The 57,671-nt window shown below is 54.7% G+C and carries 45 protein-coding genes, 1 tRNA gene, 1 other RNA gene and 1 pseudogene (1 of these 48 cut by a window edge); 35 read left to right on the top strand and 13 right to left on the bottom strand.

The window, feature by feature from the left end:
- From BMY01_RS07395 to BMY01_RS07360, 8 genes are all read left to right on the top strand, one after another.
- Positions 1–193, top strand: partial view of a tetratricopeptide repeat protein gene (locus BMY01_RS07395; protein WP_074745769.1) — the 3' portion only. The gene continues 1,571 nt to the left of window position 1, outside the view; only the last 193 of its 1,764 coding nucleotides appear in the window; its start codon lies beyond the left edge, outside the window; its stop codon occupies positions 191–193.
- Between the two features lie 128 nt (positions 194–321).
- On the top strand, positions 322–876 hold the full coding sequence (locus tag BMY01_RS07390; RefSeq protein ID WP_254772667.1) for a DUF488 domain-containing protein: 555 nt from the start codon (positions 322–324) through the stop codon (positions 874–876).
- A gap of 42 nt (positions 877–918) precedes the next feature.
- Entirely contained in the window at positions 919–1,377 is a 459-nt protein-coding gene (locus BMY01_RS07385) for a hypothetical protein (RefSeq protein ID WP_074745765.1), read from the top strand.
- A 148-nt stretch (positions 1,378–1,525) separates the two neighbouring features.
- Positions 1,526–2,668, top strand: a complete 1,143-nt coding sequence (locus tag BMY01_RS07380; protein WP_081353819.1) for a DNA recombination protein RmuC — start codon at positions 1,526–1,528, stop codon at positions 2,666–2,668.
- Positions 2,669–2,715: 47 nt separating this feature from the next.
- The gene (locus BMY01_RS07375; protein ID WP_074745760.1) at positions 2,716–3,498 is read left to right on the top strand and encodes a M90 family metallopeptidase; all 783 of its coding nucleotides are present in this window, start codon (positions 2,716–2,718) and stop codon (positions 3,496–3,498) included.
- The gene (locus BMY01_RS07370) at positions 3,495–4,499 is read left to right on the top strand and encodes a glucokinase (protein ID WP_074745758.1); all 1,005 of its coding nucleotides are present in this window, start codon (positions 3,495–3,497) and stop codon (positions 4,497–4,499) included. The genes BMY01_RS07375 and BMY01_RS07370 overlap by 4 nt, the downstream gene beginning before the upstream one ends.
- 122 nt (positions 4,500–4,621) lie before the next feature.
- Complete coding sequence (greB, locus tag BMY01_RS07365; RefSeq protein ID WP_074745756.1) at positions 4,622–5,263, top strand: transcription elongation factor GreB; 642 nt, start codon at positions 4,622–4,624, stop codon at positions 5,261–5,263.
- On the top strand, positions 5,260–6,099 hold the full coding sequence (locus BMY01_RS07360; RefSeq protein ID WP_074745754.1) for a TrmH family RNA methyltransferase: 840 nt from the start codon (positions 5,260–5,262) through the stop codon (positions 6,097–6,099). Before greB ends, BMY01_RS07360 begins: the two co-directional genes overlap by 4 nt.
- Positions 6,100–6,181: 82 nt before the next feature.
- On the opposite strand, the gene BMY01_RS07355 is transcribed toward BMY01_RS07360, so the two are convergent.
- On the bottom strand, positions 6,182–7,174 hold the full coding sequence (locus tag BMY01_RS07355; RefSeq protein WP_074745753.1) for an MBL fold metallo-hydrolase: 993 nt from the start codon (positions 7,172–7,174) through the stop codon (positions 6,182–6,184).
- Between the two features lie 66 nt (positions 7,175–7,240).
- Positions 7,241–9,208, bottom strand: coding sequence for an acetate--CoA ligase (gene acs, locus BMY01_RS07350; protein ID WP_074745751.1), 1,968 nt, complete (start codon positions 9,206–9,208; stop codon positions 7,241–7,243).
- A 307-nt stretch (positions 9,209–9,515) separates the two neighbouring features.
- Between acs and rimP the strand changes: the two genes are divergently transcribed.
- The 5 genes from rimP (at position 9,516) to truB (ending at position 15,643) form a co-directional block, all read left to right on the top strand.
- Positions 9,516–9,944 (top strand): ribosome maturation factor RimP, encoded by a 429-nt coding sequence (gene rimP, locus BMY01_RS07345; protein WP_074745750.1) that lies wholly within the window; start codon positions 9,516–9,518, stop codon positions 9,942–9,944.
- A gap of 26 nt (positions 9,945–9,970) precedes the next feature.
- Complete coding sequence (nusA, locus tag BMY01_RS07340) at positions 9,971–11,458, top strand: transcription termination factor NusA (RefSeq protein WP_074745749.1); 1,488 nt, start codon at positions 9,971–9,973, stop codon at positions 11,456–11,458.
- Positions 11,459–11,475: 17 nt separating this feature from the next.
- Complete coding sequence (gene infB, locus BMY01_RS07335) at positions 11,476–14,106, top strand: translation initiation factor IF-2 (protein ID WP_074745747.1); 2,631 nt, start codon at positions 11,476–11,478, stop codon at positions 14,104–14,106.
- A gap of 29 nt (positions 14,107–14,135) precedes the next feature.
- A complete protein-coding gene (gene rbfA / locus BMY01_RS07330) occupies positions 14,136–14,516 on the top strand; it encodes a 30S ribosome-binding factor RbfA (protein WP_074745746.1) in 381 nt (126 codons plus the stop codon).
- Positions 14,517–14,701: 185 nt separating this feature from the next.
- Positions 14,702–15,643 (top strand): tRNA pseudouridine(55) synthase TruB, encoded by a 942-nt coding sequence (gene truB / locus BMY01_RS07325; RefSeq protein WP_074745745.1) that lies wholly within the window; start codon positions 14,702–14,704, stop codon positions 15,641–15,643.
- Here truB and BMY01_RS07320 read toward each other — a convergent pair.
- Both BMY01_RS07320 and BMY01_RS07315 read right to left on the bottom strand, forming a co-directional pair.
- Entirely contained in the window at positions 15,635–16,477 is an 843-nt protein-coding gene (locus BMY01_RS07320; protein ID WP_074745743.1) for a response regulator, read from the bottom strand. The two genes, truB and BMY01_RS07320, sit on opposite strands and share 9 nt — an antisense overlap.
- A gap of 236 nt (positions 16,478–16,713) precedes the next feature.
- Positions 16,714–17,652, bottom strand: a complete 939-nt coding sequence (locus BMY01_RS07315; protein ID WP_074745742.1) for a GGDEF domain-containing response regulator — start codon at positions 17,650–17,652, stop codon at positions 16,714–16,716.
- A 355-nt stretch (positions 17,653–18,007) separates the two neighbouring features.
- Here BMY01_RS07315 and BMY01_RS07310 point away from each other — a divergent pair.
- The 8 genes and pseudogenes from BMY01_RS07310 (at position 18,008) to rluB (ending at position 24,696) form a co-directional block, all read left to right on the top strand.
- Positions 18,008–18,084: transfer RNA gene (locus tag BMY01_RS07310), tRNA-Met, on the top strand.
- Positions 18,085–18,844: 760 nt separating this feature from the next.
- Positions 18,845–19,184 (top strand): annotated as a pseudogene (locus BMY01_RS18295) (IS3 family transposase); the annotation flags it as partial.
- A gap of 377 nt (positions 19,185–19,561) precedes the next feature.
- A complete protein-coding gene (locus BMY01_RS07295; RefSeq protein WP_217638627.1) occupies positions 19,562–19,960 on the top strand; it encodes a hypothetical protein in 399 nt (132 codons plus the stop codon).
- A 553-nt stretch (positions 19,961–20,513) separates the two neighbouring features.
- An RNA gene (ffs, locus tag BMY01_RS07290) (signal recognition particle sRNA small type) lies at positions 20,514–20,612 on the top strand.
- 134 nt (positions 20,613–20,746) lie between these two features.
- A complete protein-coding gene (gene dnaX, locus BMY01_RS07285) occupies positions 20,747–22,513 on the top strand; it encodes a DNA polymerase III subunit gamma/tau (RefSeq protein WP_074745737.1) in 1,767 nt (588 codons plus the stop codon).
- A gap of 14 nt (positions 22,514–22,527) precedes the next feature.
- Entirely contained in the window at positions 22,528–22,851 is a 324-nt protein-coding gene (locus tag BMY01_RS07280; protein ID WP_175463226.1) for a YbaB/EbfC family nucleoid-associated protein, read from the top strand.
- A gap of 62 nt (positions 22,852–22,913) precedes the next feature.
- Complete coding sequence (gene recR / locus BMY01_RS07275) at positions 22,914–23,513, top strand: recombination mediator RecR (protein WP_074745735.1); 600 nt, start codon at positions 22,914–22,916, stop codon at positions 23,511–23,513.
- Between the two features lie 250 nt (positions 23,514–23,763).
- A complete protein-coding gene (rluB, locus tag BMY01_RS07270; RefSeq protein WP_074745733.1) occupies positions 23,764–24,696 on the top strand; it encodes a 23S rRNA pseudouridine(2605) synthase RluB in 933 nt (310 codons plus the stop codon).
- Here the strand turns inward: rluB and prmB are convergent.
- The 4 genes from prmB to dapC form a co-directional block, all read right to left on the bottom strand.
- Positions 24,693–25,592, bottom strand: coding sequence for a 50S ribosomal protein L3 N(5)-glutamine methyltransferase (gene prmB, locus BMY01_RS07265; protein WP_074745731.1), 900 nt, complete (start codon positions 25,590–25,592; stop codon positions 24,693–24,695). The genes rluB and prmB overlap by 4 nt on opposite strands.
- A gap of 455 nt (positions 25,593–26,047) precedes the next feature.
- Positions 26,048–27,184, bottom strand: a complete 1,137-nt coding sequence (dapE, locus tag BMY01_RS07260) for a succinyl-diaminopimelate desuccinylase (protein WP_074745728.1) — start codon at positions 27,182–27,184, stop codon at positions 26,048–26,050.
- 45 nt (positions 27,185–27,229) lie between these two features.
- The gene (gene dapD / locus BMY01_RS07255) at positions 27,230–28,051 is read right to left on the bottom strand and encodes a 2,3,4,5-tetrahydropyridine-2,6-dicarboxylate N-succinyltransferase (RefSeq protein ID WP_074745726.1); all 822 of its coding nucleotides are present in this window, start codon (positions 28,049–28,051) and stop codon (positions 27,230–27,232) included.
- 50 nt (positions 28,052–28,101) lie between these two features.
- A complete protein-coding gene (gene dapC, locus BMY01_RS07250; protein ID WP_074745724.1) occupies positions 28,102–29,295 on the bottom strand; it encodes a succinyldiaminopimelate transaminase in 1,194 nt (397 codons plus the stop codon).
- 74 nt (positions 29,296–29,369) lie between these two features.
- On the opposite strand from dapC, the gene BMY01_RS07245 reads away from it, so the two are divergent.
- The 6 genes from BMY01_RS07245 to BMY01_RS07220 all read left to right on the top strand — a co-directional run bounded on the left by BMY01_RS07245 (position 29,370) and on the right by BMY01_RS07220 (position 34,609).
- Positions 29,370–30,287: a DMT family transporter gene (locus BMY01_RS07245; RefSeq protein ID WP_074745722.1), complete on the top strand. Its 918-nt coding sequence runs from the start codon at positions 29,370–29,372 to the stop codon at positions 30,285–30,287.
- 80 nt (positions 30,288–30,367) lie between these two features.
- The gene (locus tag BMY01_RS07240; protein WP_074745720.1) at positions 30,368–31,318 is read left to right on the top strand and encodes a D-2-hydroxyacid dehydrogenase; all 951 of its coding nucleotides are present in this window, start codon (positions 30,368–30,370) and stop codon (positions 31,316–31,318) included.
- Between the two features lie 195 nt (positions 31,319–31,513).
- Positions 31,514–31,933: a rubrerythrin family protein gene (locus tag BMY01_RS07235; protein WP_217638635.1), complete on the top strand. Its 420-nt coding sequence runs from the start codon at positions 31,514–31,516 to the stop codon at positions 31,931–31,933.
- A gap of 156 nt (positions 31,934–32,089) precedes the next feature.
- Positions 32,090–33,421: a (Fe-S)-binding protein gene (locus tag BMY01_RS07230; RefSeq protein WP_074745719.1), complete on the top strand. Its 1,332-nt coding sequence runs from the start codon at positions 32,090–32,092 to the stop codon at positions 33,419–33,421.
- 58 nt (positions 33,422–33,479) lie between these two features.
- Positions 33,480–34,079: a DUF3501 family protein gene (locus BMY01_RS07225; protein ID WP_074745717.1), complete on the top strand. Its 600-nt coding sequence runs from the start codon at positions 33,480–33,482 to the stop codon at positions 34,077–34,079.
- Entirely contained in the window at positions 34,079–34,609 is a 531-nt protein-coding gene (locus BMY01_RS07220) for a CNP1-like family protein (RefSeq protein ID WP_074745715.1), read from the top strand. The genes BMY01_RS07225 and BMY01_RS07220 overlap by 1 nt, the downstream gene beginning before the upstream one ends.
- A 116-nt stretch (positions 34,610–34,725) precedes the next feature.
- Here BMY01_RS07220 and BMY01_RS07215 read toward each other — a convergent pair whose 3' ends face one another.
- The 5 genes from BMY01_RS07215 to BMY01_RS07195 all read right to left on the bottom strand — a co-directional run bounded on the left by BMY01_RS07215 (position 34,726) and on the right by BMY01_RS07195 (position 42,322).
- Positions 34,726–35,058, bottom strand: a complete 333-nt coding sequence (locus tag BMY01_RS07215) for a protein tyrosine phosphatase family protein (protein ID WP_081353815.1) — start codon at positions 35,056–35,058, stop codon at positions 34,726–34,728.
- Between the two features lie 39 nt (positions 35,059–35,097).
- Positions 35,098–36,216, bottom strand: coding sequence for a glutamate 5-kinase (gene proB, locus BMY01_RS07210; protein ID WP_074745714.1), 1,119 nt, complete (start codon positions 36,214–36,216; stop codon positions 35,098–35,100).
- A 208-nt stretch (positions 36,217–36,424) separates the two neighbouring features.
- The gene (locus BMY01_RS07205; RefSeq protein WP_074745712.1) at positions 36,425–39,619 is read right to left on the bottom strand and encodes an efflux RND transporter permease subunit; all 3,195 of its coding nucleotides are present in this window, start codon (positions 39,617–39,619) and stop codon (positions 36,425–36,427) included.
- An 88-nt stretch (positions 39,620–39,707) separates the two neighbouring features.
- The gene (locus BMY01_RS07200) at positions 39,708–40,940 is read right to left on the bottom strand and encodes an efflux RND transporter periplasmic adaptor subunit (RefSeq protein ID WP_081353845.1); all 1,233 of its coding nucleotides are present in this window, start codon (positions 40,938–40,940) and stop codon (positions 39,708–39,710) included.
- The gene (locus BMY01_RS07195; protein ID WP_074745710.1) at positions 40,934–42,322 is read right to left on the bottom strand and encodes an efflux transporter outer membrane subunit; all 1,389 of its coding nucleotides are present in this window, start codon (positions 42,320–42,322) and stop codon (positions 40,934–40,936) included. Before BMY01_RS07195 ends, BMY01_RS07200 begins: the two co-directional genes overlap by 7 nt.
- A gap of 147 nt (positions 42,323–42,469) precedes the next feature.
- Between BMY01_RS07195 and BMY01_RS07190 the strand changes: the two genes are divergently transcribed.
- From BMY01_RS07190 to BMY01_RS07155, 8 genes are all read left to right on the top strand, one after another.
- Positions 42,470–42,979: an RNA polymerase factor sigma-70 gene (locus BMY01_RS07190; protein ID WP_074745708.1), complete on the top strand. Its 510-nt coding sequence runs from the start codon at positions 42,470–42,472 to the stop codon at positions 42,977–42,979.
- 134 nt (positions 42,980–43,113) lie between these two features.
- Positions 43,114–43,326 carry a FecR/PupR family sigma factor regulator gene (locus BMY01_RS07185; protein ID WP_074745706.1) on the top strand — a complete coding sequence of 71 codons (213 nt, stop codon included), beginning with the start codon at positions 43,114–43,116 and terminating at the stop codon, positions 43,324–43,326.
- A gap of 292 nt (positions 43,327–43,618) precedes the next feature.
- Complete coding sequence (locus BMY01_RS07180; protein WP_074745704.1) at positions 43,619–43,849, top strand: MbtH family protein; 231 nt, start codon at positions 43,619–43,621, stop codon at positions 43,847–43,849.
- Positions 43,849–44,607 (top strand): thioesterase II family protein, encoded by a 759-nt coding sequence (locus BMY01_RS07175; protein WP_074745702.1) that lies wholly within the window; start codon positions 43,849–43,851, stop codon positions 44,605–44,607. The genes BMY01_RS07180 and BMY01_RS07175 overlap by 1 nt, the downstream gene beginning before the upstream one ends.
- On the top strand, positions 44,595–45,413 hold the full coding sequence (locus BMY01_RS07170) for a 4'-phosphopantetheinyl transferase superfamily protein (protein ID WP_074745700.1): 819 nt from the start codon (positions 44,595–44,597) through the stop codon (positions 45,411–45,413). The genes BMY01_RS07175 and BMY01_RS07170 overlap by 13 nt, the downstream gene beginning before the upstream one ends.
- Positions 45,414–45,449: 36 nt before the next feature.
- Positions 45,450–50,855 (top strand): non-ribosomal peptide synthetase, encoded by a 5,406-nt coding sequence (locus tag BMY01_RS07165; protein WP_074745698.1) that lies wholly within the window; start codon positions 45,450–45,452, stop codon positions 50,853–50,855.
- Positions 50,855–55,567 carry a type I polyketide synthase gene (locus BMY01_RS07160; RefSeq protein ID WP_074745696.1) on the top strand — a complete coding sequence of 1,571 codons (4,713 nt, stop codon included), beginning with the start codon at positions 50,855–50,857 and terminating at the stop codon, positions 55,565–55,567. The genes BMY01_RS07165 and BMY01_RS07160 overlap by 1 nt, the downstream gene beginning before the upstream one ends.
- 84 nt (positions 55,568–55,651) lie before the next feature.
- Positions 55,652–57,671 (top strand): condensation domain-containing protein (locus BMY01_RS07155; RefSeq protein WP_139176805.1); only part of this gene is annotated, 2,020 nt, incomplete at its 3' end.

Raw genomic sequence — 57,671 nt, 5'->3', positions numbered from 1 at the left:
GCGGCGCAACCGCAATAATGGATGGGCACTTTATGGCTTGTTGCAGGCTCTGCGCGCACAGGGCAAAAACGAGCGGGCGGCGCTGGTTGAAGAGCGTTTCAATAAGGCGTGGGCACGGGCGGATGTGAAACTCGGCGCCTCCCGCTTCGGGTGTGTTTTTTCGCCTATGACAGTGGCAGGGCAAGCGCAATAGCAAGCAATATCGGCTGATTCACCTAAAACAGGCCCTAACAAGCTGGATTTAATCCAGGTCGTACCTTCCCCGTGAGGGTCTACTATAGACTGGATTTTTAGCGCCCTATGGAAGCCATCGTGAACAACATGAAAAATGGCGCTGCTGCAGAGCCCTTACTATGCACCATCGGACATTCGACTCATCCCCTTGAAGAATTCATCAATCTATTGAAAAAAAACGAAGTTAAGCACCTGCTCGATGTACGAACGGTACCGCGTTCGCGGCATAATCCCCAATTCAATAAGGAAACCCTGCCGGACTCTCTGTGGGCAATGGGCATCAAGTACACTCATTTACCTGGCCTGGGCGGGCTTCGGCATGCGCGCAAGGACTCGATCAATGAGGGCTGGCGCAATGCATCCTTCCGAGGCTATGCGGACTATATGCAAACTCAGGAATTTGTGGAAAATGTGAACAGGGTTATCCAGCTTGCTGCGCGTGACCGCTGCGCATTGATGTGCGCCGAGGCCGTTCCCTGGCGATGCCATCGTTCATTGATTGCGGACGCGCTTGTCGTCCGTGGCGTGCGAGTGGAAGACATCATCGATAACCACGGACGAAAACCGCATTCACTGACTCCATGGGCGCAGACGGATGGCCTGAAAATTTTTTATCCTGCGCAACAGGGGCGGCTGATATAAACGATGATTGGATTGTTACCTTTTGAAAGGAGGTAATGGAATATGAACGTGCGTTTTACCCGGTTGATGGCACCGCTCGGTTTTGCGATGTTGATCGTACAGCCCGCTGCGGCATTTGACGATAACCCGTGGGGAAAGCCAGGGACTCAGAAAACCCAGACAACACAGCGCGGGAAGGAAGGCGGCGAGCCAAAGCCTTGGGAAGTGCGTCCGTGGGCCGCCAACCCGTTGGAGACGAAACCCTTGCAGCCGAATCCAAGAGAATCACGTCCCTGGGAAGAGGCTTCGGAGGAAGTTAGACCGAAAGATGCCACGGAAGAGGAAAGATCTGTGGAGAGCAGGCGTCGGGCGGGCAGGAAGGCGCAGAAGGAGCGGGCCGAGAAAAGCCATGAAAGCAAGCAGCGATTGAGCAGCTACGAGGAGCGCTCCAAGCAGCGCCAGGAGAGATGGCGGAAGCTCCAGATGCAAAGTGAATTGTATCACGCCGGCCGGGCAAGATAACTTCTGGAGTATTTTCCCGATTCCAGGTTTCGCTCCGCTGTCTGATGGAACGCTTTTCTAAGGCAACCGACGGTTTTTCTCCTGATCAGTAAAAGCAGGCAGGTAAAGACGATTCTCTGGACAATTCTCCGGTATACTTCAGAAAATAATGCCAGACTACCTGCTGATCATTACTGCTGCCGCGATTCTGCTTGTCACCATGGCCTACCTGGTGATCAGGCTCGGTATGCTTTCGACCATGGTGCGCGAACTGCTGGGGCAGCAGGCAAGGCTGATGGAAGACAAGCATCGCGACATGCTCAAGGATTTGCATGAAGGACTGTCAAACCAGGGCAACCGACTTTCCGAAGTCCTGGGCAGGAATTCCGATCAATTGCGGGGAACGGTGGAAGCGCGGCTGGACCAGATCAGTGGGCGGGTGGCGGAACGTCTCGACGAAGGGTTCAGGAAAACCAATGAGACTTTCACCAGCGTCATGACGCGGCTGGCGACGATCGATGAAGCCCAGAAAAAGATCGACAGCCTGACCACCAATATGGTGAGCCTGCAGGAACTCCTGGGCGACAAACGCTCGCGCGGCGCATTTGGCGAAGTGCAACTGGAAGCGCTGGTTCGCAATATCCTGCCGCCATCTGCGTACGAAATGCAGCATACGCTTTCCAACAGCAGCCGCGCCGATTGCGTGCTGAAGCTGCCGCCTCCAACGGGAATGGTCGCGGTCGATTCAAAATTTCCGCTGGAAAATTTTCATCGCATGTTCGATCGTCATACGGATGACACGAGCCGTGCCCTGGCCCAGAAGCAGTTCAAGGCGGACGTGAAAAAACATGTGGATGACATTGCCGGTAAATATATCCTGCCGCCCGAAACCTGCGATGGAGCGGTGATGTTCGTACCGGCGGAGGCTGTTTTCGCCGAAATCCATGCCTATCATTCGGATATAGTTGATTACGCCATGCAGAAGCAGGTCTGGATAGTTTCGCCTACTACCCTGATGGCGGTACTAAATACCGCGCGCGCCGTGCTCAAGGATATCGAGACCCGCGAGCAGGTACACATCATCAAGAACGAACTGTCCAGGCTGGGCAAGGATTTTGCACGTTTTGACGAGCGCATGAAAAAACTTGCAGACCATATCCGCCAGGCTAATCAAGATGTGGAAGAGGTACATGTTTCAAGCCGGAAGATAAGCCAACGCTTTGCCCGGATAGAGGCCGTGGATCTCGAGCCGCCTCAACTGGAAATGGAAATGCCAGTGATGGAACCGGCGGACGAAGAAAACTCCAGATAAATCCCGCCGGGCATCACATGCAGGAGGATATATCCAGAAAATCCCCCATGCTCTCGAACATCAAAACCTGGTATCGCCGCCGTATCATCGAGAATCACTCCGTCCCGGATGATATCTGGCAGAACGCGATAGCACACCTGCGGTTCCTGCAGGGGCTCGAAGCGGTTGAGCTCGAGCGCTTGCGAGAATGCGTCATACTGTTTCTCCATGTCAAGCAAGTCAGCGGCGCCCACGGACTGGTGATCACCGACGAAATGCGCGTACTGATCGCTGCACAGGCGTGCATTCTGATCCTGAATCTCGATCTCGATTATTACGATGGCTGGGTAGAAATCATCGTTTATCCAGGTGAATTTATTCGCGATTACGAATATGTGGATGAGGACGGTATCGTGCATCATGCAGTGGAGCCTGCGTCCGGCGAATCCTGGCTGGGTGGACCGGTGATTCTCTCCTGGGAAGATACGGTGGCTGCTATGGCAGGAACCGAAATCAGCCAGGGATACAATGTTGTCATACACGAATTCGCCCACAAGCTGGATATGTTGAATGGGGAGGCCAACGGTTTTCCTCCCATACATCCGGATATGAGCCAGCAGGCATGGAGTGAAGCGTTCAGTAAAGCTTATGCGGATTTTTGCAGGAGTATCGACGAGGGGGAGATGGTGGAAATCGACCTTTATGCGGCCGAGAGTCCGGCAGAATTCTTCGCGGTGATCAGCGAAGCTTTTTTCGAAATGCCTCTCTCTGTCAGAATACATTTCCCGGCAGTATATGAGCAACTCGCGCTGTTTTATCGTCAGGACCCCGCACAGCGGAGTGAACCGTGAACGAATATTTCATCAGCGGCGACATTGGCGGAACCAAGACATTACTGCAAGCGGCGGAACTGAAAGAGGGCAATGTCCGGGTATGTTGCGAACGGCGCTATGAGAGCTCGGCCTATTCGAGTTTTTCGGACATGCTCCGAGACTTTATTAATGAAATCTCCACGCTCGATAGCGATGACAATCCTGTGAGCGCCTGTTTCGCGGTAGCGGGGCCGATTGCCAGGCAGGAAGTGGCCCTCACAAATTTGCCATGGGTGATGAACTCCGCAGTGCTCTCCTCAGAATTTTCCATTCCAAGAGTCAAGCTCATCAACGACTTCGCAGCCGTGGCATCAGGTGTGGGCATCCTGCCGGAAAACGACCTGATGACGTTACAGGCCGGGCAACCTCATGGCGGCCGGATGCGAGTCGTGCTGGGGGCGGGTACCGGGATGGGGGGAGCATGGCTCGTCTGGCAAAATGGAGACTATTCATCGCTGCCAAGCGAAGCTGGACATATTGATTTTGCACCAGCGAATGAGTTGCAGGACCGATTGTTGCATCATTTGCGAAAACGCTTGGGCCATGTATCGGTCGAACGGGTACTCTCCGGTCCGGGGCTGACAAATGTTTTTCGTTTTCTTCAGGATGAGTCAGGCGATAACCGCGAATGGATATCGATGCAGTTGGAAGAAGATGATGCCGCTCGTATATCCGATCTCGCCTTCAACCAGAAGCATCCGCTAGCAGTGAAAGCGATGGATTTATTTGTCGAGGTTTACGGGGCCTACGCCGGCAACCTAGCCTTGGCGGGCCTGTGCCGCGGCGGGGTATATGTGGCGGGAGGGATTGCACCAAAAATTATCGACAAATTGGGAGAAGGCGGTTTCATGAAAGCATTTCGCGACAAGGGACGTTTTTCCGGTCTAATGGAGGAAATTCCGGTACATGTGGTGATGAATCCAAAAGTCGGACTACTTGGGGCTGCGGAAGAAGCCCGAAGAATGCTGGATGAGGTGTAAAAACATCGCGAAAACACTTGGAAGTCTGGATTTCTGGTCTGGATCTGCTCAAGCAGGTCAGGGATTGTGCCTGTCTGCCAAAGATCAGATTCCGATTATTGACCGAGATTGAATGAGTAAGCATGAGCAAGGCATTTACCAGGGAAAGCGAGCCTGACGACCTTGACGAAGAAGGCAACGGGAATGCTCTGCCGTCATTACCGTCCGACGCCAAAAATTACATCACTCCGGAGGGGCATAAGCGGCTGATGGACGAGTTTTTGTGGCTGATGAACAGGGAACGCCCCCAGGTAACCGCAACGGTTTCCTGGGCTGCCGCAAATGGCGATCGTTCGGAGAACGCGGATTATATCTATGGCAAAAAGCGCCTGCGCGAAATCGACCGGCGCATTCGTTTTCTCACCAGACGACTGGATATTGCGGAAATCATCGATCCCTCCATGCCCCGGGAAGATGAAACGCGGATATTTTTTGGTGCCACCGTTACCTACATCAACGAGAAAGGTGAGGAGAAGACCGTTTCCATCGTCGGTGTGAATGAGATCGATACCGCCAGAGGCTACATAAGCTGGGTTTCACCGCTGGCGCGGACATTGATCAAAGCGCGCGAAGGGGATGTGGTGACATTACATGCGCCCGGAGGAACGGAAGAACTGGAAATTCTGGAAGTCAGGTATCAGGCAATTCCGATGGAACCGTTCGGGATGAGTTCGGGAACGGAGAGGACGATGGTGAACCTCGTCGAGAACCCCAACCCTCAATGAAGTTTATTACCTCTCGTGACAATCCCACCTTCAAAGAACTGGTTAAACTGCGGGAATCATCCCGGCAACGGCGAATTGCGGGACTCACACTCCTTGACGGCATTCATCTGGTCGAAGCTTATTTTGCGCTAGGAGAGGCAGAAAAGCTGGTGGTGAGTGAGAGCGGACGTGAAAACCCGGAAATCAAATTCCTGCTGGAAAAAGTAACAAAAGTGACGCAGGTGACAAAAGGCGGCGGCCCCCACCGGGAAGCGAAAGCCATAGTTCTGCCAGACTCGTTGTTCCGCGAAGTTTCCACAGTAAAGACTGCAACCGGCCTCATGGCTGTAGTGCCGATTCCTTCTCCCGAAGCCATTCCCATGCAAAAGAGAGGGCAGGCAGAAAGCTTCTGTGTATTGCTTGAAGCTATACAAGACCCTGGCAACGTCGGCTCCATACTGCGTTCCGCGGCCGCGGCGGGTGCGGGCGACGTGTATCTTTCCAACGGCTGTGCCGATGCTTGGTCGCCGAAGACGCTTCGTGCCGCCATGGGCGCCCATTTTCTTGTTCGAATACACGAACGTGCCAACTTGGCAGAAGTTGCGCGGACGTTCAGAGGCAAGGTGATTGCAAGCATACTGGGTGCGAAAAAAAGTCTTTACCAGATGCGATTGACGGGTCCGGTAGCCTTCGTGTTCGGGAATGAGGGTGCGGGTTTGAGCGATGAGTTGCTTCGGGTTGCCCATGAACGGATTACTATCCCCATGCCGGGGGATGCGGAATCACTGAATGCGGCGGCTGCGGCAGCAGTTTGCTTTTTTGAGAGGGTGAGGCAGACGGAAGCGGGAAGCGCATAAGTATCCGCTTTTTATTATCTTCTCCTCAAGCCGTTAATATGGCTGCTATAGCAGCTTCCGACAGCTGTGTGGCTGACACGGCTCAACCTTTCCCCTCGGAATGATCCAGCCAGTTCTCAAGGCCCTGCGCATTGAGTTCGACATCAAGCTTCAGCAGGCTGCGAATTCTTTCCTCGGTTAATTTACAGCCGTGCGCGACTACTCGGCGCAACAACAACTCGCCCAGTTCCTCTACCAGGGCTGCATGGTTGCCAGGCACGTCGCGCAGCTTTCTGGCAATCGACACGTGCGCGTCAATCAGGCCATGCAGTTCGTTCGCATGGCGTGGGAGATGCGCGATGCGACCATAATGCGTGAGAAAGGCGTAAGACGGGTTGTAGCTCATGAGCCGATCCAGTGAGGCATGCGCCGCGACGGGGTCGAACTGCACGGGAGTGGTCGTCGGAAACACGAATTCCATGCCATTGACATCGAATTCCCGATAGGAAAGGCCGAATGTGTCGCCGGTGAAAAAGGAATTGCTTTGTTCGTCGAAAATGCAGTAGTGGTGACGCGCATGTCCCGGCGTATCGAGAAACAGCAGCGGTCTGCCGTTGAAATCCAGCCTGAATTCATCCGGCGCCTCGATGATTCTGCTGGCATCTATGGGATGGATATCCCCGTACAGGCGTTTGAATTCCGCTTCTCCATAGACGGTCATGGCGCTTGCGACAAGACGCGCCGGATCTGCCATATGGCGAGCTCCGCGTGGATGCACCACCAGTTTGGCGTTAGGGAGATGGCCCATGAATTCTCCCGCACCCCCCGCATGATCGAGATGGATATGCGTAACAAACACGTACGCTACATCTGCGGGAGCCAGATTCTTCTTCTGCAGCACTTCCAGTACACCGGGAACAGAAGATGAAGTTCCGGTATCCACCAGCGCAGCTTTGCCGTTTTCCACAATCAGATGAATTGCAGCCAGGCCGGGGCGCAAATAATCGGCATCAATGGCGCTGATGCCGTCTTCATAATCAGTGAGGCCGGGGAGATGGGAAATGTGCGGAGGCAAAATAGAGAGCGATGAAGTCATTCCAGGCTCGACGTCCGATGAAGATCACGCGTCATCATGCAACCGGCCGAGACGCAGATTCCCCAACTACGCCACCGCCTGTTTCAATTGTTCAAGTATCGCCGGGTTTTCCAGGGTGGATACATCCTGAGTTATTTCTTCATCCCTTGCGAGCGTGCGCAGCAACCGGCGCATGATTTTGCCGGACCTGGTTTTCGGCAGGTTATCCCCAAACCGGATTTCATCAGGCCTGGCGATGGGACCGATCTCCTGCGATACCCAATTACGCAATTCCTGGACAATGCGATGAGCGTCCTCCGCTTTCGGGCGGGCACCTTTCAATACCACAAAAGCCACGATAGCCTCGGTCTTGATTTCATCCGGCTTGCCTACCACCGCGGCTTCAGCAACCAGGGGGCTCGCTACCAGTGCCGATTCGATTTCCATTGTCCCTAAACGGTGACCGGAAACAGTCAGTACATCGTCGATGCGCCCCATGATCCAGAAATAGCCGTCCGCATCGCGGTGAGCTGAATCTCCCGCGAGATAGTATTTGCCGCCAAGTTCTTCCGGAAAATAGGTATTTCTGAAGCGTTCCGGGTCCCCCCACAATGTGCGGGCCAGGGAAGGAAACGGACGCTTGATCACGAGAAAGCCACCCTTGCCGACCGGCACATCATGCCCTGCCTCATCCACGATACCGGCCTTGATACCGGGGAGCGACAAAGTGCAGGAACCGGGTTTGAGCATTACTGCTCCAGGCGTGGGGGCGATCATGTGAGCGCCTGTTTCGGTTTGCCACCAAGTGTCCACCAACGGACAGCGGGATTGGCCAACGGTCGTGTAATACCACATCCACGCTTCCGGGTTGATCGGTTCGCCCACTGAACCGAGCAGGCGCAATGAGGAAAGGTCATATTGTTTCGGCAGGTCGGGTCCGAGTTTTATAAGCGAGCGGATGGCAGTGGGTGCTGTATAAAACGTGGTCACCTTATGATCCTGGATCATTTTCCAGAAGCGACCCGCGTCAGGATAAGTAGGAACGCCTTCGAATATGATCTGGGTCGCGCCGACGGCGAGCGGCCCATAAGTCACATAGGTGTGCCCCGTGACCCAGCCTACGTCGGCCGTGCACCAGAAGATATCGGAGGATTTGTAATCGAAAATCCATTGCATGCTCGTGATGGCGCCCAGCAGAAAGCCTGCGGAAGAGTGTTGCACGCCTTTTGGTTTGCCGGTGGAACCGGAGGTGTAGAGCGTAAATAGCGGATGCTCGGCGTTCACCCATTCGGGCTCGCAGGTCTCGCTCTGATCCCGGATGAGATCATGCCACCAGATGTCGCGATTGGCTTCCAGTTGCAGGTCACCACTGCCTCGCTGGTAGACCACGACGGATTTCACCGAATCCGTTTCACCTCTGCCAAGCGCATCTTCGACAACGGCTTTCAGATAGTTGATCTTGCCGCCGCGCCATTGCTCGTCCGCGGTAATCACGGCTACCGCACCTGCGTCAATAATTCGCTCATGCAGGCTTTTGGCGGAGAAGCCGCCGAACACGACTGAATGGGTCGCACCGATGCGCGCGCAGGCCTGCATTGCCACTACCGCTTCGATACTCATCGGCATGTAGATAACGACGCGATCACCTTTCCTGATATTCAGTGACTTGAGACCATTTGCAAACCTGCATACGCGGCGGTAGAGATCCTGGTAGGTGCAGCGCGTGACGGTGCCGTCATCCGCCTCGAAAATAAGCGCAACCTTGTCCGGCTGGGTGGTTTGGTGTCGATCGAGACAATTGTATGAAACATTCAGTTCTCCGTCATCGAACCAGGTAAAGAACGGATGGTTGGTTTCATCCAGTACGCGGGTAAATGGTTTGTGCCAGGAAATATGATCCCGCGCCAGTCTGGACCAGAATGCTGCCTCATCCTTTTCTGCCTCTGCGCAAAGGGCATCATATTCTTCCATCCCGGATACGTTCGCTTGTTCCACGAACGAAGCGGAGGGTGTAAAGGTGCGTGTTTCATTGAGGATAGATTGAATCGTCGCCACAGCTACCTCCCTGAATATTTTTGTTTGGGCTGATAAATTGTATCATTCGACGCTTTTTGTAATAAGTTTTTTCATACCGATCCGCCATTTATGCATGCCGATGGCAAATCCGCGTATTGTGGTCCGCTCTTGCGGAGTTGCCGTTTTTTTTCTATAACGCATTGGCAGAAAAAACTTTTTGGCAGATTTTTTGTCAGTTGATCATGAAAGCGGAACTCAGTTCCTATTTCCCCGATCATAAATGTTTGTTAAAATAGAATAATAACGATGGGCTTCTTGCAGCCCATTTTTTGTTTGTATCGGCACTATGGATCTGTACGAATTGCTCGAACCGACCCTTGCAGGACTGGGTTATGAGCTGGTTGACCTGGAGCGGTCGCCAGGGGGAAAGCTGTTGCGGATATTTATCGACAAGCCCGGTGGTGTGAGTGTGGATGATTGCGTGACTGTCAGTAATCATCTGAGCCGGTTTCTCGCCGTCGAGAACGTGGATTATGACAGGCTGGAAATATCCTCCCCGGGCCTCGACCGGCCGCTGAAAAAGACAGCGGATTTTATCCGCTTTGCGGGAGAGTCCGTTAAACTCAGGCTGCGGGTGGCGTTACAGGGGCAAAGAAATTTTGTCGGCATTTTGCGCGAAGTGAAGGACGGGATTTTAAAACTGGAAGTAGATGGAAAAATGCTGGACCTTGAACTCACTAACCTTGAGAAGGTTCGCCTCGTTCCAAAATTGTAATCTATGAGTAACTGGCTGGAGGTAACATGAGCCGCGAGGTTTTGCTATTGGTGGATGCACTGGCGCGCGAAAAGAATGTCGAAAAGAACATTGTTTTTGCCGCACTTGAACTTGCATTGGCGTCCGCCACGAAAAAGCGTTTTAACGAGGACGCTGACGTGCGCGTGTCGATCGACCACCAGACAGGGGACTATCAATCCTTGCGCCGTTGGCAGGTGGTGGCAGACGATGCAGTGGAGGATCCCGCCCGTCAGATATCGCTGAGCGAGGCCTCTCGGCAAAATCCTGAAATCAAGCTTGACGAATATATCGAAGAAATCCTGGAACCGGTGGAATTCGGGCGCATCGGCGCCCAGGCGGCGAAACAGGTGATATTCCAGAAAATCCGTGATGCCGAACGCGAGCAGATCCTGAACGATTTTCTCGAGCGCAAGGAATATATGGTTACCGGGACCATCAAGCGCATGGAACGCGGGAACGCGATTATCGAATCCGGCAGGGTAGAGGCAATATTGCCGCGTGACCAGATGATTCCCAAGGAAAATCTGCGTGTCGGGGACAGAGTGCGCGCTTACTTGCACAAGGTCGACCGTACCACGAGAGGTCCGCAGTTAATCCTGTCAAGAATCGCGCCGGAGTTTCTGATAAAGCTGTTTGAGCTGGAAGTGCCTGAGATCGAGGAGGGCTTGCTGGAGATCAAGGTGGCAGCGCGTGATCCCGGTTCGCGTGCGAAGATCGCAGTGAAGTCGAATGATCAGCGAGTGGATCCGATCGGCACCTGTGTAGGGATGCGAGGTTCCAGAGTCCAGGCCGTAACCGGCGAACTGGCGGGTGAAAGGGTAGACATCATCCTTTGGTCGGATGACCCCGCCACATTCGTAATCAATGCGCTGGCTCCTGCCGAGATCAGCAGCATTCTGGTGGATGAAGAGAAACACAGCATGGACATTGTCGTGGATGAAGGCAATCTTGCCCAGGCGATCGGGCGTGGAGGCCAGAATGTCCGGCTGGCCTCGGAATTGACGGGCTGGGAGCTCAACATCATGACGATGGAAGAGTCGCAGGCAAAAAATGAAGAGGAGTTTTCGGTTTTGCGCCAGCTCTTCATGGAAAAACTGGATGTGGATGAGGAAGTGGCGGACATTCTGGCGCAGGAAGGCTTTACTACTCTGGAAGAAGTGGCTTACGTGCCGCTTAGCGAAATGCTGGAGATCGAAGCATTTGACGAACAGACCGTCAACGAGCTTCGCAATCGGGCTCGCAACGCGTTGTTGACCGAAGCCATCGTGAGCGAGGAAAAGGTGGAGCACATCGCCGAAGACCTGCTCGCGCTGGAAGGCATGGATAGCCAGACCGCGCGCGAACTTGCGGCTAAAGGAGTAAGCACCCAGGAAGACCTGGCCGACCTGGCTGTGGATGATCTGGTGGAAATGGTCGAGATGGATACTGAACGGGCCAGGCAGTTGATCATGGCGGCACGTGCCCCGTGGTTTGCCCAGGCCGATAGAGCATAGCCGACTGAAGGTAATTAATGTCTCAAATGAATGTAGAGCAATTTGCTAGTGAACTTGGCGTGCTTCCTACCGTGCTGCTGGAGCAGTTGCAGGCCGCAGGTGTGCGTAAGCACATGACCGAGGATAGCCTCACGGAGAAGGACAAAACGCAGCTTCTCGAGTATCTGCGCAAGATTCATGGCGCCAAGGAGGAGAAGGGCCGGATTTCCCTGCCGCGTCGACAGACTTCGGAAATCAAGAAGGCGGATAGTACCGGTAAGCCACGCAGCATCCAGGTGGAAGTGCGCAAGAAGCGCGTATTTGTAAAAGGCGATTTGACAGTCGAACGGAAAACGGCTGAAACCCCTGCGCCCCTCGCTCCTTCTGCGCCTCCGGTGCGAACCCCTGTCATCGATGCGGCGCAGCAGGCATTGCGGCAGGAGGAGGCAAGGCGGCAGGCTGAATTGATTGCGCGTCAGGCCGCCGAGTTGCGGGAAAAAAGGCTGCGTGAAAAGCCTCCGGTTGTGGAAATCAAAGAGCCCGAAGAACCCGCAACGCCTCCGGCGCCGGTGGCTGCTCCTGTAGCCGCGCCTGAGGCGGTACCGGTTGCGCCTGAAACTCTTTCGGCAGCCCCGGCGGAAACGGTGGCGCCTGTGGAAGCGGAAGCAGCTCCGTCGCAGCCCGCCTCTACCGAAGGTACCTTGCATAAGCCGGCAGTGAAGCCGGAAGAGAAGGTGGATAAGAAAAAGAAACCCGCAAAACAGGTTGTCTGGAAGGAAGAGAAGGTCGAGAAACGTGGACTCAAGACCAGGGGTGATCTGACCGGCGCAAAGGGCGGCTGGCGGGTGCGCAAGGATAAACATGGCAGAACCGAGGAACCCACTCCTCATGCTTTTTCGGCGCCGACCGAACCGGTGGTTCATGAGGTGCTGGTGCCGGAAACCATTTCTGTCGGGGCGCTCGCGCAGAAAATGTCCATCAAGGCGGCTGAGGTCATCAAGGCTCTGATGAAAATGGGTAACATGGTAACCATCAACCAGATGCTGGATCAGGAAACTGCCATGATCGTAGTGGAGGAGCTGGGCCATGTCGCCAAATACGCCGCGATCGATAGTCCTGAATCCTTCCTGGCTGATACCGAGATCGCACCTTCCGAATTGAAAATGGAAGCGCGTGCACCGGTCGTTACGGTGATGGGCCATGTGGATCATGGTAAGACCTCGCTTCTGGATTACATTCGCCGCACGCGAGTGGCAAGCGGCGAAGCAGGCGGCATCACCCAGCATATCGGGGCCTATCACGTCGAGACTGAAAGGGGCATGGTGACGTTCCTGGATACGCCGGGACATGAGGCGTTTACGGCTATGCGTGCACGGGGAGCCAAGGTTACCGATCTGGTCATATTGGTTGTGGCGGCGGATGACGGAGTAATGCCGCAGACGGTTGAAGCAATACATCATGCCAAGGCGGGGAAGGTGCCGATCGTAGTGGCAATGACGAAAATCGACAAACCGGAAGCCAATCCCGAGCGGATTCGTCAGGAACTCGTGACTCAGGAAGTGGTGCCGGAAGATTGGGGCGGTGAAACCATGTTTGTCGAGGTTTCGGCGAAAACCGGTCAAGGCATCGATGATTTGCTGGAAAGCGTGCTGCTCCAGGCTGAAGTTCTGGAACTCAAGGCGCCGAAGGATGCGCCGGCAAAGGGAATTGTAATCGAATCACGACTGGATAAAGGGCGAGGCCCGGTCGCAACCATACTTGTTCAATCTGGTACCTTGAAGCGCGGCGATATACTGCTGGCGGGCGCGGCTTATGGCCGGGTGCGGGCGATGCTGGATGAGAGCGGCAAGCAGGTGGAGCAGGCAGGACCTTCCATTCCGGTTGAGATCCAGGGTTTATCGGAGGTTCCCGTAGCGGGCGAATCGGTGGTGGCTCTGACGGATGAGCGCAAGGCGCGTGAAATTGCCCTCTTCCGCCAAGGCAAGTTCCGCGATGTAAAACTTGCAAAGCAGCAAGCAGCCAAACTGGAGAACGTGTTCGAGCAGAGGGGAGAAGTAAAAGTCCTTTCACTTATTATCAAGGCCGACGTACAAGGTTCTTACGAGGCCCTGGCGCATGCGCTGCAACAACTTTCCACTGACGAGGTGAAGGTCAACATCATTCACAGTGGAGTGGGGGCGATTACAGAATCGGACATCAATCTCGCATTGGCTTCCAAAGCAGTTGTCATTGGCTTCAACAGCCGTGCGGATGCCGTTGCGCGCAAGCTCATCAACTCTGCCGGAGTGGATGTGCGCTATTACAGCATTATTTACGAAGCTGTGGATGAGATCAAGGCTGCACTTTCCGGCATGATGGCGCCCGAGCGCAAGGAGAATATCACAGGACTGCTGGAGATTCGCGAAGTATTCCGCATTTCCAAAGTGGGCGCGGTGGCCGGTTGCCTTGTGCAGGAGGGGCTTGTCAGGCGTGGCTCGCTGGTGAGAGTGATACGTAATGGACAGGTAATCCATACCGGAGAACTGGATTCGTTGAAGCGCTTCAAGGATGATGTGAAAGAGGTGAGGGCGGGTTTCGAGTGTGGCCTGTCTCTTAAGAACTTTAACGACATCCAGGTGGGCGACCAGTTGGAAACCTACGAAATCCAGGTAATCGCGCGGACTCTGTAAGCAGGGTGAAAGCCCTGCATTGAAGTTTTATGCCCAAAGATTATTCCCGCACGTTGCGGATTGCCGATCAGATTCAGCGTGAGTTGGCCGATCTGATACGCAACGAACTCAAGGATCCGCGCATAGGCATGATTACCTTGACTGGTGTTGAGGTGAGCCAGGATTATGCGCACGCGAAAGTTTTCTATACCACGCTGCATAGTGAAAGCGACAACTTTCTCGTCCAGAACGGGCTGGAAAATGCCGCGGGCTTTTTGCGCAGCCAATTGCTGCATCGGTTGAAGCTACGCGTCATACCGCAACTGCATTTCATTTATGATGAATCCATCGAACGTGGAGTCCGGCTGTCGCAACTGATAGATGAAGCCGTTGCTTCCGACCGTTCTGAAAAAGAAACTGACAACACCTGAATTGTTTATCACGCTTATATCTGGTCGAATTCATGCAGCTACCTCCGCAAGCTGCATGACAGGAGCCGGATGTCACCTAGCCCATCGTGAGCCCTGGCAGTTCCCAGTATTATCCGCAAATTCTGCTCTACCTTTGATGGTAACTGCCGGGATTCGGGTTGGCTCCGAGACCTCCTAGCTCAAATATGCCCGCAGGTAGCAAACGGCATATCAGCGGCGTGCTGCTGCTCGATAAGGCCCCCGGTCTTTCTTCCAATCAGGCCCTGCAGGCCGCCAAACGCATTTTTTCCGTTCATAAGGCTGGCCATACGGGCACGCTTGACCCCATGGCGACAGGCTTGCTGCCCATCTGCTTTGGGGAAGCAACCAAATTTTCATCGGCGCTGCTCGGTGCAGACAAGACATATGAGGCCGTGCTGAGACTTGGCTATATGAGTACGACTGGTGATGCAGAGGGGGAAATTTCAATTGCTGCCGGTGTGGAACCTCAATGCGTGGATCTGACATGGGAGAAAATTGAGGCAGTACGCAAAAGCTTTATCGGTGTAATTACGCAAGTGCCGCCCATGTACAGTGCAATCAAGCATCGCGGTAAACCCATGTATACCTTTGCCAGGGCAGGAGTGGAAATCGAACGGCAGCCACGAGCGATAACGGTCCACGACTTGAGTATCGAGGCGTATCAAGGCAACGAAATGCGCATACGGGTGACGTGTGGAAGTGGTACCTATGTTCGCACGCTGGCAGAGGACCTGGGACGCGCGCTGGGATGCGGTGGTGCTTATCTTACTGCGTTGCGCCGGAGCGCACTGGGCGGTTTTGATTTGCCACAGGCACATACACTGACTGCACTCGAAGCTATGCCGCCATCTCAACGGGATTCCTGCCTGCTGCCAGCCGATAGCCTCCTGGGGTCTTTTCCCGCGCTTATTGTGGATTCCGCTGCGGCTTTATCTCTGCTCCAGGGACGCGCAATCCCGAGTAGTCACCCGGCAGGGGAAAGCCTTTCACCAGGAAGACAGGTACGATTGTATGACAAGGCGCAGCGATTTCTTGGGCTGGGGGAAATTTCAACGGAAGGTTACATCTCACCGAAAAGACTCATAAGATTCGAGCAGTCATTGTGAAGCTTGATTTGCATGCATGCTATCGGTGACGTCCTTGCCAATACCCCGGTAGCCGGTAAAGCGGCCGGAAGAATCGAACATGGGTTCACCGCTGACCATCAGATATTGCGTCGACCCATCCGGCTTGGTCCGTCGGTAGATAAAATCGATAAAAGGCCGTCTTGCCGCGATATTTGCCTTGAAAACTGAATACTCCGCTTCGTTCCAGCGCGCTCCATTATGTCCCTTGGATTCTCCCATCAAGTGGTCGACCTTAATCCCCAGCATATCCAGGACAGGACCGTAAACTTTGGTGAAATTTCCCTTTTCATCCTGTTCCCAGTACCAGTCGGAAGCCAGTTCCGTGAGACGGCGAAATCTGGCCTCACTTTCACGCAGCTCTGCGGTTCGCTCCGCTACCGTTTGTTCCAGCCTTTTATTGTAATCCTCCAACTGCTTATACAGCAGGCGCACTTCCAGCATATTTTGAATACGGGTCTGAACTTCAATCAGGTCGAACGGCTTGCTGACGAAATCCTTTGCTCCTGCTTGCAGCGCCCGCAACTTATGACCCGGTTGCGCAGTGATTACGAGTACCGGAAGATAACCTTCCCGTTCAATTTTCTTTAGCGCTTCCAATACCTGAAAACCATCCATCCCCGGCATATACAGATCAAGAAGAATGAGATCGTAACGATTCTGCCGATAGAGATCGCTGACTTCGCGCGGATCCATTGTCGAGGTAATGTTTTTATAACCCGCGTCGCTCAGCATCTGTTCAAGCAGCCGGACGTTGGCCTCTTGATCATCCACGATCAGGATTTTAGCGTTCATAGTGTCAGGTTTATTGATCATTATTTTTATCCTGTTTGTTCCCGTTAACCGATTTCATCATTTTCCTCTGCTCGTAACCTCTCTAAATAGACGAATAGGGCACGAAAAAACTGATTCTTCTTTTTCTTGAGCGAGTCATTATTATATTTTCTTGGCGATCAGAAACAGAATGTTGTTTTCGGATAAATGTCCTAATTTCAGCAAAATATGGGAAATTTGCGGCGACACAGCAATAATGGCGGAAACGGGGCTGAACGCTAGACGCTTACTCGTTCTGAAATTCGATAAGTATTTTTGTTCGCCTGCTTTGCTTCCAGCAGGGCAGCATCTGCATTCTTCAAAAGGGTTTTCGCATCTTTGCCATTATCAGGGAAAATCCCGACACCAGCGCTTGCGGTCAGGGTGATGGTATTTCCCTGAATGCTGTAAGGTTGCGATAGTGCTTTTATTACTTTTTCCGCTGTACGACTTATGCCATCGAGATTGCTTACATGCGGCATCGAAATCACAAACTCATCCCCGCCGAGCCGAGCCACGGTATCTTCCTGGCGAACTGCGGCAATCAGGCGCGCCGCAACCAGCTTCAAAAGCAGATCACCTATATCGTGACCCAGTGTGTTGTTGATTTGCCTGAACCCATCCAGATCCAGATACAAGACCGCCATAACGCTATTGTTGCGCTTTGCATGGATGATAGCCTGCGATACTCTTTCCACCAGAAGCCGTCTGTTGGCCAGTCCCGTCAGCGGATCATGCAGCGCCATAAATTCTTGCGATTTTGCATAACTGCGCGCTTGCTGATGTAGCAGCCGCACTTCGAGCAGATTATGCACGCGCGCAAGCACTTCACTCATGTCAAAAGGCTTACTGACAAAATCCTTGGCGCCGGACTGAAGCGCTCGCAGTTTGGAATCGGGGTTGGCGGTGACGACCAATACAGGTAGATATCCATCTGCTTCGATTTCTTTCAAGGCTTCGAGTACCTGAAACCCATCCATGCCGGCCATTTTCAAATCGAGCAAAATCAGATCGTAGTGGTTTTGCCGATGCAGCTCATACACCTTGAACGGATCGGTCGTCGAAGTGACAGACGTGTAGTTTGCGGCGGCTAGCATGCTTTCCAGCAACTGGACATTTGTTTCCTGATCATCAACAATCAGAATCCTTGCTGTATGAATATCAGCTTCGGTAATCATGTTGCCCACACCCTCATAAGGACTTATCGCCTTTCTAAACCCTTTAACCTTCGGGCGGCCTGTCCCCTTTCTGCTTATCCGAGCACAAACGGCTGAGGGCAGCGAGTAAGCGGAATTTAACGTGCACAGGATCGCAAGATCAAATATTGCCCCTATTTTACCCGCCTCTCTGTGCGCTAACTCTCATAAGAAAATGGGAATTAATGATAGGATGTAAAAAAGGAGGTCGTTTTCCGTTTTTCCTTTCCTCTTCTGAAAGGCATTCGGATTAAGGCGAGCATAACCCATAATCATAATTGTAATAAAAGAGATTTGACCTTTATAAACCCGGCTTGTTATAATCTCACTTCTCTGGCGCGGGGTGGAGCAGTCTGGCAGCTCGTCGGGCTCATAACCCGAAGGTCGTAGGTTCAAATCCTGCCCCCGCAACCAACAGGTTATTGATTTAAAGGAAGTTTTCTTAGGAAGGGATAGATTAAATAGGTGCTAAATGGGGTATTTTGGCATCGGAATTACAACTTAATCACAGCTTTTCTGAGAGGATTTTTACCGCTTTTTCGCCGGCATCCGGCACGGGATAAGCATAAATTTTCCGTAAATCTGCCGGATCATCCCCCAGTCAGACTGATTCATCTGCTGAGTTTCCCGCGTGGGTGACTTCGCGGCAAAGAGCATCATGGATGTATAAGGATGTCCGTCTGATAAGAGCATCGTCACCTCGCTCATCTCGGATCACGGCGGGTTTCCAATAGCTTTCGCGCATTGCCTCGTTCCCCTTCCAGCACCTCAGCGTGCCTGGATTCTGTAATACCTCGTTTCCGATCAGAAAAGTGTCTGCTTCTGTGCAGGGAGTACCTGGTACGTCGGTTCCAGCATCTTCACCTCTCTCAGGGAAGAAATCGTTTTTGGTATCTTGATGTTCTTGGCTTTTGGGTCTTGGCCTTGTGAACATGGATTACCCCACGAACCCACCTGATGTCATCCTGATGTCATCCCAATCGAACGCAACCCCTTCGGATGTCCATAGGTAAATTAATAGGTTCTTAGCCCTCCTATTAGTTTTCCATCCCAAGGTTTAAACCATCGGTTTTAGTCGGCCAGCTTAGCCGCGAGAATATGCTGCACGAAGAGAGCTGATCTGCCGGCCATGTTCAATCCGGTACTTCTCAGTATTACACGGCCGGTTCCGTGGATCGGCCAAGTCTGCCCAGGATTGCTATTGCATTCCTATCGGGGCAATCAGATGCAAGCCTTGAATATCAGAGCTTGCTCGCTCAGTACAGCATCAGCATGAGCGGCAAAGGCAACTGCGGGGATAAGGCCATGATGGAGCGCTTCTTTTTGAACTTGAAATGGAGCGCGTGTGGCAACGTGACTATGCCACTCACGGCGAGGCTCAGCATGATATTACTAATTACATCATGAGCTTCTACAACGGGAGCAGATTACATTCGAAACTGGGCTATCTGTCACCGCCATCCATGGACGGAAATGGCAGCAATACAACCTATCCCGGATCCGAGATTACTTGACCACTACAAAAGGCCCGACGAACGTCGGGCCGGGAAGGGAGTTTGCTGCAATCGCTTCTTCGTTTAGGGAGGAAAAAAGCGAGTAGACAGATTAACAATACAAGAAATACAAGAAAGCTTTTACTGTTAAATACTTAACGTATGGAAATAAAAAACCGGATCGAGGCGAGTTGGGGGAAAGAGAAAAGACCCGGGCTCATAATGGTTAATTAAGGTTGACTTTGCTGCGTTTTGTATAAACAATATGCCAATTTAATTGCCAATCTAGCCAATCCAGAAAGAGTTGACAATTAAATCGGCATACGATCCTGGTACTGAAGAGTTGCGTATATACAAAAAATATCGCAACCTGTTGATTAACTGGAAAGGAGAGGGCCATGAGTGAGCGAGAGACAATCCAGAGCAGGAAAGAGGAACGGAATTCAAGAGAGCCGGGTGCAACAGAGGAGTTTGCCGCAATCGCTTCAGATGATGTACAGGCATTGACAGACAAGCATCTTTTGCAACCTGTCTCGATACGACTTGAGAAATCTTTGATTGAGGATTTTAAGCTTATCGCCTCGATGTATGGAATTGGCTACCAGCCTCTGATGCGTCAGATTTTGAAGCGATTTGCAGATTCGGAGAAGAAACAAATATTGAGAGAGGCCGCTTCAAAGATGAAGTTAATGAGGAAAGAAGCATTAACAGAGGCCGCCTCAAAGATGAAGTCAATGGGGAAAGAAGCGGCAAAAAATCTGCGCCAATTAGCGGCAAAACAAAGAAAAGTAGCTTGACTCTAAGTCCTAAACCCGCTTCGGCGGGTTTTTCTTATCAGCTCTTTCTCTTGCAAAATTCGCAGGATGGCGCAGGGGGATCAGACCATAATCCGCGTCTCACTATCATTGCTGCAGACTGCAGAAGATGGAGACTTTGATCCTTGCGTATTTCGATACACCTATGCCATTTCGCGATTAACCTGTTCGAAGTTCGCACCGATGCCAGCGCATTTTATCTGACAACAACACCCCGAAGCGATCCTTCACCTGGAGCATGGCCGGTCTTCTTGCCATAGCAGAGATCAGGCGGGATTGTTTTGAGCGTGTCCCGAAAGGCTGTTTCTTCTCCGGCACTGAATGCTTGGTAGGGGAACGATTCCTGCGCGCTTCATCCAAGGCCTGTTAACACTTGTTTCAGACTCGCGGCCTCAATTGATGCTGATACTGGTCGTTTGGAAAGAACGATAGTAGACGTAGGCTTCGAGTCCGGGCAAAATATCGTAATTACGGATACGCACAATTTCTCAGTTTGCGGAGATTGTGCTTTTTTAATTTTTTCTTTTAGCTTTACGGCGGGCCTCCCCGCATTGCATGGTAGTGAACCTGGTCAGGTCCGGAAGGAAGCAGCCACAGCTATTTTTTGCAAGTGCCGGGGGTCGGGCTCGCCACCCTTTTTTCTGCAGGTTGGGTGGATCGGACGAGCGCCATCTTCCCGACTGCACGCTTCAATGATTCATGCCATCAGTTACGGCCTCCGCTGAAAATCTGAAATAACTGTTTCGCCGATTCGATTCTCGACATAGCGTGTCCTCCCCGACTCAAGTCCTTGCCCGCAAATGGCGTCCCCGACGCTTTTCCGAACTGACCGGACAGGATCACGTTGTTCGTGCACTTACCAATGCGCTCGAACAGAAGCGTTTACATCATGCTTATCTGTTTACGGGCACGCGCGGTATCGGCAAGACGACCATAGCGCGCATTCTGGCAAAAGCGCTCAACTGCCAGGCCGGGGTTACACCGGAACCTTGCGGAATCTGTTCTGCTTGTATCGAAATTGACGGCGGGCGTTTTGTTGACCTGATCGAAGTGGACGCCGCCTCCAATACGCAGGTGGAAAAAATGCGCGAACTGCTGGAGAACGCGTTGTATGCTCCCACGGTTGCGCGCTACAAGGTGTACATCATTGATGAAGTACACATGCTTTCCAAATCAGCTTTCAACGCCATGCTGAAAACGCTGGAAGAGCCGCCGGAACATGTCAAATTCATACTTGCGACCACTGATCCGCAGAAGATTCCGGTAACGGTTTTGTCTCGCTGCCTGCAATTCAACCTCAAGCAGATTCCGTTTCCGCTGATCGTCTCGCACCTCAGGTATGTGCTCGAGCAGGAGCATATAAACTGTGATGCGACTTCCCTGCAATTATTGGCGCGCGCGGCGCAGGGCAGCATGCGTGATGCCCTGAGCATTCTGGATCAGGCCATCGCTTTTGGTGAGGGAAAGATCGAAGAAGCAGGTGTGCGCGATATGCTTGGCGCGGTCGATCAGGGGTACCTGTTTGATCTACTGGAGGCGCTGGCGCAACGAGATGGCGCACGAATGCTTGCGATCGCCGATGCGATGGAAACCGGCAGCCTCTCGTTTGACACCGCCTTGCAGGATCTGGCGACCTTGCTGCACCGTCTGACCCTGGCGCAAATCGTTCCGGCAGCGATTGGTGACGATGAGCCTGAGTGGGATCGGCTTTTCAAGCTGGCGAGAACATTCGCGCCAGAAGATATTCAACTGTTCTATCAGATTGCCATACACGGGCGCGAGGACCTCGGCCGGGCACCGGATGAGTATGCAGGTTTCACCATGACTTTGCTGCGTATGCTGGCTTTCATTCCGGAGGATTTCCTGTCAGGAAGGGGGGAGGCAGGCAGGGACGGGGGAACGTCAGGTTCTTCGCCTACAAAACCAGGGAGTGGCAAATATCCTTCGACCCTTCGACAGGCTCAGGATTCAGGCCGAACGGAGACAAAAGGTTCGGGGCGAACAGAGATGGCAGAGATAGGAAAGGAAGGAAACTCCCGGGAAGAGAGGGTGGCGAGGAATGCTTCCACTGGTGATTCAGGGCCGCCGGCAGGGCCAGTGCTGGATTCGCTGGAGTGCGATCCGACACCAGTAAAGTCGGGCTCCGCACAGTCTTTCAGTCATAGCTGGATTACGATAGTCGGCCAATTGAAGGTAAGCGGATTGACCAGAATGCTGGCTCAATATTGCGAGGTGAAGAGTTCTTCCGAGGATGAAATAGAATTTTGCATACCGGAACTCCATAAGCATTTGCTGGACAAGACCTATCAGGACAGACTGCAAGCTGCCGTGAGGGAGTATCTTGGTAAGCCGGTACGACTGAAGTTTTCAGTGGGAATCGTTAACGGTATGAGTCCGGCTGAGCAGGAGAATCGTGAAAAGCAGGAGAAGCAATCGCAGGCCATCGCGGCTATCGAGTCCGATCCGTTCGTGCGTGAACTCGTTGAAAATTTCGATGCAAAACTGATCGTTTCTTCGATCAAACCTATTCAATAGTGGAGGTAGAAATGATGAAAGGTGGCTTGGGCAACCTGATGAAACAGGCTCAGCAGATGCAGGAGAACATGAAAGCCATGCAGGAGAAATTGGCTTCGATAGAAGTTGAGGGTCAATCCGGCGCAGGTATGGTGAAAGTCGTGATGACATGTCGTTATGATGTCAGGCGCGTCAGCATTGACAGCAGTCTCATGGGAGACGACAAGGAGATGCTGGAAGATTTGATCGCGGCAGCAGTGAATGACGCGGTGCGGCGGGTGGAATCAACGACTCAGGAAAAAATGGCGGGATTTACCTCCGGTTTGGGCTTGCCTCCGGGAATGAAACTGCCGTTCTAACGTGAATTCCAGATTGGCGCGATTCCGCAACTCCTGATTCTGTTGAGTAATTTTACGTTTGAGTGAACGCCCCGCGAAGTCTCGACGAACTGATCAATGCGTTACGCTGCTTGCCCGGTGTCGGTCCTCGGTCAGCACAGCGTATGGCGTATCATTTGTTGCAGCGCGATCAGGAGGGGGCTCGCCGCCTCGCAGATTCACTCGACTACGCCCTGCAGCATGTCAGGCATTGCGAAAAATGCAATAACTTTACCGAAGAGGTCGTATGCGAGTTATGCAGTTCTCAACGGCGAGATCCTGCCTTGCTGTGCGTGGTGGAAATGCCTGCCGATTTGCTGATGATGGAGCAGGCACATTGCTACAAAGGCATGTATTTCGTGTTGATGGGGCGGCTCTCACCCCTGGATGGCATCGGCCCTCGGGAAATCAACCTTGATCGCCTGCTAAAGCGCGCCCGGGATAATATGGTGAAGGAAGTCATTCTTGCTACCAATTTTACTGTGGAAGGTGAAGCCACGGCGCATTATATCGGGGAGATGCTGCAGAACGAGGACTTGAAAATCACGCGTATTGCGCGGGGATTGCCAGTGGGTGGGGAATTGGAGCACGTGGATAGCGGTACTCTCGCGCAGGCAGTTCTCGAGCGCAGGGAAGTCAAGTAGCGTTTATTTCGCGAAATATTCACTCTGTCCCTTATCTCTTATGCTGTCTTTTTATCGGTTCACTCTTCGACAAACCCGCTCTAAGCCTGTCGGAGGATATATCCTGAGTCTGTTCGACCTTCGACAAGCTCAGGGCGAACGGGAAGACGAAGGGTTCACTACAAACAGTGCACAGTTTTTCTCATCCCATCCGAGCACTCGCTAGCATGGGAAACTGGAAATCGGCAGAAGGCTTGAAATTGGAGCTGCGATGAAAACCAGGTCATCGCAGTCACCCAATGCAGCCAGACAACGCCGCTCTATGAAGATCACAAAGTCCCCCGCCTCGCCAACTCCGGCAGGCTCACCCCAATCACTCCAATCGCCTGTACGAAGCCGGTCGAAGGGATCGATAAAACCAGCGGCAACAACTCAATCTGGCGTGGGTTCCACCTCCACTCAACTCGTTACACAGAAATTGCACAAGGTGCTGGCTCAGGCGGGATTGGGTTCGAGACGCGAAATGGAGGAGTTGATCGCCAGCGGACAGGTAACGATCAACGGAAAGATCGCCCAGGTGGGGGACCGTATCGACGCTCGAGATGTCGTGAGGGTAGGGAAGCGCGTCATCCATTTCAGATCCGCCCGCCGTCTACCCCGCGTCATGCTCTATCACAAGCCGGAGGGGGAAATCGTCAGCCACGATGATCCCCAAGGCCGCACATCGGTCTTCGACAAACTGCCGCAGTTGAAGTCGTCCAAATGGATCGCTATTGGCAGGCTGGATTACAACACCAGCGGGTTGCTGGTTTTCACCACGGATGGGGAATTGGCCAATCGACTGATGCATCCCCGCTTCGAAGTCGAGCGCGAGTACGCAGTGCGGATCATCGGAAGACTCACACCGGAGCAGGCAACGTTGCTGACCTCGGGTGTTGAGTTGGAGGACGGCGCGGCCAAGTTCGATTACCTGTCGGATGAAGGGGGTGAGGGCTCCAACCACTGGTATCGCGTGATATTGAAGGAAGGCAGGAATCGCGAAGTACGGCGGATGTTTGAAGCGGTGGGAATGACGGTGAGCCGCCTGATGCGGGTTCGTTTTGGCCCTATCAACCTCCCCTCACGTTTGAAACGGGGAAAGTCGATGGAATTGAACGAGGCAGAGATAGGACGCCTGCTGGAACTGGTCGGTTACAAAGCTTAATGGCTGGGAAGCTGGTCCCGTTTCAGCAGGAAAACAAACTCATCGCCTGCACTGGTGTCCAGCCAGGTAAAAGGTGTATCGGGAAAAGCACGCTCCAGGGCTTCCCTGTTATGGCCGATTTCGACAATGAGCAATCCATCATCGGTCAAATAATTTGCCGCGTCCCGTAGTATTACCTTTGTCGCCTTCAGTCCATCCTCGCCGCTGGCAAGCGCACTCTGCGGCTCATGGCGATATTCCTCCGGCAATGCTGCCATTGCTTCCCCATTGACATAGGGCGGATTGCTGACAATAAGATCGTAGCGGCGGTCTGCCAATGCCGCGAATAAATCCGACTGGATAAGATCGATCCGATCCTCCAGGCCATACTCCTCCACATTTTTTCCAGCAACTTGCAAGGCATCCGCTGAAATATCTGTCGCATCGATGGCTGCATTGGGAAACGCATGCGCCAGCAGTATTGCCAGGCATCCAGAGCCGGTGCAAAGATCCAATGCGGAATAAACTTCTGCCGGTTCTTCTATCCAGGGCGCAAGTTGTTCCCGCAGCAATTCCGCAATGAAGGAGCGCGGTACGATCACGCGTTCATCCACATAAAAATGGAAATCCCCCAACCACGCTTCTTTAGTCAGATAAGCAGCCGGAATCTTTTCTATTGCACGGCGCTCGATTATTTTCAGGACCAACTCCAGCTCTCCCGGAAGGAGGCGGGCGTCCAGAAACGGTTCCAACTGGTCAAGTGGAAGATGCAGCGTGTGGAGAATGAGATAAGCTGCTTCGTCATACGCCGAGGCAGAGCCATGGCCAAAATGAAGCCCTGCATCGTTAAAGCGGCTTATGGCAAAACGCAGTACGTCGCGGATAGTCTGGAACTGGTTTTTGGCTTCAATGAACATTCATTCTTGTCCGTGAGAAAAAGTAATCTTGATGATCTGTATGTCGTCTATCCGTGCGCCATCGAACGGATTAATCCTGGTTCAACATCTATCTTTTAATCGCTCGAAAATATCCGAAAGCGGAAATGTCAGCCGTACTATAGAGTTAACCATTAGCAACGGAAGGAGGCAAGAAATGAACACTGCGAATATGCCAGGATTTAACGCAGAGGCGTCCATGTACATGGCAAGCAATACTTATCGTGCTGCTCATACAGTTTTTGCGGACGTTGCATCAGCCAGGATCATACCGCAGCAATGTAGACTGCTTTGCCAGGTGGTGTGCCCGCCCCCGCAACAGTGCTGCCCCACCGGCTGGAGATGCTGCGGGAGTTGCGAGAGCGGGCAGTGCGATGATGTGTGTGTACGTCCGGGTCAGTCCTGCCCGTAGAAAGGGGTGATTTCCATTTTTATTCTTATTTTCTCAGCAACAAGCTTTTCATCGTGAGCCGGTAAATCTGGGGCAACTGGTCCAGATCCGAAACTTCAACGTATTCGTTGATCTTGTGAATGGTTGCATTCCGCGGTCCCAATTCCACTACTTGTGAGCAGATGTCGGCAATGAACCGGCCGTCCGAGGTTCCTCCCGAGGTAGAAAGCTCAGGCTCGATTCCTGTCACAGTGTGAATGGCGGCATTCACTGCATCGACCAGGCCGCCCCTTGGGGTGAGATAAGGCTTGCCTGAATTTTCCCATTGCAAGTCATATTCGAGGTTATGCCGGTCGAGAATTCCGTGCACTCGGGCTTTAAGCGATTCTATCGTGCTTGCAGTGGAGAAACGAAAATTGAACAATACCGTTACTTCACCAGGAATTACGTTGGTAGCTCCGGTACCCCCATTCATATTTGAAATCTGCCAGGTAGTAGGGGGAAAATATTCGTTGCCTTTATCCCACTTCGTATTGGCCAGTTCGGCGATGGCGGGAGCCGCCAGGTGAATTGGGTTTTTTGCCAAGTGAGGATAGGCAATATGGCCCTGTATACCTTTCACGGTTAACGTTCCGGACAGGGAGCCGCGCCGGCCGTTCTTGATCATATCGCCCAGCTTGTCGACAGAGGTCGGTTCCCCGACGATGCAATAATCGATCAGTTCATTGCGCGCCTTGAGGACTTCCACCACTCGTACAGTACCGTCTACCGCAATACCTTCCTCATCCGATGTGATCAGGAGCGCAATCGAGCCATTGTGATCGGGATGTTCCGCAACGAAAGCCTCGATCGACGTGATGAATGCTGCTATCGATCCCTTCATGTCGGCGGCGCCGCGCCCATAAAGCCTGCCATTTCGAGTGACGGGATCGAATGGGTCACTTTCCCATTTTTCCAGGGGGCCGGTTGGCACGACATCGGTGTGGCCGGCAAAGCAAATCAGCGGTGCTTCCGTTCCGCGCCTGGCCCAAAGATTATCCACCTCGCCGCATCGTATTCTTTCAATGTTGAAGCCCATTTTTTCCAGGCGATCGATCAGGATTTCCTGGCAACCATTGTCGAAAGGTGTCGGAGAGCGGCGGGCGATCAGCATTTGTGCGAGCGCCAGTGTGTCATTGAGCATGGAGCAATTCCTGAGAAGAAGCTTGGTGTGGATGAGAACCGGCTGTTAAATTCCCCTTAACAGCTCATTGATACCGGTTTTCGCACGGGTCTTGGCATCCACCTGTTTTACGATGACTGCACAATAGAGGCTGTATTTGCCGTCTGCGGAAGGCAGGCTGCCGGAAACGACGACGGAACCGGATGGGATACGACCATAGCTGATTTCACCTGTTTCGCGATTATAAATCCTGGTACTCTGGCCGATGTATACGCCCATGGAAATCACAGAATTTTCGCCGACAATCACGCCTTCCACGACTTCCGAGCGCGCGCCGATGAAGCAGTTGTCCTCGATGATGGTAGGATTGGCCTGCACGGGCTCGAGCACTCCGCCGATTCCGACACCCCCGGATAGATGCACATTTTTCCCGATCTGCGCGCAGGAACCCACCGTAGCCCAGGTGTCGACCATGGTGCCTTCATCTACGTATGCACCGATATTCACGTAGGAGGGCATCAGCACGACATTGCTGGCAATGAAAGCGCCTTTGCGTACGGTTGCGGGAGGCACGACGCGGAAACCGCCATTACGAAAATCGCGGGAACTGTAATCTGCAAACTTGGAAGGTACTTTGTCGAAATAATTGGAAAATCCACCCTTGATGAAGCTATTGTCCTCGATGCGGAACGACAACAGCACGGCTTTTTTTATCCATTGATGGGTTTTCCATTCACCGTCTGTTTTTTCCGCCACCCGCAGTTTGCCGCTGTCGAGCATCTCCAGTACCTGGGTAATGGATTCCTTGAGCTTCGCTTCGACGTTACGCGGCGTGATCTCGGCGCGGCGTTCAAACGCTTCTTCAATCGTACTTTGGAGCTGATCCATGGTCTTCCTTCGATTTCTTGTTGATATATCGCTGCTTTACAGGCTACCCGCTACAGGCTGGATACCAGCTTCTTTATCCGCTCGGTAGCGGCGGCGCATTCCATGACGGATGCCACCAGGGCAATCCGGACAAAATTTTCGCCGGGGTTAATCCCATGCGCATGCCGTGCAAGGTAGCTGCCAGGCAAAACCGTGACATTATAATCGCGATAGAGCTGCCGGGCGAACTCGACGTCATTCACCGGTATTTTCAGCCACAGGTAGAAAGCCGCGTCCGGCAGCGAAACCGGTAGCGTGCCCTGTAGTAATTTGACGACTGCCTTGAATTTCTCGCGGTAGAGGCGGCGATTTTCGACAACATGAACCTCATCATTCCAAGCCTCCTCGCTGGCCGCCTGTACCGCCGGGTTCATCGCGCTGCCGTGGTAGGTGCGGTAGAGCAGGAATTTTTTCAGGATCGCCGCATCTCCGGCAACGAATCCGGAACGCATGCCGGGAACGTTCGATCTTTTGGAAAGGCTGCTGAATACCACCAGCCGGGGAAAGCGTTCCCGGCCCAGACGGTGGGCGGCCTGGAGCGCGCCCAATGGAGGAGAAGCTTCATCAAAATAGATTTCAGAGTAACATTCGTCCGATGCAATGACAAATCCATAACGGTCCGAAAGCTCGAACAGATGGCGCCATTCGTCCATCGACATTACGCGGCCAGTGGGATTGCCGGGCGAACAGACATACACAAGTTGGGTGCGCGCCCATACTTCATCCGGTAATTGAGCATAGTCGAGCGAAAAATCATTCTCGGGCAGGGTATTGAGGAAACAAGGCGTTGCGCCGGCAAGCAATGCAGCGCCTTCGTATATCTGATAAAACGGGTTCGGACAAATTACAATTGCATCAGACTTGGAAGAATCGATCACTGCCTGCGCAAAAGAAAACAAGGCTTCGCGGCTCCCGTTGACCGGCAGGATTTCGGTATCGGGATCGATTGCCGGCAGGCCGTAGCGCTGCATCAGCCATTTGCCAACGCTGACACGCAGGGATCGCGCGCCGAGGGTTGCCGGATAGTGCGCCATCTTCACCAGATTTTCCATCAAGGCCTGGCGAATGAAATCCGGAGTCGAATGCTTGGGCTCCCCAATGTGGAGACTGATAGGTGTAAAAGCCGATGCAGGCTCGATGCCTTCAAATAGCTTGGTGAGCTTCTCAAAAGGGTATGGTTGCAGGCGGTTCAGATTGGGATTCAATTTAAGGCGATGGGAAGAAAGCTCTATTCCCCGTTGAGTTATTGATCGAAGCAGGATTATAAGAGGGCACTCTCTTGCTCACAAAGCAAAATAAACAATCTACCCAAGGTGGACAAGGTGGGGGACAAAATGCTTTCCCGATCGCTGCCCTGCTTGTAGGCGCTACGATCTGGGGTTTGCTGTGGTATCCCTATCGATTATTGGAGCAGACCGGGGTAAGCGGGCCGACTGCAACCGTTATTACCTATCTTGTGGCCCTGCTGCTCGGCCTGGCCGTATTTCGTCACAAATTGCGCACCGTACGCCTACTTGACAGGGAAACCTGCCTGCTCGTCGGAATAGGATTGTCTGCAGGCTGGGCCAATCTCGCTTACGTTCTCGGTGTGCTCCATGGCGAAATCATGCGGGTCATGCTGTTATTTTACCTCTCGCCGCTATGGACCATCGTGTTTGCGCGCTTCCTGCTGAGTGAGGTGTTAAGCGTGCACGGCTACCTGGTTATCGTTTTTTCCCTGGGGGGTGCGATAATCATGTTATGGCAACCGGAAGGCAGCCTGCTGCCTTCCTCCTATGCCGACTGGATGGGAATATCCGCTGGTTTCATGTTCGCTTTGGCGAACGTGCTGAGCAGAAAAGACCAATATCATGATGTTCAATTAAAATCGGTTGCAGTATGGGTGGGAGTTGCGCTGGTGGCATTCGGTTATAGTCTGTTCCTGCCTGGTCTGCCTGCATCGGTCGATATTTCCGCCTATACGTTTCTGCTCCTGCTGCTGGTGGGGTTGACGGTATTTGCCCTGAGTCTGATGGTGCAATACGGGCTTACCCATACCCCTGCCAACCAGGCTATCGTGATTATGCTGTTCGAGTTGGTGGTGGCGGCGGTGGCGGCTTACTTCCTGACTGATGAAGCCATGACACTGAGGGAATGGGCGGGTGGAGCAATGATCGTTTCGGCCAGTCTCTTTTCAGCGAGGATGAATCGGGAGTAATACCGCCCACGCCGGTTCTGCCGGTTCTGGTACCGGAATTCCGGTTTCCTATACAAATTTCACACAAGAGGGAAATGAACATGAATCATCACGTCGTTTTTCTGGAAAGGGATTCCCTGAAGGTGGAAGTGCGCCGGCCGAATTTCGAGCACACGTATGAGGAATACGCCAAAACGACGCCTGACCAGGTGGTGTCGCATTTACAGCACGCAACCATCGCAATCATCAACAAGGTGGGGTTGAGCGAGGAAACTCTGGCGCAATTGCCAAAGCTGAAAATGGTCGCTATTGCGGCCACCGGATATGACGCTGTCGATATCGGCGCTTGCCGCGGGCGCGGCATTGCCGTGGCGAATATTCGCAATTATGCAATTCATACCGTACCTGAGCATGTATTCGCCCTGGTGCTCGCGCTACGCAGAAATCTTTTTGCCTACCGGCAGGAGATCGAGCAGGGAAGGTGGCAGAAATCGGAGCAGTTCTGCCTCTTTACTCATGAGATCGGTGAGTTGTTTGGCGCCACCATCGGTATTGTCGGGGAGGGCACGATTGGGCGCGGCACTGCCGCTATTGCACAGGGATTCGGCATGCGGGTGCTGTTTGCCTATCATGAATCGCGAAAGAAGAAGGACGTGGTTCTCACCCCGTTCGATCAGGTACTTGCGGAATCCGACATCCTTTCGCTGCATTGCCCGCTGACTCCCGCTACCCGAAACCTGATTGGCATGAACGAATTGCGCAAGATGAAGCGTAATGCATTGCTCATCAACACGGCGCGGGGAGGATTGGTGGATGAGGCGGCGCTGGTACAGGCGCTGGACGATGGCACTATCGCCGGCGCCGGTTTCGATGTGCTGACGACGGAACCTCCCAGAGCCGGCAATCCCCTGCTTGGCTTGCGCCGTCCCAACTTTATCCTGACACCTCACATCGCCTGGGCCTCTACCGAGGCCATGCGTTTTCTTGCGGATCAGCTGGTCGACAATATCGAAGCCTGGGTGGCAGGCAAGCCGCAAAACCTGCTTACTTGAATTTCCAGTCCGGTTCACAGCAGAAAGGCGGAATATAAAGAATGCATATGGGCGGTTGACAACTCAAGTAGCCTTCGATAGTCTCATAGGGCTAGGGCGAGTTGATGCGCACGGGTCCCGGTTCATTCGAATCGCATATCCGGCCGCATCGGCGGAAAGCTTTATTTATTGGTAATTTGATACAGGAGGGGAATGATGGAACTCAAAGGAACGAAAACAGAAGGCAATTTGAAAGCGGCTTTTGCCGGGGAATCGCAGGCGAACCGGCGTTATCTTTACTTCGCAAACAAAGCGGATGTGGAAGGGCAAAACGATGTGGCAGTGGTTTTCCGCTCGACTGCTGAAGGCGAAACCGGACATGCGCACGGCCACCTCGAATACCTGGAGGCGAGTGGAGATCCCGCCACCGGCTTGCCATTTGGTTCGACCCGCGCCAACCTTGAAACAGCCATTGCGGGAGAGACGCATGAATATACGGATATGTATCCCGGAATGGCTAAAACCGCACGTGATGAAGGTTTCGATGAAATCGCCGAATGGTTTGAGACATTGGGCAAGGCCGAGCGCTCCCACGCCAATCGCTTCCAAAAGGCTTTGGACAGTCTGGGCGACTAACGATTCGACAAGTAATTCAGTCGACCCGATAGGCGACTATAGACAACAAGCGGAAGGGATCGGATCCTGCATCCCGTTCCTTCCGCTTGTATTGTTATTGTTCCGGAATTTTCAACCGAATTTCCATCTGTTTTATTTCCCCATTCATTTTCACGCATGACCACTCGCGAAGGCAGCCTGGAGGCGCCAAAGCGCCTTCCCATCGACTGGGAAAATCCGGAATATTATGACGAACCCAAGCTGGTCGCGGAGATGGAGCGCGTCTTCGACATATGTCACGGCTGCCGCCGCTGCGTGAATCTGTGCACCGCATTTCCGCGCTTGTTCGATCTCATAGATGAGGGGCCGACCGGCGAACTGGACGCAGTGGAGAAATCGAGATATTGGGAGGTGGTGGATCGCTGCTATCTCTGCGATATGTGCTCCATGACGAAATGCCCGTATGTGCCTCCTCATCCATGGAATGTCGATTTTCCACACCTGATGCTGCGCGCCAAGGCGGTCAAGCACGAAAAAGGCGGTGCGAGTTTCCGTGACAAGCTGTTGTCCAGCACCGACGCGGTGGGCAAGCTTGCCAGCATTCCCGTCGTGGTCCAGGCAGTCAATGCGATCAACAAGGCGCCCGCTACCCGCAAACTGATGGACAGCATGCTTGGCATTCATGCAGAACGCAGATTGCCGGAGTACGACAGTCACAGATTTCGCAAGACCGCCCAGCCGAACGTGGATCACGAAGTGCGCAACGGCGAGCGGACGTCCGGGAAAGTGGCAATTTATTCCACCTGTTACATCAACTATAACGAGCCTGGAATAGGGCACGATTTATTGAAGATACTGGACCATAACGAGATTCCAGTACGGCTGGTGGAGAAAGAAGCCTGTTGTGGAATGCCGAAGCTGGAGCTGGGTGACTTGCATGCCGTGAAAGAACTCAAGGATAAAAATATCCCCCCACTGGCGAAACTGGCCAGGGAAGGTTATGCAATACTCACAGCGGTGCCGTCCTGCACGCTTATGTACAAACAGGAATTGCCGCTCATGTTCCCGGACAACGAGGATGTGAAGGCGGTAGCCAAAGCCATGCTCGATCCCTTCGAATATCTGACGATGCGAAATCGTGATGGCCTGCTGAAGACGGATTTCAAGAAATCGCTAGGCAAGGTTTCATACCATATTCCTTGTCATTTGCGCGTGCAGAATATCGGCCAGAAGACGAAAGATCTGTTGCAGATGGTGCCCGACACAAAGGTGACCGTAGTGGAGCGCTGCTCCGGGCACGACGGCACCTGGGGCGTAAAAAGCGAATACTTTGCCGACTCCATGAAGATCGGCAGGCCCGTGTTCAGGCAGATGGCCCAGCATGATCCTGACTATATCAGTTCCGATTGCGCGATCGCTGGCCGCCATATCGAGCAAGGCATGGGCGAAACAAGCGCGCAGAAGGCGCATCCCTTGACCCTCATCCGCATCGCATACGGGCTGGCCTGAACGACTGCGATATTCAGCTGGCGTTGCCTCTATTCATTATCATGATCAAATAATAATTATGCCTCAGATCACACGCAGCAGCCTGATGACCCTGGAAGATTACGCAAAGTCACGGCAGGAATTCCGTGCGCGTGTAATGGCGCACAAACGTAACCGCAAGATACACCTCGGCACGAACGTGACCCTCATTTTCGAGGATGAGTTGACGATGCGGTATCAGATCCAGGAGATGCTGCGGGTAGAAAAGATTTTTGAGGAAGCGGGCATCCAGGAGGAACTGGAAGCCTACAATCCGCTGGTGCCGGATGGGACCAACTGGAAGGCAACGATGATGATCGAATACCCGGATCCTGTTGAGCGCGTAGCCAGATTGGCCGAATTGATAGGTATAGAGGACAAGGTATGGATAAAAGTGAACGGCTTCGACCCGGTCTATGCCATTGCGGACGAAGATCTGGACCGGGAGAATGAAAAAAAGACCGCTTCCGTCCATTTTCTGCGATTCGAGTTGGGGCTGGAAATGATAAAGGCATTGCGTGAAGGCGCCTCTTTGAGCATGGGCATCGATCATTCTGCCTATAAAGTGCCGGAGCAGGAAGTGGATGCGGCAGCGCGGAATGCTTTGATGGATGATCTGACCGCAGATCTCCCGGGGTGATGAGAATTTACCTGCTCATATTCTGGTTGCTGCTTTCGAGTACATCGATTTCAGTTTTTGCCCAGCAACAAAAATTCGAATATGAGTTCGATCATGAACGGCCGTGGGTCGAGCTGCAGACGGAATTGCCTCCTTATCCCGAGCAGGAAAATCTGCTGCAATTCGATGCCGGTCCCGCAAGTTCGAATACGCATTATGTCGACGGTGCGTCTATTACAGTGGGAGAAGATGGTGTCGTGCGTTACACCCTTGTCATCAAATCCCCCACCGGTGCGATGAATGTGAGCTACGAGGGAATACGCTGCCAGACCGAAGAGAAAAGAACCTATGCCTATGGGCGCAACGATAAAACCTGGGCACGGGCAGGATTGTCGAAATGGGTCGATCTCGAAAGTATTGCTCAGAACTATCCTCAGCGCGCGCTTTACCGGTATTTTTTCTGTCCTCTCGGACTTCAGACAGTGAAGGATGCGGATGAAGCGATCCAGGCATTGAAAGCCGGCATTCATCCGCGAGCGGTAAGGTACTAGCTGAGAGGATGAGTGTTCTCCTTCTCCCAAGGAAGGCGAAACGAAGTGACGGTTGGGTCGGGAGCTGGACTGACCGCTATGAATGCGAACTCCCGGATTGGCCTATTTAAGAATATTTATCGCGAGCGCTCGTAAAGTGCTTTGGAGCGAAGCTCGAGCCGGCAGTAGCCAAGGGTAGGACCGGGCAGTTCGTTCATGAGTGTCTTGAACTGCACAACATGACTGTCATTGATTTGTCCTGGCACAACCGGCAGGTAGGAAAATTCAAGTCCCAGCTTGCTGGCTTCGGATGCGAGAAAATCGTGGTTTGGATGATGACCTCCGTCCTCGCTATCCGGGCGGTTGCAAATCACACTTTTAAAACCCGCGGCCTTGATATCGATCAGATCTTCGGCATCGATCTGTGGGCTGGTTGAGAAATTATCGTCAATTCTGGTCATGGGTTTCATCAGGTTTTCTCCGGCGATAATGAGTACTGCATAGAGGTGTTAAAGCAGAACCAGGTTATCCCTGTGGATGAGCTCCGGTTCACCTATATAGCCGAGAAGGCTTTCGATTTCGTCGCTTGCCCGACGGAGAATACGCCGGGTTTCCGCAGCATTGTAATTGACCAGTCCGCGAGCGATTTCCCTTCCATGCGGATCAAGGCAGCCTACGACTTCGCCCCGTTCGAAGTTTCCGCGCACATCCGTCACGCCGACCGGCAGAAGGCTTTTGCCGCCAACGGCCAGTGCTTCCACCGCTCCTTCGTCCAGCGTGACATTTCCCCGGATTTGCAGATGGTCCGCCAGCCACTGCTTGCGAGCGGCAAGCGTCATGGTTTCCGCCAGCAACTGGGTGCCGATCGCTTCCCCTCGGGCGAGGCGAATCAGGACATCCGCTTCGCGTCCCGACGCAATCACCGTGTGCGCGCCGCTTCTCGCCGCGCGTTTGGCCGCCAGTACTTTGGTCACCATGCCGCCTCGTCCTATTTCGCTGCCTGCACCCCCCGCCATCCGTTCGATGTCCGAATCTCCGGCTTTCGCTTGCTCCACCAGTTTCGCCTGGGCATCTTTTCGCGGATCGGCTGTGAATAGCCCTCGCTGATCAGTCAGAATTACCAGAACATCCGCCTCGATCAGGTTGGTTACCAGTGCGGCTAGCGTATCGTTATCGCCGAAGCGGATTTCATCGGTCGCTACCGTATCATTTTCATTGATGATTGGAATGACATTCAGATTCAACAGCGTGGCCAGCGTGGAGCGCGCGTTCAGATAGCGCTTGCGGTCGGACAAGTCTTCGTGGGTGAGCAAAACCTGGGCCGAGTGCAATTCGTGCTTGCGGAAGCAGGTTTCATAGGCCTGCACCAGGCCCATTTGTCCCACCGCTGCTGCCGCCTGCAATTCGTGGATGGCGTGCGGGCGCTTTTTCCATTTCAGGCGTTGCATCCCCTCCGCTATGGCCCCGGAAGAAACGAGCACCACTTCCTTGCCGATCTTCTTGAGTTTAACGATTTGTCCAGCCCAGTGCGCGAGCGCTGCATGGTCAAGGCCTTGTCCCTGGTTCGTTACCAGACTGCTGCCGACCTTGACGACGATGCGCCGCGACTGCTTTAAAACGGATTCCATATTTGACGCTTTATAATTGAATATGCAGTTGCCCGTATCCCGGTTTTCAATACCGGATATCTATTTCAGATACCGAAAAAATCAAATCAAGGGCAGTTTGAAGAGGTGGCTAAAGATCAGAACAATCTGGGTGGCTATCATGGAGGATTGTGGCACGGTTTTTATTATAAACTGCCGCCATCCTTATAAACAGCGAAGTTTCAAACCCTCAGCGAGCCATTTCCGCCAGCATCGGCTGTTTGCCGGAAGGCTCGGTGACAGCATAACACACGGGTGTCAGTATGAGGCTTGCCGCCATGCCCACCAGCAGCCCCACGGTCAGGGAGAGCGTCATGGGGACCAGGAACTGTGCCTGTTCGCTCCTTTCGAGCAGGATGGGAAGAAATCCGACAAAATTGGTGAGAAAGGCGAGCAGAATTGGCCTGAAGCGGGCGCTGCATGCCTCGAGGATAAGCGCCGAGACGGGCCGGCCGCTGTCTCCCCGTTTTTGTACGTAATCCAGCAGTACCAGGCTATCGTTTATTACTACCCCGCTCGCGGCGATCATGCCCACCAGCGACTCCATGGATAGCGGAAGACCGATCAGCCAGTGCGCCCACACCGCGCCGCTCCAGGCCACCGGAGCCGCCAGAAGAAAGATCAGCGGCTTGGTATATGAACGAAAAGGAATGGCAATCAGGGCATAGATAACGGCCAGAGCAGCTCCGGTAAAAAGCACCAGCTTCTGGATCGTCTGTTCCTGTTCCTGGCGCTCTTCGCCAATGTCGATCTCCAACCCTGGAAACTGACGTTTTATTTCAGGTATTTCATGCGCTGCAAAACCGGCATAAATGTGGTTCACATCAGCAAGTTTGGGGTCGGTCTGGGCCTGTACCTTGAGGATGCGCTGCCGGTCCTGGCGAAGCAGTTTTGCCTGGCCGGGCATCAATTCGACTTCCGCAAGGACTCCGAGGGGGGCTTGGGCTCCACTGGGCAAACGAACCGGAAGATTCTGCAGATCGTCGAGTGACTGCCTCTCGCTACGCGGCAGACGCACCATGACCTTGACCTCATTGCGCCCTCGTTGCAGCCGATGCACCTCGTCGCCGTAGTAGGCGTGGCGCATTTGCTCGGCAATATCTTCCAGCCGTATACCAAGGCGTTCCGCCTCGGGCTTGAGACGCAGGCGGACTTCAGGTTTGCCGGCCTCGGCGGAATCGACCACATCGTATACCCCGATATAATCCGCCAGTTTCTGTTTGAATACCGCCACAGCTGTCGTCAGGGTTTCCGGATCGGGGTGGCCAAGATCGAATTCGATATCGTAGGGGAGATCCCCTTCCTTATACAGGAAGTCAATCTTGGCCCGTCCGATGTCACCGATACGCTTGCGCCACTCGCGGATGAAATCCTCTACCACGATGTGCTGGCGGCCAGTGGGAGAGAGTTCGGTCCAAAAACCCGCGCTATGTTCCGCGATGATCGTTTCCATGCCGACGATGACGCTCCCGCCGATATCCGGGTCACTCTTGACTGCCTCTCTATCCAGTTCTTCCCGCAATTGCAGCAACGCCTGCTCTACTTTTTCCGCTATTCTGCGCGTTTCGCTATAGGGTGCGTCTTCGGGCAGTTTCAGATAGACCCAGAAGCTCTCTTTTGTCACGTCCGCCTGCAAAGCCATCCGCACATGGCCTCCGGCCACCAATGCCACAGCCAGCATCAGCAGGACAGCGAAAATGGCGATCGTGAGATAACGCCAGGCTAGCGCTTTCTGTAGCAATGGTTCGTAAACACGGCGGACAAACTGCTGCAATCCATGATTGAGCGCGGCGCGCAGATGCAGCAAGGGCGGGTAGGCCCATGTGCTCCTGGACGGTGTCGCCAGATGAGAGGGCAGGATCAGCAGCGCCTCAACCAGCGAAAATACTAGTGTGAGAACCATTACCAGACAGATGGGTTTCATCATCTGGCCGGCCCACCCCGGCAGGAATAAGCCGGGCAGAAACGCGACAAGCGCGATCATGACGGCGAGAGTAACCGGCAACGCGACTTCGCGCGCGCCAAGGATTGCTGCCTGCAGGTTTCTTTGCATCCAGCGGAATTCCGCAGCCGATGAGCCGTTCCCTTCACCTGTCGCGGCAGCGGCTCCTGCTTTCGCTTCTTCCTGGCGGGCATAGATAGCTTCTCCTATGATAATTGCATCATCCACGAGAATTCCCATGGCCAGCAGGAAACCGAACAGCGACAGCATGTTGAGGGAAATATCCAGAGCCGGCATGAGCCAGAACGCGCCGAATATCGACGTCAGGATTCCCGCTCCGGCCCACACGGCCACTTTGAATTGAAGGAACAGGGTCAGGATGAGGCAGACCAGTACGAATCCCGTGAGCCCATCCTCCATCAGGGTGCCAATGCGCTCTTCGTAAGCCTGCGAATCATCCCACCAGGTGATCAGACCCACTCCCTGGGGAAGCTCCGCTTTTTTTTCCGCTACGTAAGCCTTCACACGACGCGCCACTGCCACTGAATCTTTTTCGGCATGAATTTCCCAGCCTTGAGCGGTTTCCCCATTGTGGTGCCACTCGGACAACCGCTCTTCCAGGCCATCCTTGATGGCCGCTACATCGCGAAGCAGCACACGGCTTCCGTCCGGCCGGGTGCTCACCACGAGGTTTCCAACCGATACATCATCCTGGGCTTTGCCCTTGACCCTGAGCAGCAACTCCCCTGCCGGATTTTTCATTACTCCTCCGGGCAGGTCCACCGAAGCGCGCCGAATGGTTTCCGTCACCTCCTTGAGGGAGACGCCATACTGGCGCAGTTTCTCCGTGGATACCTCTATAGCAATTTCATACGGCAGCTGGTAATAGTTGTGCGCCCGCGTTACCCCCGGTATGCGGGAGAGCTCGGCATGAATGCCGTCGCCCAGGCGCCTGAGGGTAAGCGGATCAGTAGGGCCGTATAACGCCACCCAGATAACGCCATCATCTCCGATGCGGTTTGCCGGCTGCACCTCAATCTTCTCCAGGCCTTTCGGCAGACGCTGAATCGCTTGCACCCTTCCGCGTGCCGCGTTCATCACTTGATCTCTGTCGTAGGTGGGCAGGGCGGTCAGCTTGACCGTGCATTCCCCTTCGACAATTTCAGAGTTCAACCTTTTAATGCCGGGCAGATTGTAGACTGCCTCTTCGATTCGGATGCAAACGGACTCTTCGATCTCCAGAGGGCCTGCACCCGGATAGGTCGCCTTGATCTCGATCTGATGGGGCATGAATCGGGGAAACACTTCCTTGTCCATCAGCAGCAGGCTGCTTGCACCCCCAAGCAGAATGAGCACCATGAGGAGATTGGCAGCGATCGGATTGGCGGTGAACCACGCAATCGGCCCGGAGGAGGGAAAGGAAGGAGGAAAAATGTCCTTCATTAAAAAAAACTCACAAATAGACCCTTCTCTTGGCCAAGTGGCGGGCATGGCGGCTGGAATGCAGGACAGTCGGGCATATAAGCCTCGCTCATAGCGCACCATCCTGTGTTGGCGCCTCCAGACCGGTCTTTTTGAGCTTCGGCTCTGGAGCCACAATCTCGGCGCTTACCTTCATTCCTTCCACCGGAACTTCGATTCTTGAAATGACCAGCCTTTCCCCGGCCTTCAACCCGCTTTTGGCAAGAATGCGATCGGGTTCACGACGCAATATTTCTACACGGCGGATATGCAGGCGGTTTTCCGCGTCGACGAGTAGCACCTCCTGGGAAGCATTGACGGCCCCAGGCGGCAATACAAAGACATCGGCCTGCTCCCGCCCTTCGATCTCGGCTTTTACAAACAAGCCGGGTATGAGCGGAGGCTGGCCTGGCTTGACTTTATAAGGATTCTGCACCTCGGCAACGGCGTGGAGGAGCCCGGTTTCCTCATCCAGCGCACCCTCCGTCCGGATAACGTGCCCCTCCCATCGGTGAGTTACACCCGCAAATTCCCCGCTCAAGGCAACCCTGAGTCCCCTTTCTGCCTTGTTGTCCCTATGGTCGAGGAGAAGATCGAGGTATGCGAATTGGTCGGTCGCCAAAGGCAGGCGTATCTGAGCAACATCGGTCGCATAAAGGCGAGCCAGCTTTTCTCCAGGTTGAACGTACTGACCAAGACCGATATGCATATTGCGTACACGCCCGGCAAATGGCGAGCGCCACTCGCACCGGCCTCGCTGCAGGCGGGCTTTTACCATGTCGGCCTGCGCTGCCTTCAGTTTTGCGCGTGCCTCCGCCAGTTGCGGCTCGCGCATGGTCAAAGGCGAGGGTGTTCCTTCCCCCAGAACCTGCCATTCCTGGCGTGCCTGTTCCGCCTGCGCCTCTTCCATTGCAAGCAGGCGCTCCGCCTCGGCAATGCGCGCGTGTGCCTCGGCGATCGCATGATCATAGTCGCGGGGATCGATCATCATCAGTATCTCGCCCGCCTCAAAAAAACCTCCGGCGGCCAGGCTGGGATGAAGTCGAACGATCTGGCCCGCTACCTCGGGGACGAGATCAATCTCGGTACGGGGCACGACTACGCCTTGGGAGCGAATATTCAGCTTGATCGCTTGTGGAGTTGCTTCGATTACCCGTACCATCGGTATTCCGCTATCCGGCAATTCGGATTTCAGTGACGGCCGGTGAACAGCAATCGCCCACGAAATACTGATGCCGGCCAGCACAACAAGAACGGGGATGATGATTTTGAGCATGCTCTTGCTTGCCAGTTGTTTCAGCACGCCTCGCAAATGTTGCCTCCTAATGCCAGGTAAAGATTGATTCGATTGCTCAGAAGCTGGCGCCTGACGGAAAGATGCGCACTCTGAGCAGTGAGGGTGCTGCGGTAGCTATCCAGCAGCGTAAGAATTTCGATATACCCATGTTGATAGGAATAGACTGCCAGTTTTCGGCTGGCTTCGGTTTGCTCAACCGCATTTCTCAAGGCTTTTTCTTCCTTCCGTAGCCATTCGTCGGCTGCCAGCGCCTGCTCCACTTCCCGGAAAGCATTGAGTGCCGTGTCCTTGTACAGATTAAGGGCCTGCTCGGTCTGCGCCTTGTCAAGTTCGATCTGGCCCCGGATGCGCCCCCCCGTGAATACCGGTTGCGCCAACCCGATGAGCACGTTCCATGCGAGAGCCCTGGGATCCACCAATTCGGTCAGCGCTTGGCTGCGCATTCCTCCGGCTGCAGTCAGGGCAACACGCGGCAGCAGTAATTTTCTCGTGCTTTGCAGACGGGAGTCGGCAGCCAGCAAACGATCATAGGCAGCGACGAGGTCCGGGCGTCTTTCCAGCAATTCCGAAGGCAACCCCGCTGGCATATCGGGGGGAAGTTCAGGCAGTTCCGCAGTCGCCGTCAGCACAGCTTCCGGATAGCGCCCCAGCAGCACTTGCAGTCGGCGTGCAAGGATCTGAACCTGGTTGCGCGCCTGGGTAAGCTCAGCCTCCGCATTGGCAAGATCGGTGAGGGCCAGGCGCACGTCGAGCGCTTTCGTCAAGCCCCGGGCGAAGCGCCCGCGCACCAGGTCGACAATAACGCTTCGGTCCTTCACCGATTGCTCCGCCACTGCTGCTTGCAGCCTGGCTTCGGCAAGTTCAAAATAACTTTGCGCCACCCGTGCTGCCAGAGACAAGCGCGCCCCTTGAAAATCCGCTGCCGTCGCATCCGCCTCTCTTATTGCTGCCTGCTGGAAATCGCTTATCCGTCCCCACACATCCAGTTCCCAGCTCAGGCTGAACAATGCTTCAAACACACTGAATCGGGCCGAACCAAATCCCGCCTCGCGGATTTGCGCATATTGATACCCTGGCGCAAAGAACAATTGCGGCCACCGGCCTGCGCCGTCTATACGCGCCTGGGCCACCGCAGCTTTTACTCGCGCCGCCACAGCCTTCAGTTGATAATTATCGGTTAAGGCGCTGTTAACCAAGGCACTCAGATTAGGGTCGCCAAAAGTTTCTACCCAGTTTTCCGGGGTCGGTTGTGGAGTCCCTTTATCGGCTGCCCATCTGGCTGGGATTGCTGCGCCTGCATCTCCAGGATTTCTCAGTGGAGATGTTTTGCAACCGCCAATTCCGGCGAGGGAAATCGAAACAATTATTATCGCAAATATCCTGAGCATTTCGTTTCAAACCGATCCGAAAAATGAGGATATTCACTATATCCTTCGGAACCGGAAGTTGATCCATATTGTAAAATAGAAATTGCTATATGATAATAAGAATAGTTCTCGTTATTGTTATTATATGCTTTCTGTGGAGATGCAGTGATGATTGTCGAAGAGCAGATTGAACTGAGCGAAGTTTTCATGGCTCATCGGTCCCAGTTGCGCTGGGCGGCGCTCAAGATTCTCGGTAATCCCGAGCGGGCGGAGGACGTGGTGCAGGATGCATATCTCAAAGTATCGGAAGCAGCGGCAGTATTCCATGTCAAGCAGCCCGTGGCATACTTGTTCCAGATGGTTCGTAATCTTGCCATCGATCATCATCGGCGCATTTCATTCGAATTGAATCTTTTCGAGGGCGAAGACGACGGGCTGCATGTGCCATCCCACATTGGAATGCCCGAAGCCACGGTCATCGGCCGCGAGCATCTGAAACTGGTTGCAAAAGCAATATCGGAACTTCCGGAGCGGACGAGGCGCGCTTTTGAACTCCATCGTCTGGAAGGGCAGACGCACCGCGCCATCGCTGCCGAACTGGCTATTTCGACATCCCTGGTGAATATCCTGATCCACGAGGCAATAGACCACTGCCGCGCCGCTCTTCAATCCACCTAGTCCCCCACTTGATCACTCCTGTCGCCAGGAAGCATTTGCACAGCAGTATCCGCTATACTTGTTTCGGGTAAGTTTAAAACCGCGAAAAAATCGATGAATTCGAAGATTCGTCGAGGGAACATCTAGGTGAGACCGTGGCGAATTCAGAGGACCAGGATTCGGAACAGGTGTGGCATACAGCAGTCGAGTGGGTGATACGTGAGCACGAGTCACTCAGCCCCGTTGAACGGGAAGAGCTGATCGGTTGGCTGAACACGAATCCTGCGCATAGAAAGGCCTACGACGATGCCTCCCGCCTCTGGCTCATCACCGGTCTTGTTCCACCATCAGAACCTGCAGATGATTGACGACAGGAAACAATAGTCTACCGCTCAGTTCCCCAATTCCCTTATCTCTTCAGAAAGCCTTTCAGTTCTTTTTTCTTTCCCCCTTATTATAAGCCCGGCCTTTTGTCACGAACTTGTCAGTAACATTCATCGGCTTTTCCTTTATCTCTGCCAACGATTTTCCTAAATTCTTCGAATCCTTATTCGTCTAGCTAATCAAGGTTCCAAATAAGATTAAGACGCATTTCCAATCCGTGGAATTCGTCCAGGAAATCTGGAACGCCATCTGTTTACAGACATAAGGGGAACAAGCATGACAAGTTGCTTCGACCGCGAAGACGGGATATTTCGCGTGCTGGTCAATGATGAAGAGCAGTACTCCATCTGGCCGGAATGGAAAGCCATTCCGGGAGGATGGCGGGACACCGGGGTGCTGGGAGACAAGAAAACCTGCCTGGAACATGTAGAGAAAGTCTGGACGGATATGCGCCCCCTCAGCCTGCGGCGCTTCATGGACGAACAACGTCCCGCTGAAGCCAAGTGATGTCTCCGCTCCTGACACTTTTCGCGCTGCCCTGCGCAGGCGCGAGCTCGACAATGTATCTGCGCTGGCGGCGCAGATTGCCTTCCTGGGTGCAAGTGGAACCGGTCGAGTTGCCTGGCCGTGGAGGCCGCTTGGATGAAACATTCGAGAGGAGTTTCCCTTTACTGGTCGAGCGCCTTGCGGATGAGCTCGAGGCGTGCCCACCCCGCCGATATGCATTCTTTGGACACAGCATGGGGGCGCTGCTCGCTTTCGGAATTGCCCATTCCCTGCGCAAGAGAGAAAAACCCTTGCCTCTTGCCCTGTTTGTGTCGGCCTGTGCCGCACCCTCCCGGCAGGACTGGCGGCGTTATGCGGACAAGAATACCGACGCGTCGCTCATCGCCGATCTGCGCAAGCAGAAGGGGACACCGGAAGAAGTGTTCGAGAGCCCTGAGTTGTTGTCCCTGACGCTCAGCCTGTTGCGTGCCGACTACCGCATCTGCGCGAGCTTCCGCCACGCACAATCCTTGCCTTTGCCGCTGCCGATTCATGTTTTTGGGGGCCGTGACGATGAAATTCATGAGTCGAAGCTCGAAGCGTGGCGATCCGAAACTACAGAAGATTTCTCGCTGGACCTGTTTGAAGGAGGACATTTCTTTCTCCGGCAGCACGAAGAGGCTTTTCTTCCCGTGCTCGTCCAGCGGATGGCGCTGTACCGTCCAGAAGTATATCAAGGAGCACATCGAGAGCCTGCTGATTCCCTATGTATCCCCTAAGGCGCTTATCGCTGTCGGAGCGCATTCCTGGTGGCATCGAAGTGTGGCTGCTCGAGTTGGATGTTGGGTTGCCGGTGCCGGATTCCGAGCTGGCATTGTTGTCCTCAGAAGAGCGCGTTTACGCGCAACGGTTTCGACGGCAAGAAGACCGCGTGCGGTCTATAGCAACCCGGGCGGCCCTGAGGCGACTTGTCGGAGCGCACTTGATGTTGCCGCCCGACCGACTGCGCTTCGTGGTCAATGCTTATGGCAAGCCACGGCTGGAAAGTGAGTCGGGGATCGAGTTCAACGTCTCTCATGCCGGTTGTTGCGCCCTGATCGCCCTTTCGACAAGCGGGCGGGTCGGTGTCGATATTGAATGCGAAGACCATGCAATCGATGCCAACAACCTCAAGGATCTCACGGCCTACGTCTTTTCTCCATTGGAGCGCCGCATTGCCTTGCAAGTCCCGGACGATTTCATCCGGCACTGGGTAGCGAAGGAATCCGTGCTGAAAGCCTTGGGATTGGGTATCTCCGAACACCTGCAATCCGTGTCCATTCTGCCCCGAGACGATGAGGCCTACGAGATCGTCCATGATTTCCCGGAGTGGCGGGAAATACAGGCCTGGCGCCTTTCGGTACCGGATGGTTATGCAGCGGCCCTGGCATTCCAGACTCATGACCGGCCTTCAGCTCAGGGGAAAAGCTACGAAGTGTCGCGACTGACATCCCGACTCCCTCTGTCAGGGATGGATCGCTGCCAAGGCCAGGCTGCATATCCGCAGCTTTGCGATCAGTTCGTTCGCCAAATAGATCACGCCTGAAAGGTTTTCAAAGTCAGTCCACTGAAAGGTTTCACTATGACGCCAAGGTCAATTTCTCACCGCGTTTATCCGCAAAACCTGGTTACGCATCTCCGTAGTCTCGCGTCGGCGCGTCCCACAGACCTCGCCTTGACTGCAGTGCACCAGGAAGGCGAGAGAATCGTGGAAAAAGCGTTCGACTACGCTACATTGGACCAGCATGTCCGCGCACTCGCAGCCCTTTTGCAGGACCGTTTTTCGGCAGGCGAGCGCGCCCTGCTGCTCATGGAAAACGATGAGCATTACGTAATTGGCTTCTTCGCCTGTCTTTACGCAGGACTCATCGCCGTGCCCGTTTTCCCGCCGGAGATGGTGCGTGAACGGCACCTGGCGCGCCTGCTCGCCATTGCAGCGGATGCTGAGGCGCGCTGCATATTGACCACGAGCGAAATCATGCCGTTGATTGCTCGTGCCGCAGTGGAACAGTTTTCTTATGCAACCGTGCTGACTGTGGACACGGTGAAACGCGATAACGCATCTGTGTGGCGCGAACATTTTCCCGAAGAGGGAGATATCGCGTTTTTGCAATATACCTCCGGGTCTACTTCCACTCCCAAGGGGGTCATGGTGAGCCATGGAAACCTGATGGTGCATGCACAGGCTTACGAGCAGAGCTTGTCCATCAGTGAAGACGACGTATTCGTCAGTTGGCTGCCTCTTTACCACGACCTGGGCCTGATTGCCGGTTTGCTGCAGCCCATCCATCGCGGCATCCCCGGCATCCTGATGACCCCCAAGTTTTTTATTGAGCGGCCGGTACGTTGGCTTGAGACCGTCTCGCGCCATCGAGCAACGGTCAGCGGCGCGCCAAACTTCGCTTTTCAACTGTGTGTGGAGCGGGTGAGAGATGCGCAGTTGCAAGGACTGGACTTGTCGACGTGGCGCGTCGCTTTTTGCGGCGCGGAACCCGTACGTTACAGCGCAATGAGCGCGTTCATGAAGCGCTTCGCACCCGTGGGATTCTCCACTGGGACCATTTATCCCTGTTACGGCCTGGCGGAAGCAACACTGATGATGACCGGTGGCACGTCCGGAGATGGGGTAGAGGCGCATTGCTTTTCGACTGAGACACTGGCACAAGGCCGTGCCGAGGTGGCGGAGGAAGGAATCTGGCTGGTCGCCTGCGGAGCTGCCGTACCCGGTCACACTGTCAGGATCACCAATGCCGAAACATTCGCCCCGTTGCCGGACGGCTACGTGGGTGAGATCTGGATAGCCGGGGCAAGCTTGACCCAGGGTTATTGGCGGCGTGCCAGGGAAACGGCCGAAACTTTCGTTACTCACGAGGGCGAACGCTGGTTGCGCACAGGCGATCTGGGATTCTTCTACGACGGGCAAATTTACATCGCTGGCCGTCACAAGGATCTCATCATCATAAGGGGGCAGAACGTCTACCCGCAGGACCTCGAGCAGGTGGTCGAAGACGAGGTGGAGGCGGCACGGAAGGGAAGGGTAGCCGCGTTCTCGGTAGAAACCGAAAACGGGGAAGGAATCGGCATTGCTGTGGAGATATCTCGCGGCATGCAGAAGCTTATCGCCGTCGAAACCCTGGTGCAGGCATTGAGCGAGGCCGTGAGCGGAAGCTGCCACGAGCCGCTCTCGGTGGTGGTACTACTGAATCCGGGAGGATTGCCCAAGACTTCCAGCGGAAAATTGCAGCGCGCCGCCTGCCGCCAGGGCTGGCGAGAACGCACACTCGACGCCTATGCCCTCTATGAGTTTGGCAATTTCGTGCTGGGTGGCAACAGCCAGCCTTTATCCACGTTGACGGATGACGTCGAAATTTCGCTCGCGGGCATCTGGGAAACCGTGTTGAATCGCCGTGGGTTGGGGCGCGAGGACCATTTTTTTGCCAGCGGCGGAAATTCACTCTCTGCAGTTCAGGCTGTGGCGCGTATTGCTGAGCATTGGCAGATCGATTTCACGCTCCGCAGCCTGTTCGAGAATCCGAAGTTGCGCCAGTGCGCGCAGGAAATCAAGCGCATTCTATCCGTCGGTGCTCCCAAGCGTACTGCCAGCATCAGCTTATTCCCCACGTCGGCTAGAATCAACGCAACTCAATCGGCACCGCTTTCCTTCGGTCAACAACGTTTATGGTTCCTTTGGCAACTGGACCGAACGTCCACCGCCTATCACATCAAGCAGGCACTGCAATTATCGGGACCGCTGGATGTGGAGGCATTGCAGGCCAGCCTTGATGGGCTGGTCGCACGGCACGAATCGTTGCGTACCGTGTTCCGACCGGGAGGGGAGGGTGCGGTCGAGCAGGTACTGAGGCCGGCGTCGAGGGTGGATATTTCGCATATCGATCTGAATGGTGACATCGCATCGGAGCGTGAAGCGCGTGCGAAAGAGGAGGCCGACCAGATCATTTCCGCCCCCTTCGATCTGACACAGGGCCCATTGCTGCGAGTAGTCTTGATCCGGCTGGCGCAGGACAAGCATATCCTGGTTATAGCCATGCATCACATCATCTCCGATGGTGCTTCGATGCAGGTGTTGCTTGACGAGCTCGCCGTGGGGTATCTGGCTCATGCCCAGGGGCAGTTGCCGCAGTTCGACCCGTTACCCATCCGCTACGCGGATTATGCCGAATGGCAGCGCAGCTGGCTGGAAGCAGGCGAGAAAGACAGGCAACTGGCCTACTGGCGTGATTACTTGGGCACCGAGCATCCGGTATTGGAATTGCCAGCTGACCATCCGCGGCAGCCGGTGGCAAATTACCAGGCGGCACGTCATTCTTTCGCCCTGCCGCCGGATGTGATAAGCAGTTTGCGAAACCTTGCCCAACGCCCTGATAGCCGTAGTGCAACCCTTTTCATGGCGCTGATGGCTGGGTTTCAAGCTTTGCTCTACCGCCTCACGGGACAAAAGGATATTCGTGTCGGCGTGCCGGTTGCCAATCGCAACCGGATTGAAACCAAGGGCATCGTCGGTTTTTTCGTGAATACCCAGGTGCTGCGGGGGAAGGTCGATGGTCGCCTGGCTTTGTCAACCCTCCTCGCGCAGGTCAGAGAAGCGGCAATCGACGCCCAGGCACATCAGGATTTGCCCTTCGAGCAACTGGTTGAAGCATTACAGCCGGAGAGAAGCCTGAGCCGAACGCCGCTCTTCCAGGTAACCCTTAATCACCTGGTAAGCGACCGGCGCAAGCTCGATCAAATCAAGGGACTGAAGATCGTTGACTATCCGCTGCGCGAGCAAGCTGCACAGTTCGAGTTGACGCTGGAAACGATCGAGTCACCTGATGGAAACGTGCATGCAAGCTTCATCTATGCGTCGGAGCTCTTCGATACTCGTACGATCGAGCGCCTGGGACGCCATTATGTGGCCGTGCTGCGCACAATGGCCGGGCAGCCGGAGATGCCCATCGGCGATGTGACTCTGTTGAGCGAGAGCGATATGGCGGAGCTCGGAGCATGGGGAGCATGGGGAACGAATGCTGTAGCGTGCGTTTCAGGTAGCGTGATCTCCCATCAATCCGCTCATCAAGTCTTGCATAAAGCTGCCCATGAAGCTGCTCATGAACCTGTACATCGGCGCATACAGCGCCAGGCGGAAGAACGCCCGGACGTCTGCGCCCTGATTTTCAACGATACCGTAATAACCTACCAGGAACTGAACAGCCGCTCAAACCAACTCGCACACCATTTGATCGCTCTGGGAGTCAAGGCGGAGGTAAAGGTCGGCATTATGGTAGAACGTTCCATCGAGATGATCGTCGGCCTGCTGGGTATTCTCAAGGCAGGAGGGGCATATGTACCGCTCGATCCGGACTATCCGCGTGAGCGCCTCAACTATCTTATCGAGGACAGCGGCATCGGGTTGCTGTTGACGCAATCCTCCCTCAGGAATCGTATCCCTGATTCGGAAAAGCTTTCCGTGCTGGAACTGGATGGCGCCGACGTGAAGGGGGTAGCAGAGACCAACCTGGAGATTACATTGCATCCCGATAATCTCGCTTATGTCATCTACACATCCGGGTCGACCGGCAGACCGAAAGGGGTAGGAGTAAGCCATGGTCCCTTGGCGATGCATCTGGCAGCGATCAGGGAAATCTACGGCGTACGTCCTGGTGATCGCGAACTCATGTTTTTCTCGATGAATTTCGATGCGGCTGCGGAACAGTGGATCACTCCCCTGTGCGAAGGGGCGACGCTTGTCCTTTCATCGACACGGGACCTTGCTGGCGACGGTTTCGTCGATCGGATCGGAAAGCACGGCATAACCACACTGCATTTGCCGCCAGCTTATCTGCGGATGCTGCTTCCCTTGATGGGGGGCGGGGTCTCGTCGGTGCGCACTTGCATAGCAGGCGGCGAAGCGTGGTTTGCAGCGGACCTGGCCGCCACGCAGGCGGTTTTCCCGCAAGCCCGACTGGTCAACGCCTATGGGCCCACCGAAACGGTCATCACTCCAGCCGCCTGGGTAGTCCATGCGTCTGAAACTGCTGAGGCCGGTTTCATTGGCGAGTTCGCGCCCATCGGCCGTGCCGTTGGAGATCGCAAGTTATACGTGCTCGACGAGGACTTGAATGTCGTGCCTCCGGGGTGTGCCGGAGAACTTTATATTGGTGGGACAGGGCTGGCCCGCGGATACCTCGATCGTCCCGGTCTCACTGCGGACCGATTCGTTGCCGATCCTTTCGTGCCGGATGGGAGCCGCCTTTACCGCACGGGAGATCGCGTGCGCTGGCGCAATGAGGACAATGGTGCCCAACTCGAATACCTGGGCCGGCTCGATCACCAGGTCAAGCTTCGCGGTTTCCGGGTTGAGTTGGGCGAAATTGAGGGCCAGTTGCTGGCGCACCCCGGCGTTCGCGAGGCGGCGGTAGTGGCACAGGAAAGCTGCAATGGAATGCGCCTCATTGCCTACGTCGCCTCGCATCACGGCGTAACACTCAACGCATCCATGCTCAAGACAGCGCTTGCCGCCGTGCTTCCTGATTACATGCTGCCTGGTTCGTTTGTGCTGCTCGATAGATTGCCGCTCAACCCCAACGGCAAAGTCGATCGCCAGGCGTTGCCCTTGCCCTTGGCGGAGCAGATCGATGAGGCGGCCTATCAGGCGCCCGTCAATGCTATGGAGACGATGATTTCGGAGATCTGGGCGGAAGTCCTGGGGCTACCCCGAGTGGGGCTGCACAACAACTTTTTCGATCTGGGGGGGCATTCGCTGCTGCTCATCAAGGTGCAATGCAAGCTGGAAGAACGGCTGAAAACACGCATCGCCATTATCGATCTTTTCAGATATACCAATGTCGCGCGTCTGGCCAAATTCCTTGGTCAGGAGGACAGGCAGGCGGATAAGGAGCACCTGCCCTTGCAGCGCCACCAGGAACGGGCGCAGCGGCAGAGAGCGACGTTCATACAACGCAAGCTGAGAGCAGGGAGGACACATTAATGGATCATACGGAAGATTTCTCGGAGAGAGCAGATATCGATATCGCAATTATCGGTATGGCAGGTCGTTTTCCGGGCGCGGACAACGTGGAGGCTTTCTGGCGCAATTTGCGGGATGGAGTCGAGTCCGTTACTTTCTTTACCGACGAGGAGCTCCTGGCGCGAGGGATTTCGCGCAAGACCCTGGAAGATCCACACTACATCAAAGCGGGCGCCGAACTGCCCGGCGTCGACCTTTTCGATGCCTCTTTCTTTGGTTATACCCCGCGCGAGGCGGCGGAAACGGACCCGCAGCACCGGCTGTTCCTGGAGGTGGCCTGGCAGGCGCTGGAAGATGCGGGCTATGACGCGTCGAATTGCAACGTCCCAGTCGGGGTTTATGCAGGCTGTGGGGTTAACACCTATCTGCTGCTGAATCTGTTTTCCAGCGGGCGTTTTTCGGATATGCACGACATTTCTTCCCTGCAAGGGTTGATGAATGGAAACAATAAGGATTCCATGACGACGACCGTCTCCTACAAGCTCAATCTGCGCGGACCGGGAATCACCGTGCAGACAGCTTGTTCCACCTCACTCGCGGCCGTGCATGTCGCCTGCCGCGGCCTGCTCAATCACGAGGCGGACATGGCAATGGCCGGGGGTGTCTGGGTCAACCTGTTGCACGAGGGTGGTTATCGATACGAGCCTGGGGCGATCCTGTCGCCGGATGGCCACTGCCGCGCGTTTGACACAAAGGCGGCGGGCACGGTGATCGGCAGCGGAGTGGGGATCGTGGTGCTCAAGCGGCTGTCGGATGCACTCGCCGATGGCGATACGATTCATGCCGTAATCAAAGGGTCCGCAATCAACAACGATGGTTCGGCCAAGGTGGGCTACACCGCACCGAGCGTGGAAGGCCAGGCGGAAGTGATTCTGGCTGCTCAGGCCATTGCCGGCGTGGATGCCGATACGATCACCTACGTGGAGGCGCATGGCACGGGAACAACGATTGGCGACCCGATCGAGATCGCGGCGCTCACGCAGGCCTTTTGCGAAAGCACGAACAGGCGCGGATTTTGCGCCATCGGATCGGTCAAGACGAATGTAGGTCATCTGGATGCAGCAGCAGGCGTCGCGGGCCTGATCAAAACCGTCCTGGCAATGAAGCATCGGACCCTTCCGCCCAGCCTGAATTTCGAGCAGCCCAATCCACAAATCGATTTTTCCTCGAGCCCTTTTTACGTGAACACCGCGAGCAGGGATTGGCCGAATGGATCCACACCACGGCGCGCGGGGGTGAGTTCCTTCGGCATCGGGGGGACCAACGTACATGTGGTGCTCGAGGAAGCTCCGCCCGTAGAGCCCGTGAGTCCCTCACGCGCCTGTCAGTTGCTCACACTCTCGGCGCGCACGCCCACGGCGCTGGAGTCGAGGATTGCCGGATTGCACGACCATCTGCGAGCACATCCCGATTTACCCCTTGCCGATGTCGCTTATACCCTTCGAACGGGAAGAAAAAGTTTTGCCTGCCGTGCAGTGGTGGTGTGCCACGACAGGGATGAGGCGCTCGGCGTTTTGGAAAGGAAGCCTGCGGACCGCTTTGTTACCGGACAAGTGACCTCGGAAAATCGCCCCATCGTCTTTCTTTTCCCTGGTCAGGGCGCCCAGCATATCGATATGGCTCGGGAGCTTTACCAGGGGGAGGCGGTTTTTCGGCGGGAATTCGATCGCTGCGTCGAATTGCTGCAACCCCACCTGAATTTCGACCTGCGGGCCGCCGTATACCCTAAGCTTGAGGGCAGGGATGAGGCGCGGAAGAAAGAGTTGTCCGCGCGACTCGAACAGACGGAAGTCACCCAGCCCGCACTCTTTGTCGTCGAATATGCTCTCGCACAACTATGGATGTCCTGGGGCATCCAACCGGCGGCAATGATCGGCCACAGTGTAGGTGAATACGTTGCGGCATGTCTTGCGGGTGTATTTTCGCTCAAAGACGCGCTGCGCCTGGTTGCCCTTCGGGGGCGCTTGCTCCAGCAGACGGAGACAGGCGCCATGCTTGCGGTCATGCTGTCCGAGGCGGAAATAACGCCTTACCTGTCGGACAGCTGCGATCTCGCCGCTGTCAACGGGCCTGAATTGTGCGTCCTTTCAGGCTCGGTCGCCGCCATCGAAGCATTGGAAGCTGATCTGGGCAATAAAGGTATAGGGGCGCGGCGCCTTCACGTCTCCCATGCATTTCACTCCGCCCTGGTCGAACCGATATTGCCGGCTTTCATGGAGCTGGTTTCCCCCATGGAGTTGCGCGAACCTAAAATTCCTTTTCTTTCCAATCTCAGCGGCGACTGGATTACTCCCCAGGAAGCCACCGATCCTGGATATTGGAGACGACACGTGCGCGGGACGGTACGCTTCGATGATGGGCTGCGCGAACTGTTGGGCAATCGCGATCGAATCCTGCTGGAGGTGGGACCGGGCGAAACATTGACTACCCTTGCGCGGCGTCATTCCGAAGCAAAACCGGAACATCTCATCCTTTCATCCTTGCCCCATCCCGGCAGAGTGCACCAATCTCAAGCACATTTTTATCTTTGCCTGGGAAGATTGTGGCTTGCGGGGGTCGATATCGATTGGGGGAGTTTTTACGCTGATGAGCGCCGCCGCCGCGTCCCCTTGCCGACTTACCCATTCGAGCGCCAGTCATACTGGATCAAGCCCGGCACCCAGAAGACCGCGAAGACTGCAAAGGCAGTGGAGGAAGAAAACAGGCCCCGGCTCATGGCTAGCCTTGAGCCAGGTGCACGCCAGCAGGCGATGGATAATGCCGGGCCGGTAGCTCGACCGCTCGATGAATGGTTTTACACCCCTTCGTGGCGCCGCTCCGACAGTATTGAACAAGAGAGCATCCTCCTGAACCAGGGAAGATCATTCATCCTCTTCGAGGATGATCATCCCTTCGGAATGGCTCTGACAGGGCATTTGCTTACCCTGGGAATAAAACCTGTCGTCGTCTCTATGGGTTCAGCCTTTTGCCGCCAGGACAAGGATCATTATATTGTCCGCCCGGGCGAACGGGAGGATTACGATCTTCTGTTGCGCAACATCGGCGAGGATGGCAGGACCCTCGGACATATCTTTCATTTGTGGAGCATGACCGGGGATGATGACACCCGTATCTACAGGGAAAGCGAGGTCGAAAACGGAGGGGAAATCGAGGCAAGGGCTTTCTTCAGTTTGTTTTATCTTGCGCAGGCGCTGGAGAGTGCCAAACAGGTTATCCCGAACGACGCGAAGGTCGAAATTACGGTCATTACCAACCAGCTCGAGGATGTCACCGGCAGCGAATCCCTTCGCCCGGAAAAAGCACTGTTGCTGGGGCCTTGCAAGGTCATTCCCCAGGAATATGCCTACCTCACCTGCCGACTGGTTGATGTCGAGTTGCCAGCAGGCGACGATACTGCAAAAAACCGGCTTGTCCGTCAGATCGTGGCCGAGTCTCAGGCTGAGCCAGTTTCCTCAATGGTCGCCTACCGGGGGCCGCACCGCTGGATACAGACCTTCGAACCTATCCAATGTCGGGGACCGGGCAAAGCGCGCTCTTGCCTTCGGGATGGCGGCGTCTATCTGATTACCGGCGGGCTCGGAGGCATCGGGCTGACGTTGGCCGAGCATCTGGCGCAGAACTATCGCGCAAAGCTGGTGCTGTTGGGCCGTTCACGGTTTCCTGCCAGGGAGCAGTGGGCCAATGTAATTTCGACAGCGGAAAAAGGGGATTCGACCCGCAGCAAGATCGAGCAGGTCATGCACCTGGAGGCGCTGGGTGCAAAAGTGCTGGTCTTGCAGGCCGACGTCACGAACCAGGCAGAGCTGAAGGCGACGGCGACGCAGGCCTGTGAGCACTTCGGGGCCATCAACGGCGTTATACATTCAGCGGGAGAAGTCGGCACCGGTCTCATTTCGGTAAAGACCGAGGAGATGGTGGCGAAAGTGTTTGCGCCCAAGATACAGGGAACGCGGGCATTACAGGCCGTATTCCGGAATACTCGGCTGGATTTCATGCTGCTGTGCTCATCACTGGCGACAATTGCGGGCGGCCTCAGCAAGGTTGATTATTGTGCCGCCAATGCCTACCTCGATGCTGTTGCCCGCGGGGCTACCCGTTCTGCCGAAGGCGACTCTGGGTTCCCGGTCATATCGGTCAACTGGGATAGCTGGCGGGACGTGGGGATGGCGGCCAATATGGCAATGCCCCAGGGAATGGGAATTCCGCCGAAAGAAGGGGCTGAAGCTTTCGAGTTCATCGTCAACAACGCGGTCCGGCCCCAGGTGATCGTCTCCACCCTCGATTTGCATGGCCGGCTCAACCAAACACAGGAGGACCTGGTAGATCTGGTCGGGCAGCCTTCCGTGTTCGCGGAGAGCCGGCAGCTGGAGCAGGGAGACCAGCAACGTTATCCACGACCTGCCTTGCACACGACTTTTGTCGCTCCCCAGAGTGAGCTGGAGCAGAGCATCGCAGAGGTTTGGCAGAGTCTACTGGGTATGGATGCCGTTGGCATTCATGACAATCTGTTTGAACTGGGGGGAGATTCCTTGCTGGGTATTCAACTGCTCTCGAGAGTGCGCGCAGTTTTCGGAATCGATATGCGTCCCGCAGACTTTTTCCGGTCTCCCACCGTTGCAGGTTTGGCCGAACTGGTTGAAACGAAATTGTTGGACGAGATCGAATGCTCATGATTGCATCCTTGCGAGATGAAGTCATTCTGTCATTCCGTCTCCTGATGCCTCGTCATTTATTTCATCATTTTTATCCGCATCATTATGCATAGCAGCAATCTAGCGCAAAGACGCGCCCGCCTGACTCCCGAGCAACGGGAGAGGCTGGCGCAGCGGCTGGCCGGAGCCCATGCTCCAGCACCCCAATCGAATATTCCCCGCCGCAACACTTCCGCGCGGGTACCCCTCTCCTATGCTCAGCAGCGTCACTGGTTTTTATGGCAATTGGAGCCGTTGAGCACGGCTTATCATTTGAGCGGGGGGTTGCGGCTGACGGGCAGGCTGGACATCGAGGCGCTGCGTTGGAGCTTTGCGGCACTGGGCAGGCGGCATGAGTCGTTGCGTACGATATTCAGGGCTAATGCGGAAGGGCTGCCGGAGCAGATCATCGAAGATGAGCCGCGGCTTGAAATTCCGCTGACTGACTTTTCCGGGTTGTCTCTGGAACAAGCGAGAGCGCAGGCCGGTGAAGAAGCAAGCCGGATAGCTGGAACTCCCTTTGATCTGACGCAAGGCCCGCTGCTTCGGCTTGCCCTCATTCGCATTGCGCCGGAAGAACATCTTCTTGTGGTAGTGATGCACCACATCATCTCGGATGCCTGGTCCAATCGCATTGTCATTGACGAATTTGCGGCCCACTATCGGGCACGGGTGCAGCAGGAGGGAGAGGGGCAGGGACAGGGGCAGGAGCCCTCCTTGCCGGCACTGCCGATCCAGTATGCCGATTACGCGATATGGCAGCGCAACTGGCTGGAAGCGGGAGAAAAAGAGCGCCAGCTGGCCTACTGGCGCAGTCAGTTGGGAGAAGAACATCCGGTATTGCAATTGCCCACTGATCACCCCCGATCTTCCAAGGCCAACTACCGTGCGGCGCGCCATACCTTCACCTTACCTGCGGGTCTGGTTACGCGTTTGCAGCGTCAGGCACAAAGCCAGGGGGCGACCCTGTTCATGGCGTTGCTCTCGGGCTTTCAGGCCCTGCTCTATCGCTATACCGGCCAGCGGGATATCCGTGTGGGCGTACCGATTGCCAACCGGCACCGGGTTGAAATAGAAAACATCGTTGGATTCTTCGTCAACACCCAGGTATTGCGCACTCTCATGGACGGGCGCATGTCCCTGCACGCGGTGCTCGATCAGACACGGGAAGCTGCGCTGAGCGCCCAGACCCACCAGGATCTGCCGTTTGAGCAACTGGTTGAAGCACTGCAACCCGAACGCAACCTGAATCAGAATCCTCTGTTTCAGGTGATGTACAACCACCTGCGCGAAGACTACCGGGCACTTGAGCAATTGCCCGGGCTCACGGTGGAGGATCACGAGCTGAGCGAGCAGACGGCGCAGTTTGAGCTGACCCTGGATACGGTTGAGCAGCCCGATGGCAGGCTGGAAGCCACCTTCACCTATGCCGCCGAGCTGTTTGAGCCTGCCACCATTGCGCGGCTGAGCGGACATTATCTGCATCTTCTGGAGCAACTGGCCGAGCATCCGCAGCAGAGTCTTGGCGACATCGACATCCTCAGTGAAGCCGAGCGGGCGCAGCTTAAGGCCTGGGGGATCAACGAGCAGCGCTATGGGAATGCGGAGCCTGTACACAGGCTGATCGAGCGGCAGGTTGAAGTTCAACCGGAGGCGGTTGCGCTGATCTTTGGCGATGTTGAACTGAGCTATGGTGAGCTGAATGCAAGAGCGAACCGCCTGGCGCATTGCTTGATCAGGCTGGGGGTTGAGCCCGAGGTCAGGGTGGGCATTGCGGTAGAGCGCTCGATCGACATGGTGGTAGGGTTGCTTGCCATCCTCAAGGCAGGGGGAGCGTATGTGCCGCTCGATCCGGAATATCCGCAGGAGCGGCTGGCCTACATGGTGACAGACAGTGCCATCGGGTTGCTGCTGACGCAAAGCCATATTCGATCCGCCATCCCCTATTCTGACCAATACGAAGTGCTGGAACTGGACAGGCTCGATCTTGAGGATGAATCCGACAGCAACCCGCAAGCCGCCCTGCATGGACACAACCTTGCCTACATCATCTATACCTCAGGCTCCACAGGTAAACCAAAGGGAG

The sequence above is a fragment of the Nitrosospira multiformis genome (genome assembly GCF_900110185.1).
GTDB lineage: Bacteria > Pseudomonadota > Gammaproteobacteria > Burkholderiales > Nitrosomonadaceae > Nitrosospira > Nitrosospira multiformis_A.
The sequence above is the reverse complement of the archived record's forward strand: the minus strand, read 5'-3'. Positions and strand labels throughout refer to the sequence as shown.

Bases quoted from the DNA above. Each gene is read 5' to 3' on its own strand.
- BMY01_RS07165 (WP_074745698.1), top strand. From the start codon at position 45,450: ATGACGCCAAGGTCAATTTCTCACCGCGTTTATCCGCAAAACCTGGTT.
- BMY01_RS07390 (WP_254772667.1), top strand. From the start codon at position 322: ATGAAAAATGGCGCTGCTGCAGAGCCCTTACTATGCACCATCGGACAT.
- BMY01_RS07190 (WP_074745708.1), top strand. From the start codon at position 42,470: ATGATTGTCGAAGAGCAGATTGAACTGAGCGAAGTTTTCATGGCTCAT.
- BMY01_RS07170 (WP_074745700.1), top strand. From the start codon at position 44,595: ATGTATCCCCTAAGGCGCTTATCGCTGTCGGAGCGCATTCCTGGTGGC.
- BMY01_RS07160 (WP_074745696.1), top strand. From the start codon at position 50,855: ATGGATCATACGGAAGATTTCTCGGAGAGAGCAGATATCGATATCGCA.
- BMY01_RS07175 (WP_074745702.1), top strand. From the start codon at position 43,849: ATGTCTCCGCTCCTGACACTTTTCGCGCTGCCCTGCGCAGGCGCGAGC.
- BMY01_RS07385 (WP_074745765.1), top strand. From the start codon at position 919: ATGAACGTGCGTTTTACCCGGTTGATGGCACCGCTCGGTTTTGCGATG.
- proB (WP_074745714.1), bottom strand. From the start codon at position 36,216: ATGGAATCCGTTTTAAAGCAGTCGCGGCGCATCGTCGTCAAGGTCGGC.
- truB (WP_074745745.1), top strand. From the start codon at position 14,702: ATGCCCGCAGGTAGCAAACGGCATATCAGCGGCGTGCTGCTGCTCGAT.
- dapE (WP_074745728.1), bottom strand. From the start codon at position 27,184: ATGCTCAATGACACACTGGCGCTCGCACAAATGCTGATCGCCCGCCGC.
- rimP (WP_074745750.1), top strand. From the start codon at position 9,516: ATGGATCTGTACGAATTGCTCGAACCGACCCTTGCAGGACTGGGTTAT.
- BMY01_RS07320 (WP_074745743.1), bottom strand. From the start codon at position 16,477: ATGATCAATAAACCTGACACTATGAACGCTAAAATCCTGATCGTGGAT.
- dapD (WP_074745726.1), bottom strand. From the start codon at position 28,051: ATGGATCAGCTCCAAAGTACGATTGAAGAAGCGTTTGAACGCCGCGCC.
- BMY01_RS07225 (WP_074745717.1), top strand. From the start codon at position 33,480: ATGCCTCAGATCACACGCAGCAGCCTGATGACCCTGGAAGATTACGCA.
- BMY01_RS07375 (WP_074745760.1), top strand. From the start codon at position 2,716: ATGCTCTCGAACATCAAAACCTGGTATCGCCGCCGTATCATCGAGAAT.
- BMY01_RS07240 (WP_074745720.1), top strand. From the start codon at position 30,368: ATGAATCATCACGTCGTTTTTCTGGAAAGGGATTCCCTGAAGGTGGAA.
- BMY01_RS07180 (WP_074745704.1), top strand. From the start codon at position 43,619: ATGACAAGTTGCTTCGACCGCGAAGACGGGATATTTCGCGTGCTGGTC.
- BMY01_RS07355 (WP_074745753.1), bottom strand. From the start codon at position 7,174: ATGACTTCATCGCTCTCTATTTTGCCTCCGCACATTTCCCATCTCCCC.
- BMY01_RS07215 (WP_081353815.1), bottom strand. From the start codon at position 35,058: ATGAAACCCATGACCAGAATTGACGATAATTTCTCAACCAGCCCACAG.
- BMY01_RS07235 (WP_217638635.1), top strand. From the start codon at position 31,514: ATGGAACTCAAAGGAACGAAAACAGAAGGCAATTTGAAAGCGGCTTTT.
- prmB (WP_074745731.1), bottom strand. From the start codon at position 25,592: ATGTTCATTGAAGCCAAAAACCAGTTCCAGACTATCCGCGACGTACTG.
- BMY01_RS07295 (WP_217638627.1), top strand. From the start codon at position 19,562: ATGAGTGAGCGAGAGACAATCCAGAGCAGGAAAGAGGAACGGAATTCA.
- BMY01_RS07195 (WP_074745710.1), bottom strand. From the start codon at position 42,322: ATGCTCAGGATATTTGCGATAATAATTGTTTCGATTTCCCTCGCCGGA.
- BMY01_RS07205 (WP_074745712.1), bottom strand. From the start codon at position 39,619: ATGAAGGACATTTTTCCTCCTTCCTTTCCCTCCTCCGGGCCGATTGCG.
- infB (WP_074745747.1), top strand. From the start codon at position 11,476: ATGTCTCAAATGAATGTAGAGCAATTTGCTAGTGAACTTGGCGTGCTT.
- BMY01_RS07380 (WP_081353819.1), top strand. From the start codon at position 1,526: ATGCCAGACTACCTGCTGATCATTACTGCTGCCGCGATTCTGCTTGTC.
- BMY01_RS07315 (WP_074745742.1), bottom strand. From the start codon at position 17,652: ATGATTACCGAAGCTGATATTCATACAGCAAGGATTCTGATTGTTGAT.
- rbfA (WP_074745746.1), top strand. From the start codon at position 14,136: ATGCCCAAAGATTATTCCCGCACGTTGCGGATTGCCGATCAGATTCAG.
- BMY01_RS07360 (WP_074745754.1), top strand. From the start codon at position 5,260: ATGAAGTTTATTACCTCTCGTGACAATCCCACCTTCAAAGAACTGGTT.
- nusA (WP_074745749.1), top strand. From the start codon at position 9,971: ATGAGCCGCGAGGTTTTGCTATTGGTGGATGCACTGGCGCGCGAAAAG.
- BMY01_RS07230 (WP_074745719.1), top strand. From the start codon at position 32,090: ATGACCACTCGCGAAGGCAGCCTGGAGGCGCCAAAGCGCCTTCCCATC.
- BMY01_RS07280 (WP_175463226.1), top strand. From the start codon at position 22,528: ATGAAAGGTGGCTTGGGCAACCTGATGAAACAGGCTCAGCAGATGCAG.
- greB (WP_074745756.1), top strand. From the start codon at position 4,622: ATGAGCAAGGCATTTACCAGGGAAAGCGAGCCTGACGACCTTGACGAA.
- BMY01_RS07220 (WP_074745715.1), top strand. From the start codon at position 34,079: ATGAGAATTTACCTGCTCATATTCTGGTTGCTGCTTTCGAGTACATCG.
- rluB (WP_074745733.1), top strand. From the start codon at position 23,764: ATGAAAACCAGGTCATCGCAGTCACCCAATGCAGCCAGACAACGCCGC.